At 67.8% G+C, this 57,671-nt stretch carries 47 protein-coding genes and 1 pseudogene (2 of these 48 running past the window's edge); 13 read left to right on the plus strand and 35 right to left on the minus strand.

The features are described from left to right. From carB to AC06FA_RS08495, 6 genes are all read right to left on the minus strand, one after another. Positions 1-2,620, minus strand: partial view of a carbamoyl-phosphate synthase large subunit gene (carB, locus tag AC06FA_RS08470; RefSeq protein ID WP_478067909.1) — the 5' portion only. The gene continues 623 nt to the left of window position 1, outside the view; the window shows 2,620 of its 3,243 coding nt (coding positions 1-2,620); the start codon lies at positions 2,618-2,620; its stop codon lies beyond the left edge, outside the window. Positions 2,621-2,770: 150 nt separating this feature from the next. After that, positions 2,771-3,898 carry a glutamine-hydrolyzing carbamoyl-phosphate synthase small subunit gene (gene carA, locus AC06FA_RS08475; protein WP_478067910.1) on the minus strand — a complete coding sequence of 376 codons (1,128 nt, stop codon included), beginning with the start codon at positions 3,896-3,898 and terminating at the stop codon, positions 2,771-2,773. A gap of 330 nt (positions 3,899-4,228) precedes the next feature. After that, positions 4,229-4,960 (minus strand): 4-hydroxy-tetrahydrodipicolinate reductase, encoded by a 732-nt coding sequence (gene dapB, locus AC06FA_RS08480; RefSeq protein ID WP_478067911.1) that lies wholly within the window; start codon positions 4,958-4,960, stop codon positions 4,229-4,231. 94 nt (positions 4,961-5,054) lie between these two features. Continuing rightward, a complete protein-coding gene (locus AC06FA_RS08485) occupies positions 5,055-5,300 on the minus strand; it encodes a DUF6587 family protein (RefSeq protein ID WP_478067912.1) in 246 nt (81 codons plus the stop codon). Next, on the minus strand, positions 5,300-7,162 hold the full coding sequence (gene feoB / locus AC06FA_RS08490; RefSeq protein WP_478067913.1) for a ferrous iron transport protein B: 1,863 nt from the start codon (positions 7,160-7,162) through the stop codon (positions 5,300-5,302). The genes AC06FA_RS08485 and feoB overlap by 1 nt, the downstream gene beginning before the upstream one ends. Next, positions 7,159-7,413 carry a FeoA family protein gene (locus tag AC06FA_RS08495; protein ID WP_108749493.1) on the minus strand — a complete coding sequence of 85 codons (255 nt, stop codon included), beginning with the start codon at positions 7,411-7,413 and terminating at the stop codon, positions 7,159-7,161. Before AC06FA_RS08495 ends, feoB begins: the two co-directional genes overlap by 4 nt. 119 nt (positions 7,414-7,532) lie before the next feature. Here AC06FA_RS08495 and AC06FA_RS08500 point away from each other — a divergent pair, with 119 nt between their 5' ends. The 5 genes from AC06FA_RS08500 (at position 7,533) to yeiP (ending at position 13,585) form a co-directional block, all read left to right on the plus strand. Then, complete coding sequence (locus tag AC06FA_RS08500; RefSeq protein WP_478067914.1) at positions 7,533-8,321, plus strand: enoyl-CoA hydratase/isomerase family protein; 789 nt, start codon at positions 7,533-7,535, stop codon at positions 8,319-8,321. Between the two features lie 184 nt (positions 8,322-8,505). Continuing rightward, on the plus strand, positions 8,506-9,399 hold the full coding sequence (locus tag AC06FA_RS08505; RefSeq protein WP_478067915.1) for a hydroxymethylglutaryl-CoA lyase: 894 nt from the start codon (positions 8,506-8,508) through the stop codon (positions 9,397-9,399). Beyond that, positions 9,396-11,960 (plus strand): putative bifunctional diguanylate cyclase/phosphodiesterase, encoded by a 2,565-nt coding sequence (locus AC06FA_RS08510; protein WP_478067916.1) that lies wholly within the window; start codon positions 9,396-9,398, stop codon positions 11,958-11,960. The genes AC06FA_RS08505 and AC06FA_RS08510 overlap by 4 nt, the downstream gene beginning before the upstream one ends. A 238-nt stretch (positions 11,961-12,198) precedes the next feature. After that, complete coding sequence (locus AC06FA_RS08515) at positions 12,199-12,969, plus strand: SDR family NAD(P)-dependent oxidoreductase (RefSeq protein ID WP_478067917.1); 771 nt, start codon at positions 12,199-12,201, stop codon at positions 12,967-12,969. 49 nt (positions 12,970-13,018) lie between these two features. Beyond that, entirely contained in the window at positions 13,019-13,585 is a 567-nt protein-coding gene (gene yeiP / locus AC06FA_RS08520; protein ID WP_478067918.1) for an elongation factor P-like protein YeiP, read from the plus strand. A gap of 488 nt (positions 13,586-14,073) precedes the next feature. On the opposite strand, the pseudogene AC06FA_RS08525 reads toward yeiP, so the two are convergent. The 4 genes and pseudogenes from AC06FA_RS08525 to AC06FA_RS08540 form a co-directional block, all read right to left on the minus strand. Next, positions 14,074-14,364, minus strand: a pseudogene (locus AC06FA_RS08525) (hypothetical protein); the annotation flags it as partial. Between the two features lie 225 nt (positions 14,365-14,589). Then, complete coding sequence (locus tag AC06FA_RS08530; protein WP_478067962.1) at positions 14,590-16,341, minus strand: DUF7844 domain-containing protein; 1,752 nt, start codon at positions 16,339-16,341, stop codon at positions 14,590-14,592. An 88-nt stretch (positions 16,342-16,429) separates the two neighbouring features. Then, positions 16,430-16,729: a DUF2388 domain-containing protein gene (locus AC06FA_RS08535; RefSeq protein WP_478067919.1), complete on the minus strand. Its 300-nt coding sequence runs from the start codon at positions 16,727-16,729 to the stop codon at positions 16,430-16,432. 61 nt (positions 16,730-16,790) lie between these two features. Further along, positions 16,791-18,179, minus strand: coding sequence for an FAD-binding oxidoreductase (locus AC06FA_RS08540; RefSeq protein WP_478067920.1), 1,389 nt, complete (start codon positions 18,177-18,179; stop codon positions 16,791-16,793). A gap of 171 nt (positions 18,180-18,350) precedes the next feature. On the opposite strand from AC06FA_RS08540, the gene serA reads away from it, so the two are divergent. Next, positions 18,351-19,592: a phosphoglycerate dehydrogenase gene (gene serA, locus AC06FA_RS08545; protein ID WP_478067921.1), complete on the plus strand. Its 1,242-nt coding sequence runs from the start codon at positions 18,351-18,353 to the stop codon at positions 19,590-19,592. A 149-nt stretch (positions 19,593-19,741) separates the two neighbouring features. Here serA and AC06FA_RS08550 read toward each other — a convergent pair whose 3' ends face one another. After that, positions 19,742-20,134 (minus strand): hypothetical protein, encoded by a 393-nt coding sequence (locus AC06FA_RS08550; RefSeq protein WP_478067922.1) that lies wholly within the window; start codon positions 20,132-20,134, stop codon positions 19,742-19,744. Next, complete coding sequence (locus tag AC06FA_RS08555) at positions 20,134-20,748, minus strand: NUDIX hydrolase (RefSeq protein WP_478067923.1); 615 nt, start codon at positions 20,746-20,748, stop codon at positions 20,134-20,136. Before AC06FA_RS08555 ends, AC06FA_RS08550 begins: the two co-directional genes overlap by 1 nt. Before the next feature lie 133 nt (positions 20,749-20,881). Between AC06FA_RS08555 and AC06FA_RS08560 the strand changes: the two genes are divergently transcribed. The 5 genes from AC06FA_RS08560 (at position 20,882) to mtnC (ending at position 26,387) form a co-directional block, all read left to right on the plus strand. Continuing rightward, positions 20,882-22,357: an amino acid permease gene (locus AC06FA_RS08560; RefSeq protein WP_478067924.1), complete on the plus strand. Its 1,476-nt coding sequence runs from the start codon at positions 20,882-20,884 to the stop codon at positions 22,355-22,357. A gap of 82 nt (positions 22,358-22,439) precedes the next feature. Further along, positions 22,440-23,867, plus strand: coding sequence for an amino acid permease (locus AC06FA_RS08565; RefSeq protein WP_312710190.1), 1,428 nt, complete (start codon positions 22,440-22,442; stop codon positions 23,865-23,867). A 529-nt stretch (positions 23,868-24,396) separates the two neighbouring features. Further along, a complete protein-coding gene (locus AC06FA_RS08570; protein ID WP_478067925.1) occupies positions 24,397-25,038 on the plus strand; it encodes a methylthioribulose 1-phosphate dehydratase in 642 nt (213 codons plus the stop codon). A 92-nt stretch (positions 25,039-25,130) separates the two neighbouring features. Next, positions 25,131-25,688, plus strand: a complete 558-nt coding sequence (locus tag AC06FA_RS08575; protein WP_108756069.1) for a 1,2-dihydroxy-3-keto-5-methylthiopentene dioxygenase — start codon at positions 25,131-25,133, stop codon at positions 25,686-25,688. 3 nt (positions 25,689-25,691) lie between these two features. Further along, the gene (gene mtnC, locus AC06FA_RS08580) at positions 25,692-26,387 is read left to right on the plus strand and encodes an acireductone synthase (RefSeq protein WP_478067926.1); all 696 of its coding nucleotides are present in this window, start codon (positions 25,692-25,694) and stop codon (positions 26,385-26,387) included. A gap of 83 nt (positions 26,388-26,470) precedes the next feature. On the opposite strand, the gene AC06FA_RS08585 is transcribed toward mtnC, so the two are convergent. The 6 genes from AC06FA_RS08585 to AC06FA_RS08610 all read right to left on the minus strand — a co-directional run bounded on the left by AC06FA_RS08585 (position 26,471) and on the right by AC06FA_RS08610 (position 36,425). Beyond that, positions 26,471-29,089, minus strand: a complete 2,619-nt coding sequence (locus tag AC06FA_RS08585) for a beta-mannosidase (RefSeq protein WP_478067927.1) — start codon at positions 29,087-29,089, stop codon at positions 26,471-26,473. Between the two features lie 105 nt (positions 29,090-29,194). Beyond that, positions 29,195-30,436, minus strand: a complete 1,242-nt coding sequence (locus AC06FA_RS08590) for an AGE family epimerase/isomerase (RefSeq protein ID WP_478067928.1) — start codon at positions 30,434-30,436, stop codon at positions 29,195-29,197. Beyond that, positions 30,433-31,428: a carbohydrate kinase family protein gene (locus AC06FA_RS08595; protein ID WP_478067929.1), complete on the minus strand. Its 996-nt coding sequence runs from the start codon at positions 31,426-31,428 to the stop codon at positions 30,433-30,435. Before AC06FA_RS08595 ends, AC06FA_RS08590 begins: the two co-directional genes overlap by 4 nt. Before the next feature lie 7 nt (positions 31,429-31,435). Beyond that, positions 31,436-32,692 carry an L-fucose:H+ symporter permease gene (gene fucP, locus AC06FA_RS08600; protein ID WP_478067930.1) on the minus strand — a complete coding sequence of 419 codons (1,257 nt, stop codon included), beginning with the start codon at positions 32,690-32,692 and terminating at the stop codon, positions 31,436-31,438. 120 nt (positions 32,693-32,812) lie between these two features. Then, on the minus strand, positions 32,813-33,862 hold the full coding sequence (locus tag AC06FA_RS08605) for a LacI family DNA-binding transcriptional regulator (protein WP_108761881.1): 1,050 nt from the start codon (positions 33,860-33,862) through the stop codon (positions 32,813-32,815). A gap of 97 nt (positions 33,863-33,959) precedes the next feature. Then, positions 33,960-36,425, minus strand: a complete 2,466-nt coding sequence (locus AC06FA_RS08610; protein ID WP_478067963.1) for a GH92 family glycosyl hydrolase — start codon at positions 36,423-36,425, stop codon at positions 33,960-33,962. Positions 36,426-37,182: 757 nt separating this feature from the next. On the opposite strand from AC06FA_RS08610, the gene AC06FA_RS08615 reads away from it, so the two are divergent. Next, positions 37,183-40,269 (plus strand): TonB-dependent receptor, encoded by a 3,087-nt coding sequence (locus AC06FA_RS08615; protein ID WP_478067931.1) that lies wholly within the window; start codon positions 37,183-37,185, stop codon positions 40,267-40,269. Between the two features lie 73 nt (positions 40,270-40,342). Here the strand turns inward: AC06FA_RS08615 and AC06FA_RS08620 are convergent, their stop codons facing one another. From AC06FA_RS08620 to hisS, 15 genes are all read right to left on the minus strand, one after another. Then, a complete protein-coding gene (locus tag AC06FA_RS08620; RefSeq protein ID WP_478067932.1) occupies positions 40,343-41,101 on the minus strand; it encodes a copper homeostasis protein CutC in 759 nt (252 codons plus the stop codon). Beyond that, positions 41,098-42,096 (minus strand): glycosylasparaginase, encoded by a 999-nt coding sequence (locus tag AC06FA_RS08625; protein WP_478067933.1) that lies wholly within the window; start codon positions 42,094-42,096, stop codon positions 41,098-41,100. The genes AC06FA_RS08620 and AC06FA_RS08625 overlap by 4 nt, the downstream gene beginning before the upstream one ends. A gap of 51 nt (positions 42,097-42,147) precedes the next feature. Next, on the minus strand, positions 42,148-43,170 hold the full coding sequence (locus AC06FA_RS08630) for a glucokinase (RefSeq protein WP_478067934.1): 1,023 nt from the start codon (positions 43,168-43,170) through the stop codon (positions 42,148-42,150). Positions 43,171-43,261: 91 nt separating this feature from the next. After that, entirely contained in the window at positions 43,262-43,546 is a 285-nt protein-coding gene (locus AC06FA_RS08635) for a hypothetical protein (RefSeq protein WP_478067935.1), read from the minus strand. 35 nt (positions 43,547-43,581) lie between these two features. After that, positions 43,582-45,171: a calcineurin-like phosphoesterase C-terminal domain-containing protein gene (locus tag AC06FA_RS08640; RefSeq protein WP_478067936.1), complete on the minus strand. Its 1,590-nt coding sequence runs from the start codon at positions 45,169-45,171 to the stop codon at positions 43,582-43,584. Between the two features lie 109 nt (positions 45,172-45,280). Next, positions 45,281-45,907, minus strand: coding sequence for a bifunctional phosphoribosyl-AMP cyclohydrolase/phosphoribosyl-ATP diphosphatase HisIE (gene hisIE / locus AC06FA_RS08645; protein WP_478067937.1), 627 nt, complete (start codon positions 45,905-45,907; stop codon positions 45,281-45,283). After that, positions 45,897-46,673, minus strand: coding sequence for an imidazole glycerol phosphate synthase subunit HisF (gene hisF / locus AC06FA_RS08650; protein WP_478067938.1), 777 nt, complete (start codon positions 46,671-46,673; stop codon positions 45,897-45,899). Before hisF ends, hisIE begins: the two co-directional genes overlap by 11 nt. Next, on the minus strand, positions 46,667-47,401 hold the full coding sequence (gene hisA, locus AC06FA_RS08655) for a 1-(5-phosphoribosyl)-5-[(5-phosphoribosylamino)methylideneamino]imidazole-4-carboxamide isomerase (RefSeq protein WP_478067939.1): 735 nt from the start codon (positions 47,399-47,401) through the stop codon (positions 46,667-46,669). Before hisA ends, hisF begins: the two co-directional genes overlap by 7 nt. Beyond that, entirely contained in the window at positions 47,398-48,000 is a 603-nt protein-coding gene (gene hisH / locus AC06FA_RS08660) for an imidazole glycerol phosphate synthase subunit HisH (RefSeq protein ID WP_478067940.1), read from the minus strand. The genes hisA and hisH overlap by 4 nt, the downstream gene beginning before the upstream one ends. After that, positions 47,997-49,070 carry a bifunctional histidinol-phosphatase/imidazoleglycerol-phosphate dehydratase HisB gene (gene hisB, locus AC06FA_RS08665; RefSeq protein WP_478067941.1) on the minus strand — a complete coding sequence of 358 codons (1,074 nt, stop codon included), beginning with the start codon at positions 49,068-49,070 and terminating at the stop codon, positions 47,997-47,999. The genes hisH and hisB overlap by 4 nt, the downstream gene beginning before the upstream one ends. Then, a complete protein-coding gene (hisC, locus tag AC06FA_RS08670; protein ID WP_478067942.1) occupies positions 49,067-50,158 on the minus strand; it encodes a histidinol-phosphate transaminase in 1,092 nt (363 codons plus the stop codon). Before hisC ends, hisB begins: the two co-directional genes overlap by 4 nt. Continuing rightward, positions 50,155-51,450: a histidinol dehydrogenase gene (hisD, locus tag AC06FA_RS08675; RefSeq protein ID WP_478067943.1), complete on the minus strand. Its 1,296-nt coding sequence runs from the start codon at positions 51,448-51,450 to the stop codon at positions 50,155-50,157. Before hisD ends, hisC begins: the two co-directional genes overlap by 4 nt. Then, on the minus strand, positions 51,447-52,358 hold the full coding sequence (gene hisG / locus AC06FA_RS08680) for an ATP phosphoribosyltransferase (RefSeq protein WP_478067944.1): 912 nt from the start codon (positions 52,356-52,358) through the stop codon (positions 51,447-51,449). The genes hisD and hisG overlap by 4 nt, the downstream gene beginning before the upstream one ends. Positions 52,359-52,392: 34 nt before the next feature. Beyond that, on the minus strand, positions 52,393-52,701 hold the full coding sequence (locus tag AC06FA_RS08685) for a YerC/YecD family TrpR-related protein (RefSeq protein WP_108754790.1): 309 nt from the start codon (positions 52,699-52,701) through the stop codon (positions 52,393-52,395). Positions 52,702-53,106: 405 nt separating this feature from the next. Continuing rightward, positions 53,107-54,501: a histidine--tRNA ligase gene (gene hisS / locus AC06FA_RS08690; protein WP_478067945.1), complete on the minus strand. Its 1,395-nt coding sequence runs from the start codon at positions 54,499-54,501 to the stop codon at positions 53,107-53,109. A gap of 140 nt (positions 54,502-54,641) precedes the next feature. On the opposite strand from hisS, the gene AC06FA_RS08695 reads away from it, so the two are divergent. Further along, positions 54,642-55,394, plus strand: a complete 753-nt coding sequence (locus tag AC06FA_RS08695) for a Crp/Fnr family transcriptional regulator (protein WP_312710160.1) — start codon at positions 54,642-54,644, stop codon at positions 55,392-55,394. 79 nt (positions 55,395-55,473) lie between these two features. On the opposite strand, the gene thrC is transcribed toward AC06FA_RS08695, so the two are convergent. Both thrC and AC06FA_RS08705 read right to left on the minus strand, forming a co-directional pair. Then, positions 55,474-56,760 carry a threonine synthase gene (gene thrC / locus AC06FA_RS08700; RefSeq protein ID WP_478067964.1) on the minus strand — a complete coding sequence of 429 codons (1,287 nt, stop codon included), beginning with the start codon at positions 56,758-56,760 and terminating at the stop codon, positions 55,474-55,476. Between the two features lie 29 nt (positions 56,761-56,789). Continuing rightward, positions 56,790-57,671 carry the 3' portion of a homoserine kinase gene (locus tag AC06FA_RS08705; protein ID WP_478067946.1) on the minus strand. 33 nt of this gene lie beyond the right edge of the window, so only the last 882 of its 915 coding nucleotides appear in the window; its start codon lies beyond the right edge, outside the window — the gene reads right to left on this strand; the stop codon is at positions 56,790-56,792.

The following is a 57,671-nucleotide window of genomic DNA, read 5'->3' on the forward strand; positions in this document are numbered from 1 at the left end:
AGCGCGCGGCGATCTTGGCCAGCGCCATGCCGGTGGCCTTGGACACGAACGGCACCGTACGCGAGGCGCGCGGGTTCACCTCCAGCAGGTAGATGGTGTCATCACCGTCTTCGCTGGTCTGGATCGCGAACTGGGTGTTCATCAGGCCAACCACGTTCAGGGCCTTGGCCAGCTCCACCACCTGGCGGCGCAGCTCAGCCTGGGTCTTGGCCGACAGCGAGTACGGCGGCAGCGAGCAGGACGAGTCACCCGAGTGCACGCCGGCTTCTTCGATGTGCTCCATCACGCCGCCGATCAGGACGTTGCCATCCTTGTCGGCGATGATGTCCACGTCGCATTCCACGGCGTTGTCCAGGAAGCGGTCCAGCAGCACCGGCGAATCGTTGGACACCTTCACCGCGTCGCGCACGTAGCGGGCCAGGTCGGATTCACCATAGACGATTTCCATCGCACGGCCGCCCAGCACGTAGCTCGGGCGCACCACCAGCGGGTAGCCGATCTCGCGGGCCAGCAGCAGGGCTTCCTGGTCGTTGCGGGCGATGCGGTTCGGCGGCTGCTTCAGGCCCAGCTTGTCGACCAGCTGCTGGAAGCGCTCACGGTCTTCGGCCAGGTCGATCGAGTCCGGGCTGGTGCCGATCACCGGCACGCCGTTGGCTTCCAGTGCGCGTGCCAGCTTCAGCGGGGTCTGGCCGCCGTACTGCACGATCACGCCCTTGGGCTGTTCCAGCTCGACGATCTCCAGCACGTCTTCCAGGGTCAGCGGCTCGAAGTACAGGCGGTCGGAGGTGTCGTAGTCGGTCGAGACGGTTTCCGGGTTGCAGTTGACCATGATGGTTTCATAGCCATCCTCGCGCAGCGCCAGTGCCGCGTGCACGCAGCAGTAGTCGAACTCGATGCCCTGGCCGATGCGGTTCGGGCCACCGCCCAGGATCATGATCTTGTCGCGGTTGGTCGGCGCGGCCTCGCACTCATCCTCGTAGGTCGAGTACAGGTAGGCGGTACCGGTGGAGAACTCACCGGCGCAGGAGTCCACGCGCTTGTAGACCGGGCGCACCTTGTGCGCACGACGCAGCGCGCGGATGGCCGCTTCGTTGGTGCCGGTCAGCTGGGCCAGGCGCGCATCGGAGAAACCAGCGCGCTTGAGCTTGCGCAGGCGCGCAGCGTCCAGCGCGTCGATGCCACCGGCAGCCACCTCGCCTTCAGCGGCGATGATCTCTTCGATCTGGTCCAGGAACCAATGGTCGATGAAGGACAGCGCGTAGATGTCTTCCACGCTCATGCCGGCGCGGAACGCATCGGCCACGTAGAACAGACGCTCCGGGCCCGGGGCCTTCAGCTCGCGCCGCAGGGTCTGCAGGTCATCTTCGCTGCTCAGGTCCAGGCCGGTCGGGTCGAAGCCGACCTTGCCGGTTTCCAGGCCACGCAGGGCCTTCTGCACCGACTCCTGGAACGTGCGGCCCATGGCCATCACTTCGCCCACCGACTTCATCTGGGTGGTCAGGCGCGCATCGGCGGCCGGGAACTTCTCGAAGGCAAAACGCGGAATCTTGGTGACCACGTAATCGATGGACGGCTCGAACGAGGCCGGGGTCAGGCCGCCGGTGATTTCGTTCTTCAGTTCGTCCAGGGTGTAGCCCACGGCCAGCTTGGCGGCGACCTTGGCGATCGGGAAGCCGGTGGCCTTGGAGGCCAGCGCCGAGGAACGCGACACGCGCGGGTTCATCTCGATCACGACCACGCGGCCGGTCTTCGGGTTGATGCCGAACTGCACGTTCGAGCCACCGGTGTCCACGCCGATCTTGCGCAGCACGGCGATGGAGGCATCGCGCAAGCGCTGGTATTCCTTGTCGGTCAGGGTCTGTGCCGGGGCCACGGTGATCGAGTCACCGGTGTGCACGCCCATCGGGTCGAGGTTTTCGATCGAGCAGACGATGATGCAGTTGTCCGCGGTATCGCGGACCACTTCCATCTCGAATTCCTTCCAGCCCAGCACCGACTCTTCCACCAGCACTTCGGTGGTCGGCGACAGCTCCAAGCCGCGGCTGACGATCTCGACCAGTTCTTCGCGGTTGTAGGCGATGCCGCCACCGCTGCCGCCCAGGGTGAAGCTGGGGCGGATGATGGTCGGGTAACCGACGCGGGTCTGGATCTCCAGCGCTTCGTCCAGGGTGTGGGCGACGGCGGCGGTCGGGCACTCCAGGCCGATCTCGCCCATGGCCACGCGGAACAGCTCGCGGTCCTCGGCCATGCGGATCGCTTCGCGCTTGGCACCGATCAGTTCGACGTTGTACTTCTCCAGCACGCCGTTGTCGGCCAGGTCCAGCGCGCAGTTCAGCGCGGTCTGGCCACCCATGGTCGGCAGCAGTGCGTCCGGCTTTTCCTTGGCGATGATCTTCTCGACCGTCTGCCAGTTGATCGGCTCGATGTAGACGGCGTCGGCCATCTCCGGGTCGGTCATGATGGTGGCCGGGTTGCTGTTGACCAGCACCACGCGGTAACCCTCGTCACGCAGGGCCTTGCAGGCCTGCGCGCCGGAATAGTCGAATTCACAGGCCTGGCCGATGACGATCGGGCCAGCACCGATGATGAGAATGGTCTTGAGGTCAGTGCGCTTGGGCATTTTCTTCTCTAAGTCAGTACAGCGTGACAAGGGGGAGTGATCGCACGCTGTCGATCAGGAATCTTGATCCGCAGCGCCGCGCCAGGGGCAGCAGCGATGCGGGGGCTTACGGTCCATCGCGACGCCACCGGCGGGCCGGCGGCGAACTGATCACGCCTTGCTCTGTTCCATCAGCGCCACGAAGCGGTCGAACAGCGGGCCCACGTCGGTCGGGCCCGGCGAGGCCTCCGGATGGCCCTGGAACGAGAACGCCGGCACGTCGGTGCGGGCCACGCCCTGGTTGGTGCCGTCGAACAGCGAACGGTGGGTCACGCGCAGGGTCGGCGGCAAGGTCGCTTCATCAATCGCGAAACCGTGGTTCTGCGAGGTGATCATCACCCGGCCGTTGTCCAGGTCCTGCACCGGGTGGTTGGCGCCGTGGTGGCCGTGGCCCATCTTCATGGTCTTGGCGCCCGAGGCCAGGCCCAGCAGCTGGTGGCCCAGGCAGATGCCGAAGGTCGGGATCTTCACGTCGATGAAGGTCTTGATCGCTTCGATGGCGTAATCACACGGCTCCGGGTCGCCCGGGCCGTTGGACAGGAACACGCCGTCCGGCTTCAGCGCCAGCACCTCGGCCGCCGGGGTCTGCGCCGGCACCACGGTCACTTCGCAGCCGCGCTCGGCCAGCATGCGCAGGATGTTGGTCTTCACGCCGAAGTCGTAGGCCACGACCTTGAACCGGGCCGGCACGCTGACGAACGCGTTGGCGTCCAGGTCCAGCTGGCCTTCGGTCCAGGTGTAGGTCTTTTCGGTGGTGACCACCTTGGCCAGGTCCATGCCCTTCAGGCCCGGGAACTTGCGGGCGGCTTCCAGTGCCTTGTCCACGTCGATGTCACCGGCCATCAGCGCACCGTTCTGTGCGCCCTTCTCGCGCAGGATGCGGGTCAGCTTGCGGGTGTCGATGCCGGCGATGGCGACCACGCCGCGCTGGATCAGCCAGTCCTGCAGCGACACCTGGCTGCGCCAGTTGCTGGGACGGCGCGGCACGTCGCGCACGATCAGGCCGGCCGACCACACCTTGGACGCTTCATTGTCCTGGTCGGTCATGCCGGTGTTACCGATATGCGGATAGGTCAACGTGACCATCTGCCGGGCGTAGGACGGATCGGTCAGCACTTCCTGGTAGCCGGTCATGGCGGTGTTGAACACCACCTCACCGACGGACAGGCCGGGCGCGCCTACGGATTCGCCCTCGAATACGGTGCCGTCTTCGAGGACGAGGATTGCGGCTTGGGTCACGGAATTCTCACTTTGGCTACCGAAGGGGGGCCGAAGTCACGCCTGCGCTTCACGGAAATCCGGTTGCAAAAAAGCGCGGACGTACGGTCTGGGACCGGTCCGGCTTTCGTGATTCGGCGAGTGCGAATTGTAGCGCCGCCGGGGCGCTGGCGCCAGCGGTTATATCGCTTTATGAACAGGCGATTGCGTATTCATTTCAATCCGGCAGCGTATGTGCGGCCGGAGACGGGGTCGGATCCTTTCCCGAACGGGAAAGGCTCTGACCCCGGGTGCCCGCAGATGAGGGGGTCAGAGCCCTTTCCGCTGGAAAGGGATCCGACCCCGCGCGGTTCAGGCCCGCGGGCCGTCCAGCAGGTCGCGCACGCGGTAGCTGCCCGGCGCGCGGCCATGCAGCTGGCGGGCGGCAAACAGCGCGCCGCGGGCAAAGATTTCGCGGTTGGTGGCCCGGTGCACCAGCTCGATGCGCTCACCCATCCCGGTGAACTGCACCAGATGCTCGCCGACGATGTCGCCGGCCCGCAGGCTGGCGTAATGCGGCTGCGCCCCGCCCCGCTGCGCCGCGGCGCCCAGGGTCAGCGCGGTGCCCGAGGGCGCGTCCTTTTTCTGCGTGTGGTGGGATTCAACGATGTCGCAATCCCAGCCGGCCAGTGCCTGCCCTGCCCGCTCCACCAACTCATCGAGCACCGCCACGCCCAGGCTGAAGTTGGAGGCCCAGACCAGCGGAATCTGCGCGGCCGCCGCCTGCAACCCCTGCCGCTGCGCGGTGGAAATGCCGGTGGTGCCCGACACCAGCCCGGCACCACGCTGCACGCACAACGCCAGCATGGCGTCGAAACCCTCCGGCAGGCTGAAATCGATGGCCACATCGAAGGCCGGTGCACCGGCAAGCTCGCTGGCGGCGAAGAACGGAACGCCGTCCACCACGCGCTGGGCCGGCGCGCGGCCAGTAACCGCCGCAACGATCTGCAGGGTGTCAGGGTGTTCGGCGGTCAGGCGCAGCAGGGCCTGGCCCATGCGCCCGGAAGCGCCGTGGATGAGCAATCGCAGGGGGGTCTGGTTCATGCAGGAAGGCTAGCGGCAGCGCCCCGACCCGTCCAGTAGATCCACGCCATGCGTGGATGCCAGCCCCGCGAACAGCCGTCGAGCAAGCTCGACGCTACCGCTTCGTGGGGCCGCAGCTGTCGCAGCCACCACAGGCGCCACCACCGCCACTGGCGGGCGGCGCGATCTTCCGGCCCAGCGCCTGCAGCCACGCCGGGCGGCCCGGTTTCAGCAGCGCCAGCGCCACGCTGCCGCGCAGCCTGCGCGCCGCGCCCGGGAACTGCTTCTTCAGCACCACCCATGCACTGACCAGCACGGCCAGCGCGATGATGAGGTACTGGATCAGCAGCCCGGCGGTCATCAGCCGCCCCCCAGCGCCACGGTCACCTGGTAGGTGATCAGTGCCGCCACGTAGGCCGCGGCAAACAGGTACACGGTGGCAAAGCCCATCTGCTTCCACGAATTGGTTTCGCGCTTGATGGTGGCCAGGGTGGAAATGCACATGGGCGCGTAAATGAACCACACCAGAAGCGACAGACCCGTGGCCAGCGACCAGCCATCGCTCAGCAGCGGGGTCAGCGCCTGCGCCGCGGCATCGTCATCGGCGGCCGACAACGCATACACGGTAGCCAGCGAAGACACCGCCACTTCGCGGGCGGCCATGCCCGGAATCAGCGCGATGCAGATCTGCCAGTTGAAGCCCAGCGGCGAGAAGATGGCGGTCATCGCATGGCCGATCTGCCCGGCGAAGCTGTAATCGATGGCCGGCATGGTTGCCCCTTCCGGCGCACCGGGGAAGGACAGCAGGAACCACAGCAGCACGGTCAGGGCCAGGATGATGCCGCCCACGCGCTTGAGGAAGATCATGCCGCGCTCGTACAGGCCCACGGCCAGATCGCGCGGGTGCGGAATGCGGTAGGACGGCAGTTCCAGCAGCAGCGGATGCTCGCTCTTGTCGCGGCGCCACTTCTTCATCACCCACGACATCACCAGCGCACTGAGGATGCCGGCCACGTACAGGCCGAACAGCACCAGGCCCTGCTGGTTGAAGATGCCGACCTTGCCCTCGGGAATGAAGGCGCCGATCAGCAGCGCGTACACCGGCAGGCGCGCCGAGCAGGTCATCAGCGGCGCCACCAGGATGGTGGCCAGGCGGTCACGCGGGTCCTGGATGCTGCGGGTGGCCATGATGCCGGGCACGGCGCAGGCGAAGCTGGACAGCAGCGGGATGAACGAGCGCCCCGACAGGCCGGCGGCGGCCATCATGCGGTCCAGCAGGAACGCCGCGCGTGGCAGGTAGCCCGATTCTTCCAGGGCCAGGATGAAGGCAAACAGGATCAGGATCTGCGGCAGGAACACCACCACCCCACCCACGCCGGCGATGATGCCGTCGGTCAGCAAGCTGGTCAGCGGCCCGGCCGGCAGCGCGCCGGCCGCCAGCTCGCCCAGCCAGGCGAAGCCGGCTTCGATGCCGTCCATCAGCGGCGTCGCCCAGGCAAACACCGCCTGGAAGATCAGGAACATCACCACCACCAGGGTGGCCAGACCGAACACCGGGTGCAGCAGCCAGCGGTCCAGGGTGTCATCGATCTTCGCGGTGCGTGCCGGCATGCGCACGGCCGCCGACAGGATGTCGCGCACCTTGCCGTGGTAGTCGATGCCGCCTTCAACGCCGGCCAGCGGCGCATCCAGGTGCGGCACCATGGCGTCGAGGCGCTCCACCAGCGCGCGCGCGCCCTGCTTGCGCACCGCCACGGTTTCCACCACCGGCACGCCGATTTCGCGTTCCAGCGCGGCCACATCGATCTGGATGCCACGGCGCTGCGCCGCATCGACCATGTTCAGCGCGATCACCATCGGCTTGCCCAGCTCGCGCAGCTCCAGCGCGAAGCGCAGGTGCAGGCGCAGGTTGGTCGCATCGATCACGCACAGCAGCACGTCCGGGGCTGCCTCGCCCGGGTAGAAGCCCCGGCACAGGTCACGGGTGATCGCCTCGTCCAGGCTGGCCGGCTGCAGGCTGTAGGCACCGGGAAGATCGAGCACGGCAAATTCGCGACCGGACGGCGCGCGCAGGCGGCCTTCCTTGCGCTCGACGGTAACGCCGGTGTAATTGGCCACCTTCTGCCGGCTGCCGGTCAGCTGGTTGAACAGCGCGGTCTTGCCGCTGTTGGGGTTACCGACCAGCGCGATGCGCAGCGGCGTGGCGGAGGCGTTGCTGGTCATGCACGGCTTTCCTGGCGGGCGGCATCGATCACGACGCGCTTGGCTTCAGAGATACGCAGGGCGAAACGGGTGAAACCGACCTGCACCAGGAGCGGCTCGCCCCCCACCGGGCCCTTGGCCACCAGACGCACCTCCTCGCCCTTGACGAAGCCCAGCTCGCGCAGGCGGCGGGCAATGGCATCGTTGGCGTGCAGGTCCTGCACGGAATCGACCACGGCCGGGGTGTGCAGGGGCAGTTCGGACAGCGTCATCTAGCGCGTTCTCTGCTGGATGTAAATGGTTCTCGATTCTAACATTCCCGCGTCGCGTCATGGCCCATGACCAATGGCCCGCTATGATCCATACAGGTATGAAGTGACCCTGGAATCCCATGAACGATGCTTTGCAGATCGAGCGCAGCGGCGCCACCCTGACCCTCTGGCTGAACCGGCCAGCCCTGCACAATGCCTTCGATGCAGGGCTGATCGCCCAGCTGACCACGGTGCTGGACGAGGCCGGCCGCGACGACGGCGTACGGGTGGTGGTGCTGGCCGGGCATGGCGCCTCGTTCTCGGCCGGTGCCGACCTGCAATGGATGCGCAGCATGGCCGCGGCCAGCGAAGCGGAGAACCGTGACGATGCCCTGGCCCTGGCGCGCCTGATGCGCACCCTGGATGAGCTGCCCAAGCCGACCCTGGCGCGGGTGCACGGCGCCGCCTTCGGTGGCGGGGTGGGCCTGGTGGCCTGCTGCGATATCGCCATTGCCAGCACCAGCGCCCGCTTCGGCTTGACCGAAAGCCGCCTGGGACTGCTGCCGGCGGTCATTTCCCCCTACGTGATCCAGGCCATCGGCGCCCGCCAGGCCCGGCGCTGGTTCGCCACCGGCGAGCATTTCGACGCCGAGACCGCGCTGCGCATCGGCCTGGTCCATCAGCTGGTCGAACCGGACCGGCTGGACGATGCCCTGCACCGCCAGCTGGCCCTGCTGGACAAGGCCGGCCCGATCGCGTCAGCGTCGGCCAAGCAGCTGGTCCGCCAGGTCTGCGACAGCCGCGACCGCGACCGCCTGGACCACGACAATGCCGACCTGATCGCCCGCCTGCGGGTATCGGCCGAGGGCCAGGAGGGGCTGGGCGCCTTCCTCGACAAGCGCGCCCCGCACTGGGTCACCGAAGCCTGACCGTTTTCCTGCACGCCATCCACACCGCGTGGCCGGTCATATGGGCGGCCTGCGTATCCCCTCTGGCAGCCGGAACAACCGGCCGCCCCGTTTCCCCAGGACCCGACGTGATCCGATTCCCGCTGCCCTGCCCCTCTGCTGCCGATGACACCTGCCCTGCGCTGGGCACTGCCGGGGCACGCGCATGAGCGATTTCGTCCGCATCGTCGAAGTCGGCCCGCGCGACGGCCTGCAGAACGAAAGCCAGGCCGTGTCCACCGCCGACAAGATCGCCCTGATCGATCGTCTGTCGGCCACCGGACTGCGCACCATCGAAGCGACCAGCTTTGTCAGCCCGCGCTGGGTGCCACAGCTGGCCGATGCCAGCGAGGTCTTCACCGGTATCACCCGGGTGCCGGGCGTGGCCTACCCGGTGCTGGTGCCCAACGAGCAGGGCTATGACCGCGCAGTGGCGGCGGGCGTACAGGAAGTGGCGGTGTTCACCGCTGCCTCGGAAGCCTTCAACCGCCGGAACACCAATGCCGGCATCGACGAATCGCTGGCGCGCTTCCAGCCGATCCTGCAGCGCGCACTGGTCGACGGCGTGCGCGTGCGTGGCTACGTGTCCACGGTGCTGGGCTGCCCCTACCAGGGCGAGGTACCGCTGGCCGACGTGGTGTGGGTGGCCCGCGCCCTGCATCGCATGGGCTGCTACGAAATCTCGCTGGGCGACACCATCGGCGTCGGCACCCCGCACAAGGCCCGCGCCATGCTGCAGGCGGTCGCCGCCGAGATTCCGATGTCCGCCCTGGCCGTGCATTTCCACGACACCTATGGCCAGGCCATTGCCAACATCGCCACCTGCCTGGAAGAAGGCGTGCGCGTGGTCGACAGCGCGGTGTCCGGCGCCGGCGGCTGCCCCTACGCCAAGGGCGCCAGCGGCAACGTGGCCAGCGAAGACGTGGTCTACCTGCTGCGCGGCCTGGGCCTGGAATGCGGGGTGGACCTGGATGCACTGGCCGCCACCGGCCGCTGGCTGGCTGGCCTGCTGGGCCGCACCACCGCCAGCCGCACCGGCCAGGCACTGGCGGCCACATGACCGCCCGCGGCCCGCGCGACCGTCCGGCCCTCGGCGAACCTTCCGCCGCAACCGACGTCGCCCTGGCCGCACTGGACAGCGCACTGGCGGCCACACCGCCGGCGGCGCAGGCCCGGCTGCTGGAACAGGCCCGGCAGGCCCTGCTGGATGAGCGCCAGCGCGCGCTCGATCACCAGTCACGTTATGCCGCCCTGTTCGATGCCGTGCCCGACCCGGTCAGCATCCTCAGCGCCGAGGGCGTGGTGCTGGATGTGAACCGGGCCGGCATCCAGGCCTACGACCGCCCGCGCGAGGCCATCGTCGGCCAGCCGATCGAGATGCTGAACCCGGACCTGCCCAGCGACCACCTGGAACCGGTCTGGGAAGCCCTGAACCGGGGCGACACCTACGTCATCGAAGTCACCAACATGCGCGGCGATGGCAGCCGCTTTCCGGTCGAGGTGCACTCGGCCGGCTTCAGTGATCGCGGCGAGCGCTGCATCGTGGCCGTGGCCCGCGACCTGAGCGGCCGCTGGCGCGCCGAATCACGCTACCGGCTGCTGATGGAATCCATCGACAAGGGCGTGATCCTGTTCGACCGCAACCTCAACGCCCTGTCGGCCAACCCGGCCGCGCACCGCATCCTGGGCCTGGCCGGCGACGGCACCGGCCTGCACTCGCTGCTGGACCCCGAAGCGTGGATCGTGGTGGACGAACACGGTCAGCCGCTGCCCACGGCGATGTGGCCGACCAACCGCTGCTTCCAGGCCGGGCGGGTGATCCGCAGCACGGTCATTGGCCTGTACCACCGCCCGCGCGGGCGCATGCTGTGGCTGTCGTGCACCAACGTGCCGGTGTTCAGCAGCGGCTGCGACGAGGCTGGGCACGTGTATGCGATGTTCAGCGACATCACCGAACTGAAGCGCAACAGCCTGCTGTTCTCGCGCGCGCAGTCGCTGGCGCACATTGGCGGTTGGGAATGGGACCGTGGCCTGCAGCGGCTGTACCTGACCGACGAGGCGCGCCACATCGTCGGCCAGCCCGACGACGTGCAGGACATGCCGGACCTGCTGGACTGCCTGCGCAGCGATGACCGCCAGGCCCTGCAGCAGGCCCTGACCGACACCATCGAACACCGCAGCAGCTTCGGCCTGGAACTGCAGGGGCAGCGCCGCGATGGCCATTCGTTCTGGATCCGCATGATCGGCGAGGTCTCCACCGGCGATGTCGACGCCGCACGCATTGCCGGCACCCTGCAGGACATCACCGAGCGCAAGCAGGCCGAAGAGACCCTGCGCGTGCAGGCGCGCACCGACCCACTGACCGGCATCATGAACCGCGACGCCGTGCTCAGTGACCTGGACGTGCGCATGGCCAGCCCCGGCCACGACCGGGTGGCGGTGCTGTACATCGACCTGGACCGCTTCAAGGTGGTCAACGACCTGCTGGGCCACAACGCCGGCGACGAGCTGCTGATCGAAGCCACCCAGCGCATTGCCCGCGCGATCGGCACCGAGGGCCTGCTGGCCCGGTTTGGCGGCGACGAGTTCCTGGTCATCTGCGATCTGCGTGACCAGCCCGACCAGGCCGAGCAGCTGGCCGAACGCATCATCACCGCCTTCGTGCCGCCCTTCCAGCTGGGCAGCGACGAGTTCCCGGTGACCGCCAGCATCGGCATCGCCTGCGCCCCGCAGGACGGCGACCGGCCGCAGCAGCTGATCCAGAATGCCGACACCGCCATGTACGAGTGCAAGCGACGCACCCGCAATGGCTGGCAGGTGTTCTCGCAGGAACTGGCCGAACGCCAGAACGACCGGCTGCAGATTGAAAGCCGCCTGCACAAGGCGCTGGACGGCGACGAATTCCTCCTGGTCTACCAGCCGCAGGTGAACCTGCGCACCGGCGCCACCATCGGCTGCGAAGCGCTGATGCGCTGGCAGAACAGTCAGCTGGGGGAAATGCGCCCGGACCTGTTCATCCGCCATGCCGAACATACCGGCGATATCGTGCGCATCGGCCACTGGGCCCTGCGCGAGGCCTGCCGCCAGGTGCGGCAGTGGCGCGACGAAGGGCTGGGCGTGATGCGGGTGGCGGTGAACGTGTCCTACCGCCAGTTCACCGGCGACGACCTGGCGCGCAACGTGCGCAGCCTGCTGGACGAGTTCGAACTGCCCGGCACCGCACTGGAGCTGGAATTCACCGAACGGGTGTTGATCGAGGACGCGCCCGACACCCTGCGCACCTTCGCCCGCCTGCGCGAGATGGGCGTGATGCTGACCATCGACGATTTCGGCGAGGGCTACAGCGCACTGAACTACCTGCGCCGGCTGCCCATCCATGGCCTCAAGCTCAGCCAGTTGTTCGTGGAAGGCATTCCGCGCAACCGCTCGGACGTGGCGGTATGCGAGGCGGTCTGCGCGATCGCCCGCAGCCTGGGCCTGGGCGTGGTGGCCGAAGGCGTGGAAAACGAGGCCCAGCGGCAGTGCCTGCTGGACCTGGGCGTGACCGTGGGCCAGGGCTTCCTGTTCGCTCACGGGCTGGAGCCGGGCGAATTCGAGCGCCACCTGGCCCGCAGCCGCTGACCCATCCCGGTAGGTGCCAACCTTGGTTGGCACGATTTCCCCGCCCCGGTAGGTGCCAACCTTGGTTGGCACGATTTCCCGTCTGGTAGGTGCCAACCTTGGTTGGCACTGCTGGAACAGTCGAGCAAGCTCGACTCTACGTAATCCACCCATCCCACCCGCCTTTGCAGCACCGCACAACAGCGTGCGCCGCACCTTCCGTTAGAATCGGCGGTTCTTGAACCTGCAGGACCGTGCAATGCAGCTGTCTTCCGTACGTGCCGTGATCACTGGCGGCGTTTCCGGCCTCGGCCTGGCCGTGGCCGAACACCTGGTCGCCCACGGCGGCAAGGTCGCCCTGTTCGATCTGAACGACGACAAGGGTGCGGCCGCGGTCGCCGCGCTGGGCGCCGACAAGGCCCGCTATTTCAACGTCAATGTCAGCGACGAAGCCGCCGTGGCCGCCGCCATCGACCAGGCGCACGACTTCCTGGGCGGGTTGAACCTGGCCATGAACTGCGCCGGCATCCTCGGCGCCGGCCGCGTGCTGGGCAAAGAGGCGCCGATGCCGCTGGCCAACTTCCAGGGCACGGTGATGGTCAACCTGGTGGGCAGCTTCAACGTGGCCAAGGCCGCGGCCAACCGCATGCAGCACAACGCCGCCGGCGATGACGGCGAGCGCGGCCTGATCATCAACACCGCCAGCGTGGCCGCCTACGAAGGCCAGATCGGCCAGGCCGCCTACTCGGCCAGCAAGGGCGGCGTGGTCGCCATGACCCTGCCGATGGCCCGCGAACTGTCGCGCTTCGGCATCCGGGTGAACACCATCGCCCCCGGCGTGTTCTGGACGCCCATGGTGGACGGCATGCCCGAGGCCGTGCAGCAGTCGCTGGCCGCCTCGATCCCGTTCCCCTCGCGCCTGGGCAAGCCGGAAGACTTCGCCAGCCTGGTCGGCCACATCATCGGCAACACCTACCTCAACGGCGAGACCATCCGCCTGGACGGCGCCACCCGCCTCGCTCCGAAGTGATTCCCCCGGGCGCCGGGATGGCGCCCTCCCCCAACCGACCTAGAACACCATGAAAGCCAACGACATCAAGAAGGGCAACGTCGTCGAGTACAACTACGGCGTGTACCAGATCCGCGACATCGAGCGCAGCTCGCCGCAGGGCCGCGGCGGCAACGTGCGCTTCCGTTTCATCATGTACAGCGTGCCGGGCGGCAACAAGCTCGACGCCAGCTTCGATGCCGATGACAACCTGGTTGAAGTGGAACTGCTGCGCCGCCAGTCCACCTATTCGTACAAGGACGGCGATGCCTTCGTGTTCCTGGATGACGAGGACTACACCCCGTACACCCTGGACGCCGACGTGATCGGTGACGACGCCGGCTACATCACCGACGGCCTGACCGGCATCTACGTGCAGGTCATCGACGAGCAGCCGGTGGCGATCCAGCTGCCGGCCTCGGTCGTGCTGGAAGTGATCGAGACCCCGCCGGAACTGAAGGGCGGCACCGCCACCAAGCGCCCGAAGCCGGCCAAGCTGAACACCGGCATCGAAATCATGGTGCCGGAGTACATCGCCAACGGCGAACGCGTGCTGGTGAACACCGCCACCGGCGAATTCGCCGGCCGCGCCGACTGATTGACCTGCGCCGGGCGTGGCCCGGCGCTACCGCTGTTCGTAGAGTCGAGCTTGCTCGACTGCTCCACGCGTGCCAACCAAGGTTGGCACCTACCAGGAACGGGCGCGGGCGTGGCCCGGCGCTACCGCTGTTCGTAGAGTCGAGCTTGCTCGACTGCTCCATGCGTGCCAACCAAGGTTGGCACCTACCAGGAACGGGCGCGGGCGTCGCCCCCCGGCTACCGCCGCTCGTAGAGTCGAGCTTGCTCGACTGCTCCCTGCGTGCCAACCAAGGTTGGCACCTACCAGGAATGGGCGCGGGCCTGGCCCGGCGCTACCGCTGTTCGTAGAGTCGAGCTTGCTCGACTGCTCCATGCGTGCCAACCAGGGTTGGCACCTACCAGGAACGGGCGCGGGCATGTCCGCACGGGGCCTCTTCATGCGTGCCAACCAAGGTTGGCACCTACCAGGAATGGGCGTGCGGTAGCAGCCGTCGAGCAAGCTCGACGCTACGGGGCGGGCGCGGCGAAGCGGCCGCAACCGTGGTACTGCCGGGTGCCCACGGTCAACATGGCCGACGCCTCGAAATCCTGCCCGCTCATGTCGTCCTGGCACGGCGTGCGCTGGAAACTGAGCTTGATGTCGGTGCCATCACCGGCCTTGCCCACCCAGCCATCGGCGCCTTCGGTGGGCGCCGGCACCTGGAAGCGGCGCTGGCCGTAATCCACTTCCACCTGCAGACCGGGCGACGGCCCATCGACCACGGCCAACCAACCCGGCTCATTGCCGGTGGCGCGGAAAACCGGCTGCCGGCTCGTATCCGCGGCCGACGCAGGTGCTTCCGGAGCGGTACTGGACGTGGGTCGCGCCGGCTGGCAGGCGGCCAGCACGGCGGCGAGGGAGACGGCCATCAAGGCGGAAACTGCACGCATGGCGTGGCTCCTTGTCGCAACTACAGGAACCTTGACCCTAGCACCGCGCTGTAAACGTGCACTGAAAACCAGCCCGGTGCGCTGACGCGCGGTTCAGACAGGCGCGTCGGCCGCAGCTGCCTGCCCGCGCAGCCGCTCGGCCAGCGCAGCCAGGTTGGCATCGATGGCGTCCATCTGCGCGCGCTGCGCAGACGGCAGCTGCGCGCGCAGCTGCTGGCGAAGCGCCTGCCAGGCCGGCACCGACTGCGCGCTGGCCGTTGCCACCTCACGTGCAAGCGCGACCTGTTCTTCGGGCAGGGGCAGACCGTAACCGGCATCGGCCAGCAATGCTGCGGGGCGCAGCCACTGTCCACTCTGCTGCAGCAGGCTGCGCAGTCGTTCCGTCGCCGCGCTGTCAGGCGCGGCCAGCAGGCGCCGCTTCAGCACATCGCGCGCGCGCAGCTCGGCCCGCCGCTGTGCCGCCTGTTCCAGCAACAACAGGGCCGCGGTAGCACGCATGTCGCCGCGCTGCAGCCACGGCGTCCGCTGGTCCGGCGCAAGCTTCAGCCACGCTGTCACGCTGTGCACCGGCAGATCGAGCTGCGTGGCCGCTACCGTGAACAGCTGCTGGTAGTCATCGCGCGCAGAGGCGAAGTAATAGCCCTGCGCCTGCGCCGATGTGCGATCGGCCAGTACCGTCTCGTCCAGCGTCTGTAACCGCAGCAGGCGCCGACGCAGGCCACGCGGCGTCAGCTGCGCCAGGCCGGCCTCACCCAGGCGTGGCACGCCGGCCTGCAGGAGCTTGGCGGTTTCCACCGCACAATTGTTGCTGACAAAGAAATAGCGACCGTCGTAGCTCCAGTGCACCTGCGCGGTCCGCTCCAGCAGGCTGGCGATCTCGGTGCGATCCAAGTGCAGCGGCAGCGACTGCAGGCCGCGCAGCTCCACCTTGGTGTATTCATCGATCACCTGCTGCAGCGGCAGCACGAACAGGCGCGAAGGATAGCCACCGGTCAGCCCACGCCAGTTGGACAACTGCACATCGCCCACGAACGCGCGGAACGACAGCACCCGGTGGTGTTCCAGGTCCAGGCGGCACTCAGGGCCCGGCGCGCGGCCCGGGCGGCAGATCACCAGCCGCAGCATGCTGTGGCCCCAGCGGCTCATGGGCTGGGCGCTGCCTTCGGCAAACAGGTAATCCACGGCGTACACACGGGCCGGGGCCAGGGCCAGCAACGAGGCCGCACCTTCTTCATTGTCAGCCTGCAGCAGCGGCATCTCGACCGCGCACTGCGGATCCGGCAGCGAAGGTGGGGTGCCGAAGTGCGTGCGGTACCACTGCGCCAGTGCCGGTCGACGGCAGCCAAAGTCTGCGTCCAGCACGAAGTATTCGGCGTTCACCGCCAGGTACTCGGCCGCGCTGTGGCGTTCGTACGCATCCGGGCTGCGGTCGGAAAACGCGTTGTCACTCCGCCCCAGGTGCCACGGCCGCCGCTGCCAACCGGCCAGGTCGCGCCAGCGGGCGCTTTTCGACCACTGCCCGCCACTGCGGTCGGCCACATGGGCCAGTTCGTGTACCAGCGCACTGCGCCGGGCCCGGCGTGCACCCGGCGCCCCGTCATCCAGCAGCGCGCGACGCAGCGCGATGGCACTGGCGAACGCGCGGCCGTGCACGTCCTGCGGCAGGTCGGCACGCCAGCCCACCGTCACCTGCGCCGGCAGCGCCTGCAGCAGGCCGGCAGGCAGCAGGGCCTGCACATCATCCAGGGTTTGCTGGGCGGTGTGCCGCTGGGCGCCGGTCAGTCCGGCCGGATCGAGCTGCAGCCGCCCGGCGGCATGCGCGGTCGGCGCCATCAGCCACGCCATCACGGCAATCCCGACCGCCACCGCAGCGCGCCACGGTAGCGCCGGGCCATGCCCGGCGACGGTGGTGGCCGCGCTCATTGCGCCCGCATCAACGGGCCAGCAGTGCCCGCGCCAGTTCCAGGTCGCTCTGCTGCTGTGCGCCGGCATCCTGCTCGCGCAGGTGCACCAGCGCCGCCTGCAGGCGCGCGCCACGGATCTGGCCGTCAGTAGCCACGAACGCGGCGGCATCATCGCGCGCTGCGCGCACCACCTTGTCATCGCCGGAACTGCTGCCCGACGAACCGGACGAGGCGCCGGTGGCCGAGCCTGCCGAGGTGCCAGCGAAGCTGGAAGCGAAGCCGACCGGCGGCAGGGACAGCAGGGCAAGCAGCAGCGCAGATCGGATCATGGTGTGCGGTTCGCAGTGGACGTGGGTGAAGCGTAACGGCATCGTGAAGAAGATGGGCGGATCAGGCGTCGAACAGCTTGCCGGGATTCAGCCGTGCTTCTGGATCGAAGGCGCGCTTGACCGCCTTCATCAGCGCGATTTCGGCCGGGCCACGGGTGCTGTCCAGGTAACCCTTCTTGACCAGGCCGATGCCGTGCTCGGCGGAAATGCTGCCATCGAAGCGCGCCAGCACCTGCGCCAGCAGCTTGGTCACGTGCTCGCACTGCGTTACGAAATCGGCGTCGCTGGTGTCATCGGGCTTCAGCACGTTGATATGCAGGTTGCCATCGCCGATATGGCCGAACCAGACCACGTCGAAATGCGGGTAGGCCTGGCCGATAAGCCCCTGGGTTTCGGCCAGGAACGCCGGCATCGCCGAAATCCGCACCGACACATCGTTCTTGTACGGCTTGTAGCGGGCCAGCGCTTCGGTGATGCCCTCGCGCAGGCGCCACAGCTGCGCCGCCTGGGCATCGCTGGCACTGATCACGCCGTCGCTGACCCAGCCATTGCCCATGCAGTCCTCGAAGGCGGCCATCGCGGCGGCTTCCTGCGCCTCGTCGTTGGCCGCAAACTCGGTGACCACGTAATACTGGTGCACCTCGTCAAACGGGGCCTGCGCACCATGCGCCAGCACGTGTTCCAGCGCGCGGTCGGTGAAGAATTCGAACGCCTGCAGCTGCAGGCGCGCGCGGAATGCGGCGAACACCTGCATCAGCACGTCGAAGCTGGGCACCGCCAGCAGCATCACGTTGCTGGCCGGCGGCGGGTCGGTCAGCTTTACCGTCGCCTCCACGATCACGCCCAGCGTGCCTTCCGAACCGATCAGCAACTGGCGGAAATCGTAGCCGCTGGAGTTCTTGATCAGGCCCTTGTTGAGCTCCAGCAGTTCACCGCTGGCGGTCACCACTTTCAGGCCGGCAATCCACTCGCGGGTGTTGCCGTAGCGGATCACCCGGATGCCGCCGGCATTGGTGGCGATATTGCCGCCAATCGAGCAGGAACCACGCGCGGCAAAATCCACCGGGTAGATCAGGCCGTGCTCCAGCGCGGCGTTGTGCAGCGCCTCCAGCGGCATGCCGGCCTGCACCACCAGGGTACGGTCCACGGCATCGTAGGCCAGCGCCTTGTTCATGCGCTCCAGGCTGAGCACCAGCTCGCCATTGGCCGCCACCGCGCCACCGGACAAGCCGGTACGGCCGCCGGACGGCACCACGGCCACGCCTTCGGCCGCGCACCAGCGCATCACCGCCTGCACTTCCTGCACCGTGGCGGGCAACGCAATGACCAGCGGGGCAGGTGCCCAGCGCCGGGTCCAGTCACGGCCGTAGTGTTCCAGGTCGGCGGGATCGGTCTTCAGCTTCAGGCCGGGACAGGCCTGCTGCAACGAGGCGATGCGGGAATCGGTCATGACGGTCCAGCGCGGTGCGTGAAGAACGGGCAAGCGTGCCAGCGGCGCGCACGGGCGTCCAGTCCCGGCCGCTGGAGGCGATAGGTTCGAATGCAACCATTTCCGCACTGCACCATGGCGGCGGTGATCTGGCATAGTGAGCGGCCCCTGTCCCACTGGCCGTGCCGTCCCATGTCGCCGAAGAAGACCTCGTTCCCCAAGCAGGATATCCGCGTGCTGTTGCTGGAGGGGGTCAGCCAGACCGCCGTGGAGGTGTTCACCGCCGCCGGCTACAGCCAGATCGAGGCCCACAGCAAGGCCCTGCCCGAAGATGAACTGAAGGCGCGCATCGCCGAGGCACACATCGTCGGCATCCGTTCGCGCAGCCAGCTCAGCGCCGAAGTGCTGGCCGAAGCCAAGCGCCTGATCGCGGTGGGCTGCTTCTGCATCGGCACCAACCAGGTGGATCTGGACGCGGCCGAACTGGCCGGCATTCCGGTGTTCAACGCCCCCTACTCCAATACCCGCAGCGTGGCCGAGCTGGTGATTGCCGAGGCGATCATGCTGACCCGCGGCATTCCGCAGAAAAACGCCGAGTGCCATCGCGGCGGTTGGTCGAAGTCGGCCAGCGGCAGCCACGAGGTGCGCGGCAAGACCCTGGGCATCATCGGCTACGGCCATATCGGCACCCAGGTCGGCGTGCTGGCCGAATCGCTGGGCATGCAGGTGATCTTCCACGACGTGGAAACCAAGCTGGCGCTGGGCAATGCCCGCGCCGCGGCCAGCCTGGACGACCTGCTGGCGCGCGCCGACATCATCACCCTGCACGTGCCGGAAACCGCGTCCACCCAGTGGATGATCGGCAGCACCGAACTGGCGAAGATGCGCAAGGGCGCGCACGTGATCAACGCCGCCCGCGGCACCGTGGTCGACATCGATGCGCTGGATGCCGCCCTGGCCAGCGGCCACATTGGTGGCGCGGCGCTGGACGTGTTCCCGGTCGAGCCCAAGGGCAACGGCGATATCTTCGAATCGCCGCTCACCCGCCACGACAACGTGATCCTGACCCCGCACGTGGGCGGCAGCACGCTGGAAGCGCAGGACAACATCGGCGTGGAAGTGGCGGCCAAGCTGGTGCGCTACAGCGACAACGGCAGCACCCTGTCGGCGGTCAACTTCCCGGAAGTGACCCTGCCCGAGCATGCCGACAGCCTGCGCCTGCTGCACATCCACCAGAACGTGCCCGGCGTGCTGTCCAAGGTGAACGAGATCTTCTCGCGCCACAACGTCAACATCGACGGCCAGTTCCTGCGCACCGACCCAAAGGTGGGCTACGTGGTGATCGACATCGCCGCCAGCGAGGAACAGGCCAGCGCGGTGCGCGACGAACTGGCCGCGATTCCAGGCACGCTGCGGACGCGCATCCTGTATTGACCCACACCTCGCCGGGCATGGCCCGGCGTTACCGGGCCCGGGGCCGGGGCTTGGCCATCCACGCATGGCGTGGATCTACCGGGGCCGGGTCGTGCCATCCACGCATGGCGTGGATCTACTGCGGTCGGGCCATGCGTGGATGAAGCGGCTCAGAAGCCTGCAGCATTCAGGTTCTTGTAGAAGTCCCAATGAATCAGGATGCGCTCTTCCGTCGACAGAAAGAGCGTGTCGACGAAATCCAATTCATCTGCATGCAACAGCCAATCCTCCAGGCAGACGTCCAGCGCCGGCACAGCTTCATCCACCTGGATCACCGTCAACGAAGCGCCAGCAGGCAACCCAACAGCCACAGCAATAGCTCGCAGCTCCTGACCCAAGCGTCCCCGCTCCACACCCGGAACCTCCCGGCGTGACGGCACCCGCTGCCAGTCAATGGATGTATTGAGCGGCAACGCAGCCTTGATCATGGCAAGGGCCGCATGCGCCTTGACTTCACCACAAACGTGAGCCGCAACAAACGCTGCGCAGGCCTCGGAAAGCATCAACGCGCCAGCCAGCGGCTGGCCATGCGCTGCATCGATTCGTCCGATTGCGGATCGGCAGCGACGTCGGCCACCGGCCGCCAGGCCAACGCCAGCGACTCCTCGCTCAGCACGAAGGCTTCCCCGCCCAGCGCGCGGATCACGAAACGCACGTCGTAGTGCCAGTGGCCCGGCACGTCCTTGCGCTCGGGAATCCAGTGCTTGTCCAGGTCGAAGATGGCCGGGTCTTCCAGCACCAGGCCGGTCAGACCGGACTCTTCCTCGCCTTCCTTCAGCGCCACGCGGGCGAGGTCGCGGTCGCCATCGGCATGCCCGCCCAGCTGCAGCCAGCGCTGCAGCTTGCGGTGATGGGTGAGCAGCACCCGCTGGCCGTCAGCGCTGACCAGCCAGCAGCTGGCGGTGAAATGCCCGGCCAGACGCTCGCGCCGGAACGGATCTTCCGGATCCTCCAGCAATGTGCCGAATTCGGCAGCCAGCTCGCCGTGGGACGGCTCCCGGCCGGCATATTCCTGCAGCAGGCTGCGCAGCCGATCATCAAGCACGGCAAGGGATTCGACGGATTCGTTCATGAATGCGGGGCGATCTGGAAAACATCGGCCATTATCGCCGTTCATTGTTGCGATTGCGCTTGTGCGGTGGCTTCAGCTTTGGCTAAGGTACAGCGGGCCGTTCGCGCGGTCTTCACCATTCCAGGCCGCCGGCAACGTATCGGCGGCCCTCCCAAACCGATCATCAGGAAAGTTCTGCATGCTGAAAGCTCTGTTGAGGGTCAAGCCGGTACAACCGGCCGGGCACGTCGATGCTGGCGAACCCATCGAAGGCAGCCTGGACGGCGAAGCCACGTTGAAACGGACCCTCACGGCTAAACACCTCATCCTGCTGGGCGTAGGTGCGGTGATCGGCGCAGGTATCTTCGTGCTCACCGGCCAGGCGGCGGCCAACCACGCCGGCCCGGCGGTGATGCTGTCGTTCGTGATCGCCGGTTTCGCCTGCGCCTTGGCGGGCCTGTGCTACGCCGAGTTCGCCGCGATGATGCCGGTGTCCGGCAGCGCCTATTCCTATTCCTACGCCACCCTGGGCGAAGGCATGGCCTGGTTCATCGGCTGGTGCCTGGTGCTGGAATATCTGTTCGCCTCGGCCTCGGTGGCCGTGGGCTGGTCGGCGTACCTGATCAGCTTCATCACCACCACGCTGCACATGCCCTTCCCGGACCTGCTCAGCGCAGCACCCATCGCCTGGACGGGCAGCGAATTCGTTTCGTCCGGCAAGCTGTTCAACCTGCCGGCGGTGCTGATCGTGGCGGCCGTGTCGGGCCTGCTGTACGTGGGCGTGACCCAGTCTGCCTTCGTCAACGCGATCATCGTGGCGATCAAGGTCACCGTCATCTGCCTGTTCATCGGCATCGGCGCGGCCCACATCGACCCGGCCAACTGGCAGCCGTTCATCCCCGAAAACACCGGCGTGCCGGGTGAGTTCGGCTGGAGCGGCATCTTCCGCGCGGCCACCATCGTGTTCTTCGCCTACATCGGCTTCGATGCGGTCTCCACCGCCGCCGGCGAAACCAAGGACCCGCAGCGCAATATGCCGATCGGGCTGCTCGGCTCGCTGGCGGTGTGCACCATCGTCTACATCATCGTCTGCGCCGTGCTGACCGGCATGATGCCCTACCACCTGCTGGGCACCGACAAGCCGGTGGCCACCGCGCTGGAAGGCTACCCGCAGCTGGCCTGGCTGAAGACTGCCGTGGAAGTGGGCGCCATCGCCGGCCTGTCCTCGGTGGTGCTGGTGATGATGATGGGCCAGACCCGCATCGCCTACACGATCTCCCGCGACGGCCTGCTGCCCAAGCTCTTCGGCAAGGTCCACGCCCGCTTCCGCACGCCCCATGTCGCCACGATCGTGGTCGGCGTCATCGCCGCCGCGCTGGCCGGGCTGGTGCCGCTGAACGTGCTGGGCGAGCTGGTGTCGATGGGCACCCTGCTGGCCTTCGCCACGGTCTGCATCGGCGTGCTGGTGCTGCGCTATACCAAGCCGGACATCCATCGCCCGTTCCGCGTACCGGCCGTGTGGATCATCTGCCCGCTGGGCGCGGCCACCTGTCTGTTCCTGTTCTGGCAGGCCTTCGTGGTGCATTGGCACCTGTTCGTCGGCTGGACCGTGCTGGGCATGCTGATCTACCTGGGTTACGGCATGCGCAACAGCAAGCTGGCCAAGTCGCCCTGATCGCCCTACGGGCCGGCCCTGCGCCGGCCCGTCCGTTTTCCCCCGCGCCGCCTCGAACGGCGCTTCGACAAGACCGACACACATGTTCAAGCAACTGTGGGCCACCAAGCATCCGCATGCCGCCCATGAAGACGCCAACGGGCTGAGCCTGCGCCGCCACCTGGGCCCGTGGGGCCTGACCGCGCTGGGCATCGGCGCGGTGATCGGCGGCGGCATCTTCGTCATCACCGGCCAGGCCGCAGCCAACCACGCCGGCCCGGCCATCATGCTGTCGTTCGTGCTGGCCGCGATCTGCTGCGCGTTCTGCGCCCTGGCCTATGCCGAATTCGCCGCGATGGTGCCGGTGTCCGGCAGCGCCTACACCTACACCTACGCCACCTTCGGCGAACTGTCGGCCTGGTTCATCGGCTGGATGCTGGTGCTGGAGTACGGCGTTTCGGCCTCGGCGGTGGCGGTCAGCTGGACCGGCTACTTCCTCAGCTTCCTCAGCCAGTTCGACATCCATCTACCGGCTGCGCTGGTCAGCGCGCCACTGGATGCGCAGCTGCGCCCAACCGGTGCCATCGCCAACATTCCCGCCGCCATCCTGGTACTGCTGCTCACCTGGCTGTGCTACGTGGGCATCAGCAAGTCTTCGGCGATGAACATGGCCATGGTGATCCTCAAGACCGGCCTGATCGTGCTGGTGATCGTGGTCGGCTGGAAGTACGTGGACACCAGCAACTGGACCCCGTTCATCCCGGCCAATGAAGGCCCCGGCAAGTACGGCATGGAAGGCGTGCTACGTGGCGCGGCCATGGTGTTCTTCGCCTACATCGGCTTCGAGGCGGTGTCGGTGGCGGCGCAGGAATCGCACCGTCCGCAGCGCGACATGCCGATCGGCATGATGCTGTCGCTGGTGATCTGCACCGTGCTGTACATCGCCATGGCCGCCGTGATGACCGGCCTGGTGCCGTTCCAGCTGCTGGGCACCGACGAACCGGTGGTGACCGCCGTGGCCGCGCATCCGCAACTGGGCTGGCTGCGCTGGGTGGTGGAAGTGGGTGCCCTGATCGGCCTGGCCTCGGTGGTGCTGGTGATGGTGATCGGGCAGCCGCGCATCTTCATGATCATGGGCCGCGACGGCCTGCTGCCGCCGGTGTTCACCAAGATCCACCCGAAGTACCGCACGCCGCACATCAATACCGTCATTACCGGCATCGGCATCGCCCTGCTGGCGGCGCTGTTCCCGCTGGATATCCTCGGCGAGCTGACCTCGATGGGCACGCTGATCGCCTTCGCAGCCGTCTGTGCAGGCGTGCTGATCCTGCGCCGCACCCAGCCCGACCTGCCGCGTCCGTTCCGCATTCCGGCCGCCTGGCTGGTCTGCAGCCTGGGCGTGATCAGCTGCCTGGCGCTGCTGTCGGCGATGACGCTGCACAACTGGATGCTGATGGGCGTATGGACCATCGTCGGCTTCGTGATCTATTTCGGCTACGGCTTCAAGCACAGCCGCCTGCGGGGTAAGTGAGGGTTTGTTTTGCTTGCAGGGCCTGCGGCCCTGCACCCGCCAGAGCAACGGCAAGAGCGGGTGTGCTGGTTTGGCGGGGCCGGTTGGGTTCGCGGGGGACGCCGTGAATCCGTCCCTGGAGGCTTAGCCGCGCCATCCATGGCGCGGATACCCCCGCGAACCCAACCCGCCCCGCCCCTGACGGTCTCCCGGTCCGTCCGGATGATTCACGGCATGCGTGGATGAACTCTCTCCGGCGAACGATGCCCCTGTAGAGCCGTGCCATGCTCGGCTGCGAGCAAGCGCAGCGCCGCGAACCGCTTTCCGCTCTTCCCTCTTCACTCCGTGGCTGGCGCGCACGGAACCTGTCCGTGGCCGGGCGGGGTGGGCTGGCGGGACCGCAGGCGCCATGGATGGCGCCTACGAGCCTCCATGGATGGATCTACGGCGTGTCCCGCCAGCCCACCCCGCCCGGCCAACCCAGGGAATCAGAACGGCGACCCAGCCACGAGGGGCTCAGCCGTTGGCCGAATCCAGTAAAATCACCCGCATGAACGCCCCCACCTTCCCCTACGACACCGCGCGCCTGAGCGAACTGGCCCAGCTGCTGATCGACAACGTCCGTGAACTGGCCCAGGCCGGCTGGACCCCGGCCACCAGCAGCAACTTCTCCCACCGCCTGGACGACCGCCACGCCGCGATCACCGTCTCGGGCAAGGACAAGGGCCGCCTGATCGAGGACGACATCATGGTGGTGGATTTCGACGGCCAAGCCGTCGGCCGCCCGCTGCGCCCGTCCGCCGAAACCCTGCTGCACACCCAGCTGTACCGCCGCTTCCCCGACGTGGGCTGCGTGCTGCACACCCACTCCCCGGTGCAGACCATCGCCTCGCGCCTGTACGCGCCGCAGGGCCACATCCGGGTGGAAGGCTACGAACTGCTGAAGGCCTTCGCCGGCAACAGCACCCACGAAATGGCCATCGACATTCCGGTGTTCGCCAACACCCAGGACATGAACGTGCTGTCGGCCCAGGTCGACGACCTGCTGGACCGCCAGCCGCTGTGGGGCTACCTGATCGACGGCCACGGCCTGTACGCCTGGGGCCGCGACATGGCCGAAGCGCGCCGCCACATGGAAGCCTTCGAGTTCCTGCTGCACTGCGAACTGGAACTGCGCAAGCTGCGCGGCTGAACCATCGCGCACAGGCACATGCCCATTGGCCATCTGGCCACCGCCTGCACCCTGCTACCCTGTCTTTCCCCCGGAATGTTCAAGCTGCCGCCATGAGCCGACTGCGCATCTACGACGACACCCGCCCCGACTCGCCGCTGCTGGATACCCAGGACGGCGCGGTCATCGCTGCCGAACTGCAGAAGATCGGCGTTACCTTCGAGCGCTGGCAGGCCGCCGCGCCGGTTGCCCCGGGCGCCAGCCAGGATGAAGTGTTCGCCGCCTACCGCGCCGACATCGACCGTCTGGTGGCCGAACGTGGCTTCAAGAGCGTGGACGTGGCCTCGATCGCCCCGGACAACCCGAACCGCGCCGAGCTGCGTAAGAAGTTCCTGGACGAGCACTTCCACAAGGAAGACGAGGTGCGCTTCTTCGTCGCTGGCTCTGGCCTGTTCACCCTGCACGTGGGCGACAAGGTGTACGAGATCGAATGCGTGAAGGACGACCTGATCGCGGTGCCCGATGGCACCACGCACTGGTTCGACATGGGCGATGAACCCAGCTTCGTGGCGATCCGGTTCTTCACCGAGCCGGATGGCTGGGTCGGTCATTTCACCGGCACCGACATCGCGCAGAAGTTCCCCCGCTACATCCCCACCCAGGCGTCCTGATCCATGCAGCCCCGCGTCATCCTGACCGATATCGAAGGCACCACCAGCAGCATTTCGTTCGTCAAGAACGTGCTGTTCCCCTACGCCCGCCAGGCCCTGCCGGCGTTCGTGGCCGAACACGGCCAGCAACCGGAGATCCGCCGCTGGCTGGATGCGGTGGCCACCGAGATCGGTGGCGCCTGCCAGGACAGTCTGGTGGTGGAAACGCTGCAGGGCTGGATCGACCAGGACCGCAAGCACACCGCGCTGAAGGCGCTGCAGGGCGTGATCTGGGATACCGGCTACCGCCGTGGCGACTACACCGCGCACTTCTACCCGGAAGTGGCGCCGGTGCTGAAGGGCTGGCACGCCGCCGGCCTGCCGCTGTACGTGTATTCGTCCGGCTCGGTACCGGCGCAGAAGCTGTTCTTCGGCTTCAGCGACGCCGGCGACCTCAGCCCGCTGGTGTCGGGCTGGTTCGATACCGAAGTGGGCGGCAAGCGTGAAGCAGACAGCTACCGTCGCATCGTGCAGGCCATTGGCGTGCCGGCCGGCGAGATCCTGTTCCTGTCCGATGTGGTGGAAGAGCTGGACGCCGCGCGCGAAGCCGGGCTGCAGACCCGCCTGATCGATCGCCTGGACGATTACCCGCTGCCGCGCACCGGCCAGGCGGCGAACGGCCACGACCGCGTCGAGAATTTCCAGCAGATCCAGCTGTAACTGCAGAGGGTAGATGCCAACCTTGGTTGGCATATTTGGGGTGTGCCAACCAAGGTTGGCACCTACCAGAGCGGGATGCGCCCTCAACGGTCGTTGAGGGTCTTCACCTGCAACGCGCTGCGCAGCGCGGCCAGGTCCACCGGGCCACGCACGGCGACGTCGCGCGTCTCGCCCGGCAGCAGATCCAGCAGGTTGTCCTCCACCTGCACATCCAGCGCACCGAAGTCGATCCAGGCGGCACGCACATAAGCGCTGCTCTGCAGGCGCAGGCGGTAGTGATCGCCCTCGATCTCCAGCGTGGCCCGCAACGCCTGCGGCGGCAGCGTCTGCTCCCTGGCTTCAACGAAGCCCACCACCTGCCGCGCGCGCACCTTGCCGTCCTGCAGTAGTTCGAACACCGCCACGGTGCGCTTCGGGTCGGCGCCGGCCAGCAGCTCGCCATCGCCGAAGTCACCCACCGTCGTCACCCCGGCTGCCGCCAACGTCACCGCCGCCTCGCGACGGCGCAGCACTTTCCCATCCACGTCCATCACCCGCAGCCGCCACCGTGCATCCAGCGCGGCGCCGTCGTTGATCAGGCGCACGCGGGTGCGGCCTTCGTCACGCAGGGCCGCCAGGGTGACCGGCGCGAAGAAGCGACGCGCGGCAAAGTGCAGCGCCTTCCAGCGCCCGAAGTAATCCACGCTGGACCACGATGCACCCGGCCAGACATCGTTGAGCTGCCAGTACAGCGAGCCCATCGTGTACGGCCGCGAAGCGCGATGATGCAGCGCGGCCAGCGCAATGCCATCGGCCTGCATCGCCTGGCTCAGGTAGACGAAGTCCGCGAAATCCTTCGGCGTACCGTAGCCGCGCTCGATGTACTGCAGCAGGCGGCTGTTGCCTTCGCCGGCCATGAACTTCTGGTGGGCACGGATCACCGGGCTGTCGATGCGCTGCTCGGCACGGGTGGCCATCTGGTCCACCGTTGCCAGCGACGGCCAGGCCTGCAGGCCATACTCGGACATGAAGCGCGGCGTCTCCTGCAGGTACGCCTGCACCGGCAGCGCCGGGTTGCCCCAGACCTGCCAGTAGTGCTTGTCGCCGCGGGTGGAGTCGTTGGCTTTTTCATCCAGATCGTTGCTGGGCGAACTGGACCAGTACGGCACGCCCAGCCCCTCCTCGCCCACCACCTGGCGCAGGTCGTTGCCGAACAGATCGACATAGCCCTGCCAGACCCGCGCGGCGAACGCCGGATCGGCGGCTTTCAGGTCGCGTCCATGGCCCCAATCCTTCCACGCCGTCTCTTCTTCGTTGTTGCCACACCACAGCACGATGCTGGGGTGGTGGCGCAGGCGCCGCACGTTGTCGCGCGCTTCGGCCACCACGCTGGCGCGGAATGCAGGATCGTAGCCGGGCTGCATGCCACCACCGAACATGAAATCCTGCCAGACCAGCAGGCCCAGTTCGTCGGCGATATCGAAGAACGCATCGTCCTCGTAGTAGCCGCCGCCCCAGTTGCGCAGCATGTTCATGTTGGCATCGCGCGCGGCGGTCAACACCTGGCGCAGGCGTGCAACGTCCACGCGCGCCGGGAACGCATCGAACGGAATGACATTGGCCCCCTTGGCGAAGATCTCCACGCCATTGATGACGAAGGCGAAGCCCTGCCCGCCCTGGTCGTCGTGCTGTCGGCGCAGTTCCACCGTGCGCAGGCCGATGCGCTGCTCGCGCTGCAGTGCCGGGTCACCGCCGGCGCCCAACTGCGCGCGCACGGTATATCGGTCCTGCGCGCCCTGCCCCACCGGCCACCAGCGGCGCGGCGCGTCCAGTGCAACCGGAATCTCCACGCTGTTCTGGCCGGGCTGCACCAGCACCGTGCGCTGCACGGTGGCCACCACGCGGCCGTCGGGATCGCGCACCTGCACGTCCACCTTCGCCGAGCCGGCGGCACTGCCCTGCTCCACCTGCAGCAGCACGGCCAATCGCGCCTGCTGCGCGTCCAGCGCATCGGTACGCACGGCCAGATCGGTCAGGCGCTGCGCGTCCCAGGTCTGCAGATCAACGCCACGCCAGACACCGGCGGTCACGTAGCGCGGGCCCCAGTCCCAGCCGAAATGGTAGGCCGGCTTGCGCGCGAAGTTGCCTACCATCGCATCCTTGGGCTCATCGCCGTAGGGCGAGGGATAGTTGCCGGCAATCTTGTGCGGCATGGTCTGCACGCCCGGCAGCAGGGTGCGGATGGGCGAACGGAACACGATCTGCAGTTCATTGCCGCGGGGCCGCAGGCGCCCTTCCACACGTGCGCGCCAGGTGCGGTGCGCATTGTCGGCGCGCAGCAGCGGCTTGCCGTTCAAGCGCACCTCGGCATAGGTATCCAGGCCGTCGAAACGCAATTCGGCATGCGCCTTGGCCAGGGTCGCCGCGTCCACATCAAAGCGCGCGCGGTATTCCCACGCCGCCAGGCCGATCCACTGCAGCTCGGCCTCCGGCGCGCCCACGTAGGGGTCGCGGATCAGGCCATGGGCCAGCAGATCGGTGTGCACGCTGCCGGGCACGGCGGCGGTGCGCCACTGCTGCAGGCCGGGGTGCGCGGCACCCTGCGCGTCGCCGGGCAGCATGCGGAACTCCCAGTGCGCCTGCAGCGGTGCAGCAAGCGCGGGGAAACTGCCGAGCATCAACAACAGCAGGAGCAGACGGACAGCGAGGGGAAGACGATGCACGTGTGAGACTCCTGTTGTGTCCGCCGGGCATGGCCCGGCGCTACCCCATGCCACACGCCACGTTAGCGCCGGGCCGTGCCCGGCGAGCGCGCAGCGCGGCAGACCTCAACGAACGACGTTCAACACTTCGTAGCACGCGCCCATGGTGTGGTAATCCACCTTGCCGGCCGGGCTTTTCTCGTTGCTGTACTTGCGGTTGTCGGCATCCAGGATGCGGAACCAGGCGCCGTACTGGTGGTCGACGAAGTGCTCCCACGAATACGCCCACAGCCGGTCGTACCACTGCCAGTAGCGATCATCGCCGGTGCGCTGGGCCATCAGCGCGGCCGTGGCCAGGGTTTCGGCCTGCACCCAGAAGTACTTGTCGTCGTCGCAGACGAAGCTGTCGCCGCCGATCGGGGCACCGTCCATGCCCGGCTGGCGCCGCGATTCCGGTGCAAAGCCGTAGTACAGGCCGCCACGCGCTTCATCCCAGCTGCGCTCGACCGCCACATCGAACAGGTGCTCGGCGGTGGGCACCAGCCAATCGGCCTGCACGTGGCGGTCCAGGATCAGCAGCAGTTTGGCCCATTCGGTCTGGTGCCCCGGCTGGAAGCCCCACGGGCGGAACAGGTGCTTGGGGTCGTCCAGGTTGTAGTCCCAGTCGATTTCCCAGTTCGTGTCGTAGTGCTCCCACACCAGTCCGCCGGCCTTGGCGGCCTGGCGTCGGGTCATGTTGTCGGCCAGCTGCAGTGCGCGCTGCACGTAGCGCTGCTCGCCACTGGCCTCGAACGCGGCCAGCATCGCCTCGCACATGTGCATGTTGGCGTTCTGCCCACGATAACCGGTGAAGTTCCACTGGCCATCGGCTTCGTCCTTGTACAGACCGTGCCCGGCTTCCCAGAAGCGCGCTTCCAGCAGCTGCCAGGTTTCGTCCATCCACGCGCGGGCCTGCTCGATGCCGGCCTTCAGCGCACAGCTGTAGGCCAGCAGCACGAATGCCACGCCGTAGCAGTGGTTCATATCGTCCTCGACCTGGCCATCGCGCAGGGTCCAGGCATAGCCGCCCGTCGCAGGATTGCGATGCACCTCGCGCAGGTAGCGCACGCCATGCTCGACGGCATCGCGGTACTCGGCATTGCCAAACTCGCGGTACGCCATGGCGTAGTTGAAGACGAAGCGCGTGCTGCTGACCAGGTGGCGGTGGCCGGCATCGTAGACCGTGCCATCGTCCAGGAAGTAATGGAAGAAACCACCGTTGGGGTCGATGCAGCGCGGGTGGTAGAACGCCATCGTGTCGGCGATGTGCGCGCGCAGGAATTCGGCCGAGCGGAACTGCGGAACGAAGCGGGAGGCGGTCTGGGTCATGCGGAAAGTTCCTGGGTCTGCAGCAGGTGCTGCACTTCATCGAGCGAGGGCATGGCCGCGAAGGCGCCCTTGCGGGTGACCGCCAGCGCCCCGACGGCCGCACCGAAGCGCAGCGTTTCGGTGATCGCCTGCGGATCCTGGCAGAAGGCGGCGAAGCCGGCGCCGGCACCGCCGCGCTCCAGCAGGCCCACCAGCACGCCGCCCACGAAGGCATCGCCGGCGGCGGTGGTGTCGACCGTGGCCACATTGAAACTGGTGACCTGGCCCTGCTGCTGGCGGGTGTACCAGCGCAGCGTGGCGGCGCCATCGGTGACGATTACCCAGCGGGCCTGCGCGGCCAGCAGGCGCTGCAGCACGACCTGGTCACCTTCGGCACCGTGTGGCGCGGCCAGGTAGTCCAGCTCTTCGCGCGACAACTTCACCAGGTCGGCACGCTCCAGCGCCTGCCACAGGCGCGGCATGGGATCGGTGCCGGCCGGCCACAGCGCCGGGCGCAGGTTCAGGTCGAGGCTGACCACCGCACCGGCCGCGCGCGCACGCTCCATGCCAGCGAACGTGGCGGCAGCAATATCCGCTTCGGTCAGGCTGTTGGAGCACACATGGAAGCAGGCGGCACTATCGAAGCAGGCGCCCTGGAAATCGCTGTCACGGAACAGCAGGTCGGCCGCCGGCGGCCGATAGAAGCTGAAACTGCGCTCGCCGTGCGCGTCCAGCGCCACGAACGCCAGCGCGGTCTTGGCCGCGTCGGTGCGCACGATGTAGTCGGTGCCCACGCGGTGCTCGGCCAGGCTGTCAGCCAGGAAGTCGCCGAACATGTCCCGGCCCAGCATGCCCACGAACTGGGTCTGCGCGCCCAGCCGGGCAGCGGCCACCGCCACGTTGGCCGGCGCACCGCCGGCGTACTGCAGGAAGGCGCGCGGGGTGTCGGCCGAGGCCGGCGGCTGCGCTAGTAGATCGATCAAAATTTCGCCGAAGCAGACAATGGCACCCATTTCGGACTCAGCCTCCCTGCGGGCCGACGGCCGGCGGGCGCGAGCCCACCAGACCGTAGAAGATGATGTAGACGTAGCAGACCACCGGCAGCACGAAGCTCAGGTGCAGGCCAATGCGATCGGCCAGCATGCCCTGCAGCAGCGGAATGATCGCGCCACCGACGATGGCCATGATCAGCAGGCTGGACGCCTTGTTGGTCAGCGGACCCAGGCGTTCGATGGCCAACGAGAAGATGGTCGGGAACATGATGGAGTTGAACAGGCCGGTGGCCACGATGCCGTACAGCGCTACCTTGCCGCCCGAGCCCAGGGTGACCGCCAGCAGCACCACATTGGCCACCGCGAAGCCGGCCAGCAGACGGCGCGGCGAGAACTTGGCCAGCAGCCAGGCACCGGCGAAACGACCGACCATGGCGCAGCCCCAGTAGGCCGACACGTAATGGGTGGCCTGCTGTTCGCTCATGCCGCCGATCTCCGGCAGTGCCAGGTAGTTCACCATCAGGCTGCCGATGGACACTTCGGCACCGACGTAGAAGAAGATGGCCAGCACGCCGAACAGCACGTGCGGGTGCTTCAGCGCATCCAGCAGCGTGTGGTGGCTGGTGTCGGCCTGCTCGGTGGTTTCGGTCAGGCTGGGCAGGCGGAACAGGTAGACGAACACGGCCAGCAGCACCAGTGCGATCGCCAGGCCCACATACGGGCCCTGCACCGACTGCGCTTCCGCGGCGCGGTAGGCCAGCTGCTCGGCCATCGGCATCGCTTTGATCTCGTCACCGCTCTTCACCGCGGTGCTGAGGATAAGGAAACCGCCGAACAGCGGCGCCAGCGTGGTGCCCAGCGAGTTCAGCGCCTGCGCCAGGGTCAGGCGGCTGGAGGCGGTTTTTTCCGGACCCAGCAGCGCCACATACGGGTTGGCCGCCACCTGCAGCACGGTGATGCCGGTGGCCAGCACGAACAGCGAGGCCAGGAAGGCATCGTAGGTGCGTAGCGCGGCCGACGGCCAGAAGCCCAGCGCGCCCACACCGGCAATCAGCAGGCCGGCGATGATGCCCTTCTTGTAACCCAGCCGTGCCACCAGCCGACCGGCCGGCACCGACATCAGGAAGTACGCGCCGAAGAAGGTGAACTGCACCAGCATGGCGCGGGTGTAGTTCAGCTCGAACACCGCCTTCAGGTGCGGGATCAGCACATCGTTGAGGCTGGTCAGGAAGCCCCACATGAAGAAGATGGTGGTGGCCACCCACAGGGCCGCGCGGGCATTCATCACCGGCGCCTGGCTGCTGTTGGATCCCGATGGACGGGGCGTTGCGGAAATCGGCATGCGGTTCGCGCCTCGATGCGCGTGTAGGTCGTTGGTACGTGGAAGGGAAAAGGTCTTGGAAAATCAGTTGGGCCGCGCGGCACTGCTCTCGCGCACGCGCAGCTGCACCGGGGCGACGGTGCGCCGCGGCGGTGCATCGGGATCATCCAGGCGTTGCAGCAGCAAGGCGGCGGCCTGCCGGCCGCGCTCGCGCGGGTCGGCGGTCAGGGTGGTCAGCGGCGGCACGGCCACCGATGCCTCGGAAATATCGTCGAAACCGGTCACCGCGAAATCACCGCCCGGACGGATGCCGCGGGAGTTCAGGCCCAGCATCAGGCCCAGCGCGACGGTGTCGTTGTAGCAGACCGCAGCACTGGGACGATGGCCATCGGCGAACAGTTCGTCGGTGCGCGCGGCCGCTTCCAGGCGGTTCGGCGCAGACTCGATCATCCAGCCCGGCGGCAGCGCCAGGCCGGCCTCGGCCAGCGCCTGCTGGAAGCCGGCGCGGCGCTGGTGGCAGGAACTTGAATCGGCATGGCCACCGAAGAAGGCGATCTGCTGGTGGCCGCGCTCGATCAGGTGGCGGGTGGCCAGATAGGCACCGTGCTGGTTGTCCAGGGTCAGGAAGTCCCAGTCGGCCCCTTCCAGTTCACGGTTGAACAACAGCACGTTGGCGTTGGCGCCCAGCGCCTGGCGCAGCAGCGTGGCATCACTGCCCTCGGCCGGCGACAGGATCAGGCCCGCCGGGGTGTGCTCCATCAGCGTGGACAGCACCGCCTGCTGGCGCTGCGGCGATTCGCCCGTGCTGCCCAGCAGGGTGACATAGCCGCGCCCGCCCAGCGCCTCGTCCACGCCGGAGGCGAATTCGGCGAAGAACGGGTTGGACAGATCGTTGATGACCAGCGCGATGCTGCTGGAGGTCCGCCGGCGCAGGTTGGCCGCCGCACGGTTGTAGACGTAGCGCTGGCGCCGCAGCTCGGCTTCCACCTTGGCCCGGGTATCGACATTGACCAACGGACTGCCACGCAGCACCAGCGACACGGTGGCGCGCGACACGCCGATCGCACGGGCGATGTCGGTCACCGTCACCGCCTTGCCGGAACGCTTGCTGGAAGTGCCGTCGTTGTCGTTCATCGCTGTACCGGGCTCCTCGGGAGGGTCAAGCCTAATGGATCGGAGGCCATTCGTGCCGTGCCGTTCGCTGGTTGGCCGCGAACGGCACGACGATGGCTCAGCGCAGCACGCTGCCTGGTGCAGCGCACCATGACACCGGCAGATCCTTCACTGCCGTGCCCCAGCCCTGGATCGGGGCCTGTGCATCCAGTGCGAACTGCAGGCGCGGGCCCTGCTGCAGCTGGTTCCAGTCCAGCCAGACCGGCGCATGCGCACGGCCATCCAGCTGCACGCCCTGCACGTACTGCAGGCGGCGACCATCGGCTCCGGGCGCGTCGATGCGCAGCGTGCGGCCGTTGCCCATGTCCACTTCCACCTTGGAGAAACGCGGCGTGTGCAGCAGGAACTGGCCGCTGCCCGGCACTGCCGGGTACATGCCGATGGCACTGAACAGGTACCAGGCCGACATCGTGCCCAGGTCGTCATTGCCGGTGACGCCGTTGGGCGCGTTGGTGAACAGCTGCTGCGCCGCGCGCAGCACGTTGGCGGTCTTCCACGGCTGGCCGATCAGCGTGTACAGCCACGGCGCGTGCAGGTCCGGTTCGTTGTTGGGGTTGTAGCGGAACTGGTTGTAGTAGCTGTACGGCCCCACCACCCATTCCTTGCGCGCGGCCGTCAGCGGATCGGCCTGCAGCGCATCCATCGCGAAGAAGGCATCCAGGCGGCGGCCGGCCTGCTCGCGGCCGTCCATCGCTTCGACCAGGCCCGGCACGTCCTGCTGCGCCAGCCACTGGTACTGCCATGCGGTGCCTTCATGGAAGCCATGGTGCGAGCGCGGGCTGTAGTGGCCGTCGGCCGGGGTGTACCACTGGTTGTCTTCGGTACGCGGGCGCGGGAAGCCGGTGAAGCCGGTTTCGGCGTCGCGCACCTGCGGGTCCCACACCTTGCGCCAGTTGCGGCCGCGCTCACGCAGCGTGGCCGAGTCCTGCGCATGGCCCAGGCCGTCGGCCATCTGCGAAAGCGCGCAATCGGCCAATGCGTATTCCAGCGTGGCCGAGCCGCCGTGGTGCGGGTCCACGTCCATGCCCTTGGATGGGAAGGCGCGGTCGTAGACCACATAGCCCTTGTCCAGGTAGGTCGGGTTGCCCGAGCGACCAGCCATCCGCGAGTTCAGCGGCGGCGTGCCGAAGGCATTGCGGCGCAGCGCGTCCCAGGCCTGCGATTCCCGTCCCTTCAGCGCACCGAAGCGCCACAGGTCGACCATGAACGGGGTGACCGGATCGCCGGTCATGATGTTGGTTTCGAAGTTGGCATAGCCCCAGCGCGGCAGCCACCCGCCCTGCTCGTCGATGGCCAGCAGGGTGCGGCCGATATCACGCGCCACGTCCGGGCGGGTCAGCGCCAACCACTGGTTCTGCGCACGGTAGGTGTCCCACAGCGAGAAATACTCGTAGTAGGTCCAGCCATCGGCGCGGTGGACGCCATCGTCATAACCACGATAGCGGCCGTCGGCATCGCTGCCGGTCAGCGGCTGCAGCAGCGCGTGGTAGAGCGCGCTGTAGAACACGGTGCGGTCATCGCCCGTGCCGCCCTGCACGCGCACCCGCGCCAGCTGCTCGCGCCATTCCTGCTGAGAAAGCGCGCGCATGCGGTCGAAAGCGATCAGCGCCCCACCCTGCATGCCCTCGGCGCGCAGATTGGTGCGTGCACCTTCGGCATCCACGTGCGAGATCGCGCTGACCGCGGTGACCGACTGGCCCTTGGCCAGATCGAAGGTCAGCCAGGCACCGTTCGGCTTCTGCTCGCCTTCCATGCTGTGCCGCGCATTGGCCAGGCCACCGGCCTCGCCCCAGGTGCCGTGTGCCTTGAACGGGCGATCGAATTCAACCCGGAACCAGGTGGTGTACTGGTGCCCGCCACAGAAGCTCTTGGTAACCAGCTTGCCTTCCACCACACGGTCGCCGACCACGTCCACCACACTGCCGATCACCGAATGGCGCTCGTTGGCCTGGCCCACGTTCACCAGCACATGACCATCGCCAGTGCGCTGGCTGAAGGTGTAGCGCTCGGCCGCGGCGCGGGTGCGCGCGGTGGCTTCGGCATCGATACCGCCGTAGCTGGTCAGGCGCACCTTGTAATAGCCGGCCTGGCCCACTTCACCGTCGTGGGTGTAGTTGGCGGCATAGGCCTTGTGGTCGAACTGCTTCGGGTTGGCGATGTCGAAGTCGCCGCCCGGGCCGATGCTGCCGGTGACCGGCAGGATGGAGACCTGGCCGCCCTGTTCCCAGCAACCGGCGCCGGACAGGAAGGAATGGCCGAAGCCGCGGATCTTTTCGTCGTCGTAGCGCCAGCCCGAATAGTGGCTGCCGATCGGGCTGACCTGGATCAGGCCGAACGGTGCGGACGCGCCCGGGAAGGTATTGCCGTCATCCTTGCTGCCGATGAAGGTATTGACCTCGCGCTCGAGCGCAGCGGGTGCGGCCTGCAGCCACGGCGTGATGGCCAGGGCCAGCAGGCAGGCGGCGCGGGCCAGCGGCCGCGGGGACAGCGCCGGCAGGCGCAGGAGGGAACGACGGCGGGACAACCTGGTCACGGACAGGACTCCTTGGCGGCAGGGCGGCAGCGGGGGGCGGCCGCTGCGGCCGAACTCCCCGTTTCCATCGGTACAAATCCGCACCCCGGCGGATTTAGATCGATTGAAGTAAAGCAGGGAGCGCCCGCCCATGCATTCTGCGCCGCAGCAAAGAGGGGGTTTTCTTTTGCAGGGCTTGCAGCCCTGCACCTGCTGGGAGCCACGGCAACAGCAACGGCAAAAGCGGGCTTTCCGTGGGATGGCGGGGCGGTGTGGGCTGGCAGGACCGCAGGCGCCATGGATGGCGCCTACGAGCCCCCAGGGACGGGTTTACGGCGTGTCCTGCCAGCCCACACCGCCCCGCCCAACTCACAGAAAGCCAGAGCCGCCTTTGATCCTGCTTCGGCTTCGGCTTCGGCTCGAAAAGCAGGTGCAGGGCTGCAAGCCCTGCCGAACCACCCCTCCCCTTTTGCGCATGTAAACGATTCCAGCGCATTTCAGCGAAACATCATTCGGTAGACACGTCCCTGCAATATTGCGCAGCAGCATGCGCACACCCTCCAGCCATGCTAAAAATCGCCCCGCCATCGCTTAGATCGATCCAAGCGGATCCCATGGGATGGCCCGGCGTTGGGGACCGGCACAGGACGTACCCGAACTACAGCGCGCCGCCCAGGCAGCCGCGCGGCATCAGCAAAATCGGCACCGCAGATTAGATCGATTCAAGTTTCCGCGTCAGTCACCGGATCAATCCATGAGAGAGGGAGAGATGGCAATCAAGCATTCAACTCGTACGCACGGCCGCGACGCCTTGTCGTTCGCCGTCGCACTGGCCCTGGCCGCAGCCGTCGCGCCGACCGGCGCCGCTGCCCAGCAGGCCAGCGCACAACCGACCACCGGCAGCGCCGACGCCACCACGCTGGACAGCGTGCAGGTCACCGGCTACCGCTATGCGATCGAGAAGAGCCTGCAGCAGAAGCGCGACGCCAACGCCGTGGTCGAAGTGATCACCGCCGAGGACGTCGGCAAGTTCCCCGACAAGAACGTTGCCGATTCGCTGCAGCGCGTACCCGGCGTGGTCATCACCCGCGACGGCGGCGAAGGCAAGAGCGTCAGCGTGCGCGGCCTCGATCCCGACCTGACCCTGACCCAGTTGAACGGCAACTACATCGCCACCTCCGAAACCAATGACGAGGCCAGCCGTTCGTTCAACTACACCCTGCTGCCGTCGAACATGCTCTCCAGCGCCGAGCTGTTCAAATCGCCGGAAGCACGCATCGACGAAGGCGGCATCGGCGGCACGGTCATCCTGCACACCCGCCGCCCGCTGGAAATGGAATCCAACTCCGGCTACGTGACCCTGGAAGGCGTCTCCTCCGATACCCACCAGGATGTCGACCCGCAGGCGTCGGCGTTGTATTCGTGGCACAGCAAGGACGAACGCTTCGGCGTGCTGGTTGGCGTGACCCAGCAGAAGCGCACCAGCCGCACCATGGAAGTGACCACCGAGAACTACCAGTGGTACGGCACCGATGTCGATGCCCGTGATGTCAACGGCAACGCCCTCACCCAGGGCGGCATCAACTACTGGTGGGGCAACTCCGGCTTCAACGACCAGTTCGGGCGCAACTACAGCGACTTCTTCATGCCCACCTCGGTGAACTTCGCGGTGAAGGAAGAGAAGCGCGAGCGCAAGGGTGGCCAGCTGACCTTCCAGTTCAAGCCGGTCGACAACCTGACCCTGACCGCCAACTACTTCCGCTTCCAGCTGGACGGCGACTACACGCAGAACATGCTGAAGGTGCCCGAGTGGAACATGGCGCGCTACAACGGTGACGGCAACTGGGCCGGCGGCCGCCTGCTCAACGGCCTCAGCTTCGACCCCAGTGGCACCGTGGTCACCGGCGCACAGTTCGAAAAGCTGGCCGGCAAGACCTACTACTGCAGCGAAGACGAAGCGGCTGCCGCAGGCCTGGCCCCGGGTGGCTGGGGACCGGATGACTGCACCATTCCCACCCCGCAGCTGACCGGTGGTTACAGCCGCGAAAAGGCGCTCTCGCAGACCGCCGACCTGACCATCGACTGGGACATCAGCCCGCTGTGGAAGGCCTCCTTCAGCGGCGGCCGCACCTGGTCCGAGGGTGGCCCGTCGATGAACTTCCGCATGTCGGCCAAGCCGCGCCGCCGCGTCAACGGCGTGTGGGAATCGGGCAACCAGTACACCGCGTGGGACCTGACCGGCACCCCGTCGCTGACCGTCTCGCCGAACCTGCAGGAGGTGCTGATGAATGGCATCGCCGAGGTCGACACCGGTTCGACCGATTCGTCGTGGATGCAGACCGAGGTCGAGCAGAACCACTTCCAGGCCGATGTCACCAAGATGTTCGAAAGCGGCTGGCTGGACTCGATCCAGTTCGGCGCCAAGTACCGTGACGGCAAGGTCCACCGCAATACCGGCAACACCTACTGGGTCTGCCAGGGCGCCGACCCGGCCGACTATGACAGCCGCTACCAGGCGGGCTGTGACAACACTGCCGGCATCGCCCAGCCCGGCTTCTTCCTGTCCAACCCGATCAGCGGCATCGCCGGTGGCTTCAATGCGAATGTATTCCCGGGCATCAACTTCCCGTCCTACATCGACTATCTGAACAACACCTACGGTTCGTCGCACAACCGCGTTGAGGACGACTTCGTCTACAACGTCAACGAGAAGATCTACTCGGGCTATTTCCAGGCCAACTTCCGTACCGAGCGCCTGCGCGGCAACGTCGGCGTGCGCGTGGTGCGCACCAAGCAGTTCGCCCAGTCCAGCGACTCGATCGAACGCTTCAACGATTACTTCCTGGACAACGCCTCCGGCGCGCCGATGTCCTGCGATGATCCGGCGGCCGCCGCCTTCCCCACCTACGGCTGCGAGAGCGGCTTCGTGCGCCTGCCCGATGCCTTGGCACGCGAGAAGAGCTACGAGCTGATCGGTTCGGACCGCACCTACACCGACGTGCTGCCCAGCTTCAACATTGCCTGGGACATCACCGACAACCTGGTGCTGCGTGGCGCCGCGTCGAAGGTGGTGGCACGGCCGAGCTACACCAGCATCGCCGCACCCGGCAGCCTGAGCTACTACAGCCCCGAGTACGTCAATGACCGCCGCGTTGCCGGCGGTGCACCGACCGAAGGCTGGGCCGGCAGTGGCAGCAACAAGAACCTGGAAGCCTTCGAAGCGACCCAGTACGACCTGGGCGTGGAGTGGTACTTCATGCCGGGCGCGGTCGCCGGCGTCGGCCTGTTCCGCAAGGACATCAGCAACTTCACCGTGCCGATCGTGCGTGACGTGCAGATGGAAGTCGGCGGCGAAATGGTGACGGTGCAGAACTACAGCACCCAGGCCAACGGCCGCGATGCAGTGTCGCAGGGCGTGGAGCTGTACGGCCAGTACACCTTCGACTTCGGCCTGGGCGTGCAGGCCAACTACACCTACAACGACACCAACCTGGCCTCGATCGAGCTCAATGGCGAGAACCTGGGTGCATCGCCGCTGGTGGGCAGTGCCAAGAACCAGGCCAACCTGACGGTGTTCTACGAAACCGACCGGTTCCTGGCCCGCGCCTCGTACAACCGTCGCGGTGAAGTGGTCGGTGGCCTGGTCAACGGCATGACCCAGTACACCGAACCGTACGACCAGCTGGATCTGAACGTGGCCTACAACTTCACCGAAGCGCTGACCTTCACCGCCTCGGTGTTGAACGCCACCAAGTCGGAACAGCGCATCTACCTGGGCAACGACACCCAGTCGCGCCTGATCTCCAACCTGTATTCGGGCCGACAGATCTACTTCGGCGCGACCTACAAGTTCTAAGCGCTACCGGGGTCGGAGCCCTTCTGCGAAGGAATCCGACCCCGTTCAACGGTCCTCCACGGCAGCTACGCTTTCACAGGTGGCTGCCGTTTTTATGTGCCGCGCCGTCCAACGCCTTGCGCAATGCCGCTACCGTGCCGGTGCTGGTCTGGTGCCAGTCCGGGTCCAGGCCGCGCAGCAGCGGGTTCTGGAACTGCATGGCCGAGCGCCGCAGGCCCTTGGCCGATGCATGCAGTTCGCTGCAGCCGGTCTGCCGCGCGATCTTGGCGATATTGGCCGGGCCGATCCCTGCCCCGGCCATCACGCTGATCCGCCCTGCCGCCTGCGCCACCAGCGTGGCCAGCATGCTGCTGCCTGCCTCGGCACTGACCTGACCGCCTGAACTGAGCACCCGGGTGCATCCCAGTTCGATCACCTGTTCCAATGCAGACGGCAGATCGCGTGCGGCATCGAATGCGCGGTGGAAGGTGACCTGCAACGGTCCTGCGGCCCGCACCAGCTCGCGGCACAGCGGCAGGTCGATGCCACCGTGCACATCCAGCGCACCGATCACCACGCCATCGCAGCCCAGTGCGCGGCACTGCGCGATATCGCGCAGCATCAGCTCGGTTTCCAGTGCGTCGTAATGGAAATCGCCCGGGCGCGGCCGCACCAGCACGAACAACGGAATCTGCAGGCGCTCGCGTGCCAGGGCGATGCTGGCGAACGACGGCGTGGTGCCGCCCTCGCCCAGGTTGTCGAACAGTTCGATGCGGTCGGCGCCACCGGCCTGTGCTGCCAGCGCCGATGCCAATGAATTGCTGGCGATTTCCAGCGTCAGCGCGGCGCTCACGTCTGGCTGCTCGTGTAGATCGAGGGCGAATCGCGCAGGTCATCCTGGCGCTGGCCATCGCACACGGCGTAGACGAAGCCTCGATGCAGCGCGTACGCACCCACCTCGCCCTGCTTGTTCATCGCCAGGAAGCACACCTGCAGCGTGCGGCTGGCTTCGGGGCGCTTGCGCACCACCCGGTCGATCGCTTCGCGGCAGGCCTGCGCCGGCGTGCGGCCCTGCCGCATCAGCTCCACCACCAGGAAAGAGGCGGCGTTGCGGATCATCTCCTCGCCCACGCCCGACGCGGTGGCGGCGCCCACCTCGTTGTCCACGTACAGGCCGGCACCGATGATCGGGCTGTCGCCTACCCGTCCGTGCAGCTTCCACGCCATGCCGCTGGTGGTGCAGGCGCCGGCAAGATGCCCGTTGGCATCCAGCGCCAGCATGCCGATGGTGTCGTGGTTGTCGCTGTTGCCGGGAATGCCACGGCGCTCGGCGTTGATCTGCGGCTGGTACTTTTCGGTCTTCAACCATTCGCGCCAGGCGGCCTCGGCCTGCGGGGTCAGCAATCGCTTGCGCTCGAACCCCTGCTGCACCGCGAACTGCTGCGCGCCTTCGCCCACCAGCAGCACGTGCGGGCTGTTTTCCATCACCCTGCGGGCCACCGACACCGGGTGCGCGATGTCCACCAGCGCCGCCACCGCGCCGCAGCGGCCATCGCCATCCATGATGCTCGCGTCCAGGCTCAGCACGCCGTCGCGATCGGGATTGCCACAGTGGCCCACCGTCGGATTGCACAGCTCGCTCTCGGCCCAGCGCGCACCGGCTTCCACCGCGTCCAGCGCACTGCCGCCCTGGGCAAGCACCTTCCACGCCGCCTGGTTGGCCGGCACGCCGAAGTCCCACGTTGAAACGACCTTCGCCCCACCCTGGGTGCGCGCCTGCACACCCGGCAAAGCGGCCATGCCCGCGGCCAGCGCACCGGCCTGCAGGAACTGCCTGCGATCCACCATGTTGCCCTCCCCTTGAACAAAGCGATGCCGACCCGGGGCCGGCTGCGTGTTTCAGCCCGCGCGCGGCCCTCGCGCAGCGTGCCAGACAGCCGCGCCGAGCACGCCCAGCTGGCCATGTTCTACCCGCCATACCGGCACTTGGCGCAGCACATCGGCCAGGACACCCTTGTTGAGGAAGCGCTCGCGGAAGCGGCCATCGGCCAGGAAATCCTGCACGTGGGTGGAAATGCCGCCGGCCAGATAAACCGAACGTGCGCCCACGGCAATGGCCGCATCGCCGGCCAGGCTGCCCAGCCACGCACAGAACACCTGCAGGGTTTCCACGGCCACCGCATCTTCGCCGCTGCGCGCGGCGCCGATGAGTGCCTCGGTGGTCGACCACTGCGGTGCAACGCCGCGCAGTTCGCACAGGCACGGGTACAGGTTCAGCAGTCCGCTGCCGGACAGCACCCGCTCGTTGTCCACGTGCGGCCAGCGCTGCAGCAGCTTGGCCAGCACCTGCAGTTCCAGCGCGGTACCGGCACCCAGCGCAGCGTGGCCCAGTTCGCTGGCCAACACCGGGCGGTCGCCGTCGGCAAAGCGCAGCGCCGCACCGAGGCCGGTGCCCGCCCCCAGCACCAGCGCCGGGAAGGCCTGCGTCGGATCGCCCGGGCCGTTCAGTGGCACCAGCGTCTCCGGCTGCAGATACGGCACGGCCAGGGCCACGGCCTCGAAATCGTTGATCAGCTGCAGCTCGTCCAGTCCCGACTGCGCGCGGGTGGACGACAGCGAAACCGTCCACGGCAGGTTGGCGTTGATCAGCACATCGCCATCCAGCACGCCGGCAATGGCCACCACCGCGCTGTGCACGGGCGCATCCAGGTGGCCGCTGAAATCGGCCAGGATCGCCGCCAGGCTGGGATGGTCGGCGCAGGCATAGGTGCGGTAGCCGCCCAGCCGCGGCGTCTGGCCGGGCACGAGGGCGGCCAGTGCCACGCGGGCGAAGGTGCCGCCGACATCGGCCACCACTACGGTGTGCGGAACGCCGGCGCCACGGGCGTCGGAGGAAGACGGGTCTACTGCTGCGACGTTCACACGGGCCTGCTTGAATCGACGGATCGGCGTCGATTCTCGGGCATCCCTGCGGCTTTGCCAACGCTGCGACACGGTCCTGGCCCGCGCGCGCTTACATGCCTTCCTGCTCGGCCACCTGCACCCCGTCCACCAGCACCCGCAGGCGCTGTGGGCGGAACCCGGCGAACAGCAGCGGACGGGTGCGTTCCACCAGCACCTGGTGGCCGCCAATGTGGCGCATCCACGATTGCACCAGCGAGAACGAGAAATGCGTGCCGGGATGCAGCGGGTGCTGCACCCAGACCGTCTCGCTGGCGCTGCGCAGCTGCATTGCGCCAGTGAACCAGTGGCGGCTGAGGGTGACCGGCGTGGTGCCGGCCATGAAGCGGATTTCCATGGCGCGTCCTTTCGTCGTGGCAGCCGCGTCCCCCGTCAGGGTTGGGCGGTCTGCAGGCTGTAAGTCGTGGTCGCGGTGAACACCGCACCGTCGGGCTGGGTGGAGCGCACTTCCACCTTGTGGCTGCCCACCTCCAGGCCGGTCGGCAGCGCGCCGCGCCACAGGTGCGGCGACGCGGTCGCTTCCGGCGAACGGTCGTAGCCGCGCAGGGTGGTGGCCAGGTCGTCAGCCACGTTTTCCACCAGCAGGCGCGGGTCAGGCTGGCTGACCTGCTTCATCGGCTGCCACGCGCCGCCGTCCACGCGGTATTCCACCACGCTGGCGTCCTCGCCCATGTACACGTTGGCATACACGCCCCAGGCCGGGTAGGCGCCCTGGCGCAGCACCTTCGGCGCATGCAGGCCGATCTGCTCGCTGGCCGGGGCGCCGGCCACGCGGTACTGCAGGCGGTAGCTGCCGTTGCCGGCCACATCCAGCAGCGCATAGCCCTTCGGCGTGCCGTCGCTCATGGTGCTGTCCGGCACGCCGGCGGCATTCTTCACGCCGGACCAGAACGCACCGCAGTTGGCGCCCACGTTGTATTCGTGCAGCGGCTTGTCACCCTGCCAGCCCTCGGCCTTGCCGTGGTAGACGTGCTGCTGGGTGTGGCTGTGCCCACTCAGCACCAGCACGTTGCGGAACGGCTTGAGCAGATCGAACAGCCGCTGGCGATCGGCATGGCGGAAGGTCTCGCGCCCCGGTGCCGCGTCGAACAACGGAATGTGCATGCCCAGCACCAGCAGGCGGTCCTTGTGCAGGCCCTTCAGGTATGCCGCCAGGAAGGCGAACTGGTCCTCGCGCAGGCCGCCCACGTACTTCGGCTTGGCGTTGGGGTCGTACACCACGTCGTCCAGGAACACGAAGCTGGCACCGCCCTCTTCCACCGCGTAGGTGTCCGGGCCGTAGATGTTGCGCCAGCTGTCCAGCGAGTGGTCATCGTTGGCGGCGTCGAAATCCAGGTCGTGGTTGCCGGGAACATGGAACCACGGCACGCCCAGTTCGGTGGTCACCTTGTTGATGGCCGGGTACAGGGTCAGGTCGTCATTGACGATGTCGCCCAGGGTCGTGCCGAGGCGCGCCTTGGTCTGCCCCACCAGCGGCTGCACGATCGACTGCTGGTAGTAGCCGATGTCCTGCGTGGTGGCGGTCTGCGAATCGGTGAACACCAGCATCTGGAAGCCGCGACGGCTGTCGTGGCGATCGGCCTGCAGGGCGAAATCCCAGCTGCGGGCGGCGTCACCGGTGGCGGCGATGCCACCGTACTTCAGCGCCGGCGAACCATTGGGACGATAGTGGCGCCAGAACGAAGGCAGGCCATCGGCGGCCTTCGGGAACGCATACGCATCGGGCTTGATGACGAACACCGTCTGGCCGTCGCGCACCGGCAGGCTGTAGCTGCCATCGGCGGCGGTCTTGACAATGGTTTCGCCGTTGGACACCTGCACCCCGGCCAGGCCGGGATCGGTGGCACCGCGCCCCGGCTTGCCGTCGCGCTCCAGGTAGACCTTTCCGCTCACCACGGTATCGGCGGCCCACGCCGGCGAAGTAAGCAACAGGCAGCACAGCCAGGCGGCGGGCAGTTTCATGGGGGCGGTCCGGGGGCAGAGAGACCCCCTATTGTAGGTGCGGACCGTTGGTCCGCACACCACTATCTGTCGCCCTTGTAGAGTCGAGCCATGCTCGACTGCATTGGCTCTACCCGTGGGAATGGCGCTGCTCCAGCACTGCCCGCGCATCATCCAGCGACAGGCCGCGTGCGTGCAGCAGCACCAGCAGGTGGTACAGCAGGTCGGCCGATTCGCCCAGCAGCGCCTCATCGTCCTGCGCCACCGCCGCCAGCGCGGTTTCCACGCCCTCCTCGCCCACTTTCTGTGCGATGCGGCGGATGCCGCCTTCGAACAGCGAGGTGGTGTAGCTGCCCGGCGGCCGCTGTGCGTCGCGCACCGCCACCAGTCGCCCCAGCCCGCCCAGGAAATCCTTCGGCGCACCGTCGAAGCAACTCTCCGCGCCGGTGTGGCAGGTCGGGCCCGCCGGGCGTGCCAGCACCAGCACGGTGTCAGCATCGCAATCGACGCTGATCGACTGCACCGCCAGCACGTGGCCGGACTGCTCGCCCTTGGTCCACAGGCGCTGCTTGCTGCGGCTGTAGAAGGTCATGTGACCGGTCACCTGGGTGATATGCAGCGACTCGGCATTCACATAGCCCAGCATCAGCACCTGCAGGGTGTCGGCATCCTGCACCACGGCCGGCAGCAGGCCATCGCCCTTGGTCCAGTCCAGCGTTTCCAGGGCCTGCGGCGACGGGCGTACTTCAATAGACATCTCGAACCTCGATCTGTTGCTCGCGCAGGTAGCGCTTCAAATCCGCAATCGCAATGGCGCCGCTGTGGAACACGCTGGCAGCCAGTGCACCGTCCACGTCGGCCTGGTCGAACGCCTGGGCGAAGTGCTCCATGGCACCGGCGCCGCCCGAGGCAATCAGCGGCACGTTGCACACCGCACGCGCCTGGCGCAGCTGTGCCACGTCGTAGCCGCGGCGCACGCCATCGCTGTCCATGCAGTTCAACACGATCTCACCGGCACCACGCCGCTGCGCATCCGCGATCCAGTCCAGGGTGCGCAATGGCACCGCCTGGGTCTTGCTGGGGTCACCGGTGAAGCGGCGCACGCGCCATTCGCCATCGGCTTCGCGCACCGAATCGACGCCCACCACCACGCACTGCACGCCGAACTCGTCGGCCAGTTCGGTGATCAACTCGGGGCGCCCCAGCGCCGGCGAGTTGATCGAGATCTTGTCGGCGCCGGCGAACAACACCCGGCGCGCGGTTTCCACGCTGTCGATGCCACCGGCCACGCAGAACGGAATATCGATCAGGCGGGCAATGCGTTCGATCCAGCCCACATCCACCGAGCGTGCCTCGGGGCTGGCGCCGATGTCATAGAACACCAGTTCGTCGGCGCCCTGGTCGCGATAGCGCTGGGCCAGCTCGGCGATATCGCCCATGTCCACGTGGTCGCGGAAACGCACGCCCTTGACCACGCGGCCATCGCGCACGTCCAGGCAGGGAATGATGCGGCGGCTCAACATGCCAGTGCCTCGCCCAGGTCCATGCGCTGTTCCAGCAGGGCCTTGCCCAGGATCGCGCCGCTGCAGCCGGCCGCGCGCGCCTCGGCCACGTCGGCCACGCTGCGGATGCCGCCGGAGGCCTGTACGGCCACGCCCGGCAGCAGCGCGGCAAGGTGCGCGTACAGACTGATGTTCGGCCCGGCGAGCATGCCGTCGCGGGCGATGTCGGTGCACAGCAGGTGGGCCATGCCGGCCTGCGCATAGCGCTGCGCCAGGGCATCCAGGGTGACCCCGGCGTTCTCGGTCCAGCCGTGTACCGGCAGCTGCCACTGGCCCTGCGCGTCCTGGCGAGCGTCCAGGGCGATCGTCAGGCGCTGCGGACCGAACTCAGCCAGCCAGCCGATCACGGTGTCCGGCTCGCGCACGGCCAGCGAACCGACCACCACGCGGCCGGCGCCGGCGTCGAGGATGCGCGCCACGTCGTCGCGACCGCGCACGCCGCCGCCGGTCTGCACCTGCAGCGGGGTCTGTGCGCGGATCGCCGCCAGCAGCGGCGCCAGGGTGTAACCGCCCGCGCGCGCCGCATCCAGATCGACCAGGTGCATCCACTGCGCGCCCTGCGCGGCGAAGGCCTGCGCGCGCGGCAGCGGATCGTCGCCGTAATGGGTTTCCTGCGCATAGTCGCCCTGGCGCAGCCGCACCACGCGGCCATCACGGATATCCAGCGCGGGGTAGACGGTGAAGCTCATGCAGCGGTGCCCTCAAGGAAATTGCGCAACATCTGCGATCCGGTCTCGCCGGAACGCTCGGGGTGGAACTGGGCGCCGAAGTAGCGGCCCTGCTCCACCACGGCGGTGAACAGGCCGCCGTGATCGCAGGCGGCCACGGTGTGGGTGTTCAGCGGGGCGGCGTAGCTGTGCACGAAGTACGCGCTGGCACGCTCGGGCACGCCCTGCAGCAGGGTCGATTCGCGCAGCGGCAGCAGTCGGTTCCAGCCCATGTGCGGCACGCGGATGCCGCAGGCCGGCACCAGCTTGCGGACCACGCCGGGAATCAGGCCCAGGGTGTCCACGCCGGCCTCTTCGGAACGATCAAACAGCAACTGCATGCCCAGGCAGATGCCCATCAGCGGCACCTCCAGGCGGCGCAGGGGTTCGACCAGGCCCTGCGCGTGCAACCGCTGCATGCCCGGCGCCGCCGCGCCCACGCCGGGCAGGATCACCCGTTGTGCGCCGGCCAGGCCTTCGCCATCGCGCACCAGCCGCACCCGCGCGCCCAGGCGCTCCAGTGCGTAGCGCACCGAGCCCAGGTTGGCACCGCCGGCATCGATCAGCGCGACCTCGCTCACAGCGCCCCCTTGGTGCTGGGCAACGCCGTGCCCTGGCGGGCCAGCGCCGGGCGAAGCGCACGGGCCAGCGCCTTGAAGCAGGCTTCGACCTTGTGGTGATCGTTGTCACCGCGCACCTGCAGGTTCAGGTTCAGGCCACTGGCATCGCACAGCGAACGGAAGAAGTGCGGCACCAGTTCGGTGGGCATGTCGCCCACCCGCTCGCGCTTGAACTCGCCTTCGAACACGAAGTACGGGCGGCCGCTGAAGTCCAGCGCGGCACTGGCCAACGTCTCGTCCATCGGTAGGGTGAAGCCGTAGCGGCCGATGCCGCGCTTGTCGCCCAGCGCTTCGCGCAGCGCCTGCCCCAGCGCCAGGCCGGTGTCCTCGATGGTGTGGTGTTCGTCGATGTGCAGATCGCCTTCCGCCCGGATGTCCAGAGCGAAACCGCCGTGCTTGCCGATCTGTTCCAGCATGTGGTCGAAGAACGGCAGGCCGGTGGCGATGCGCGCATCGCCGGCACGGTCCAGGTCCAGCTCGACGCGGATCTTCGTTTCCTTGGTATTTCGCTGCACCACGGCGGTACGCGGCGCGTCGGCCAGTGCGTGGGCGATGCCCGGCCAGTCCCACTCGCCGCCGAACTGTTCGGTGCGCAGCTGGAACCCGCGGATGTTGAGGTTGTCGGCGAACTGCAGGTCGGTGATGCGATCACCGACCATGCCCGAACGCGCCCAGTCGATGCTGCGGTCCTGCAGGTAAGCGGTCATCAGGCCGATGCCCGGCTTGCGCGTGGGCGCGTTGTCCTGCGGCCAGCTGCAGTCGATCAGCACGTCACGGAAGACGATGCCCTGGCTTTCGAAGATCTGCAGCATCAGGTCGTTGGGGCCATCGAAGCTGGCGCGCGGATAGGCCTCGCTGCCCAGGCCATCCTGGTTGGTAACGATGACGAACTGGTAGCCGGCATCGCGCAGCTTCAGCAACGCCGGGATGACCTGCGGCACGAAGCGCAGCTTCTCGTACGCGTCGATCTGGAAGTCGGCCGGCTCCTCGATCAGGGTGCCGTCGCGGTCGATGAACAGAATGGGGGTCATGCAGCGGCCCTCCGAGCCGACAGGGCCGCGAGCACGCGGTCGTTCTCTTCGCGTGTGCCGATGCTGATGCGCAGTGCATCGCCCAGCTGCGGCGCGGCGCGCTGGTCGCGCACCACCACGCCGGCGGCCAGCAAGGCATCGAATGCCGCCTGCGCATCACTGAAACGGACCAGCAGATAGTTGCCGGACGAGCGGTACACGCGGCGCACGCCGGGCAGGCCGGGCAGCGCGGTGAACAGGCGCTCGCGCTCGGCGATGACGGCTGCAACGCGCTCTGCAGTACGGGCCAGTGCGGCCGGCTGCAACGCCTGCACCGCCAGCTCGGCACACGGCGTCGGCACCGGGTACGGGGCCTGGCAGCGGCGCAGCACGGCAATCAGTTCCGGCGCCGCGATGAGGGTACCGATGCGCGCGGCCGCCAACGCATGCGCCTTGGACAGCGTGCGCAGCACCGCCAGGTTGGCGTGTGCGGACAACAGCGTGGTGGCCGAGGGGCGCTGTGCGTATTCCACGTAGGCCTCGTCCACGACCACCAGGGCCTGGCCCTGCAATGCGGTGGCGACGCGTTCGATCTCGGCCAGAGCGATATCACTGCCGGCCGGGTTGGACGGTGCGCACAGGAACACCAGCTTCGCACCCTGCTGCTGCGCGGCGCCGATGACCGCGTCCAGATCGGCGCGCAGGCCGTCTTCGCCGTCCACCAGCGGCACGTCGATCAGCGGCGCGCCCTGCAGGCGCGCGCACACCGCGTACATGCCAAACACCGGCGAGGTGACCAGTACGCCGTCGCGGCCGGGCACGCACAGCGCGCGCACCAGCAGGTCGATGGCTTCGTCGCTGCCGCGGCCGATCAGCAGCTGCAGCGGCTGCACGCCATACAGCGCGGCCAGGCCCTCGCGCAGCGCCAGCGGCTGCGGCTCGGGGTAGCGGCGGCTGCTGCCGGCGGCATCGGCTGGGTTGGCCCAGGCCGACTCGTTGGCGTTCAGCCAGACATCGCCCTGCACCGCCGCGCTGCGTGCCGAACTGTAGCCGGCAAACGCCTGCAGGTCCGGGCGCACCAGCGCCAATACGTCGTCCAGCGCGCTCATGCGGCCACCTCCATGCGAATGGCCACGGCGCGCTCGTGCGCGTCCAGGCCTTCGGCACTGGCGATGATGCGCGCACAGCCACCGATCGCCGCAAGCCCCTGCGCGCTGGCGCTCTGCACGCTGATCAGGTTCTGGAAGCTGGCCACGCTCACGCCGCTGTAGGCGCGGGCGGCACCGGCGGTGGGCAGCACGTGGTTGGTGCCACTGCAGTAATCGCCCAGCGCTTCGGGCGTGTAGTCGCCCAGGAATACCGAACCGGCCGCCTGCACCTGCGGCAGCCAGTCACGCGGTTCACGCAGCGCCAGGATCAGGTGCTCGGGCGCGTAGCGGTTGCTGATCGCGAAGGCTTCGTCAAGCGCGTCGACCTGGATCAGGCGCGACGCCGACAGGGCCTGCCGCGCAATCTGCTGGCGCGGCAACAGGGCGACCTGGCGCTCCACTTCCGCCTCAACCGCTGCCAGCATGGCCGCGTCGTCGGTCAGCAGCAGCACCTGCGAATCGGGGCCGTGCTCGGCCTGCGACAGCAGGTCAGCCGCCACGAACGCGGGATTGGCACCCGCATCGGCGATCACCAGCACTTCCGACGGGCCGGCCGGCATGTCGATGGCGGCCGCACCGTCCTGCGCCACCTGCTGCTTGGCCTCGGTCACGAAACTGTTACCCGGCCCGAACAGTTTGTCGCAGGCCGGAATGCTGTCCGTGCCATAGGCCATCGCGGCAATGGCCTGCGCGCCGCCCAGCTTGTACACGCGCTGCACGCCGGTCAGCCGCGCGGCCACCAGTACGGCCGGATCGGCACTGCCGTCGGCGCGCGGCGGCGTGCACAGCACCACCTGTGGGCAGCCGGCCAGTTGCGCCGGCACGCCCAGCATCAGCGCGGTGGACGGCAGCGGCGCGCTGCCGGCGGGCACGTACAGCCCAACCCGGCCGATCGGCCGCAGCATGCGCTCGCAGACCACGCCCGGTGCGGTTTCCACCGCATAGCCCTGGCCCATGCCGGCCTGGTGGAAGCGGCCGATGCGCTCGGCGGCCTCGACCATGGCCTGGCGCAGCTCAGCCGGCACGGCCGCTTCGGCCGCGGCGAACTCGCTTTCGGATACTTCGAACGCAGGCAGTTCCACCCCGTCGAAACGGGCGGTGATCGCGCGCAGGGCGGAATCGCCATCGGCGCGCACCTGCGCGATCAGCGCAGCCACCGCATCGCGGGTCTGCTGGGCCACGGTCTGCACCGGGCGGGTCAGGGCCTCGCTGCGCGCGGCGTCATCAAGTTGCGACCAGATCAGACGATTCATGCCAGCGACCGCTCCACGCTCAACACCATCAGGCCCTGGGCGCCGGCGCGCTCCAGCTCTTCCATACGCTGCCAGGTCAACGGACCCGGGCACATGGTCTGCAGGCGCAGCGCGCCCCCATCGGCAGGCAAACGCACCAGCGGCTCGGCATCGGCCAGCAACTGCGCCAGCGCGTCCACCCGGTCTTCGCTGGCGCGGAACATCAGCAGCTTGCGGTCCTGCTTCTGCACCACCCCATCCAGGCGGCGCAGCAGCATGCTGCGCAGGCCGGCACGGGCATCGTCGGGCACGCGCACGGCACCGGCCAGCACCGCTTCGCTGTCCAGCAGGTTGTGCACGGGGGTGAGCTGGTTGGCGCGCAGGGTGGCGCCGCTGGACACCAGATCGCAGATCAGGTCGGCAGTGCCCAGGCGCGGGGCGATTTCCACCGAGCCGGACAGTTCCACCACCTGCGCGTCCACGCCCTGCTCGCCCAGCCACTGCTTGAGGATGGCCGGGTAGCTGGTGGCGATGCGGGTGCCGGCCAGCTGCGCCGGCCCGGTCCACTGCCACTCTTCGGGCACGGCCAGCATCAGCCGGCACTGGCCGAAGCCCAGCCCGCGCAGGGCCTGGTAGGCGTCCGGCAGGCCGATCTGGCGGCGCGCGGCGGCCTGTTCGTCCAGTTCGTTGCGGCCCACGATGCCCAGGTCGCACACGCCGTCGGCGATCAGGCCGGGAATGTCGTCGTCGCGCACCAGCAGCAGGTCCACCGGCAGCGATTCGCCGTAGCAGAACAACTTGTCGCGGCTTTCGCGCCAGCTCAGGCCGCAGGCACTGAGCAGGTTGCGGGCGGGTTCGGCCAGACGGCCGCTCTTCTGGATGGCGATGCGCAGCCGGTCGCGTGCCGGTGCTGCCTGGGTTGCACTCATGGGGGAGGTCTCGAAGTTCGGAACGGGGCGCGGGTCAGCGCGAAGCAAGGCGGTCGATGGCAGCGGCATAGCCTCGATGGCCATGCTCGAGCGTGCGCGCCACCCGTCCGGTGGTGGTCACGCTGACCCCGGTACGTTCATGGATCTCGCGGTACGGCACGCCCTGCTGCAGCAGCGGCACGACCTTCCAGCGGTCGGCCATGGCTTCCAGCTCGGCGGGGGTACACAGATCACGCAGGAAGGCCGCCACTTCGTCGGGGGCGCGCAGGGCGGCAAAGGCCTGGGCCAGGGCGTCCAGGTCGGCCTGCGGGTCTTTGGCGGCAATGTCGGGGCGGGCTTTCACGGGGGTCGATTTCTTGCATCAATGTAATAGCGCGTTAGTACATTAGCGCACTCTTGCGCAGTGCGTCAAATCTGGGGGGGGTGTGGGCAGGGCTGCGCCCTGCACCCGCCAACGTCAACATCAACATCAACGTCAAGAGCTTGGCTGCTGAGGGTTGGCGGGCTGGGTCCGGTTGAGGGGGACGCTGCAAGTACGTCCATGTAAGCTCGGTCGCCGCATCCATGCGGCTCACGCCCCCTCAACCGGACCCACCCCGCCTTCGACAGTTGGCCGCGAGCTGCTGGAACGGCAAGGGGTCGGATCCGTTTTCTGAAGGAAAACGGCTCTGACCCCTGGGATGGGCACAAAAAAACGCCCACCAGGAGGTGGGCGTTTCGTGGGGTGTCGGCGTGCGGCCAACGGCCCTTACATCACTTTCGACTGTTCCAGCTCGACCTGCAGGGTGCTGGCCAGTTCGTCGCGCGATACTTCGAACTGCTGCTCGCGCACCAGGTCCTTCACCGCTACCACACCGCGTGCCAGTTCGTCTTCGCCGGCCAGTACGACAAAACGGATGCCGGCCTTGGCCGCATACTGGAACTGCTTGCCGATCTTCTTCGGCTCCATCTGCACTTCGGTGTTGATGCCACCGCTGCGCAGGCGGCGGGCGATGTCCAGCGACTGCGCCATGCCCTGCTCGTCCATCAGCGCGACCAGCGCCTGCACGCTGCTGGCCTCGATGCCGTCGATCAGGCCAGCTTCGCGCAGCTGCCAGAACAGGCGCGACAGGCCGATGGAAATACCCACGCCCGGCAGCTTGGACTTGCTGTAGTGGCTGGCCAGGTCTTCGTAACGGCCACCCGAGCAGATCGAACCGATCTGCGGGTGGTCGGTCAGCGTGGTTTCGTACACGGTGCCGGTGTAGTAATCCAGGCCGCGGGCGATGGAGAAGTTCAGGCAGTACGCGCTTTCCGGCACGCCCAGCGCCTGCACCAGCTGCAGCACTTCACGCAGCTCGGCCACGCCCGCACGCAGGGTGTCCGACGATGCGGCATTGGCTTCCAGCGCGGCCAGCTGGGCCAGCGCATCGGCATGGCCCTGCGAACGCACCGCTACGAACGCCAGGATCTTCTCGACCTGCTCGGCCGGAATCCCGAAGCCCTCGCCCACCAGCGTCTCGCGCACGTAGTCGGGGCCACGCTTGTCCAGCTTGTCCACTTCGCGCAGCACGGCCAGCTGGCGCTCGCCTTCGGCCACGCCCAGGCTTTCGAAGAAGCCGCGCATCAGCTTGCGGTTGTTCAGCTGGATGCTGAAATCGCCGATGCGCAGTTCCGAGAACACCGCATGGATGACCGCCAGCACTTCAGCGTCGTAACGCACGCTCAGGCTGTCCTTGCCGATCACATCGATGTCGCACTGGTAGAACTCGCGGAAGCGGCCACGCTGGGCGCGTTCACCGCGGTACACGCGCTGCATCTGGTAGCGGCGGAACGGGAAGGTCAGCTCGTGTTCGTGCTCGGCCACGTAGCGGGCCAGCGGCACGGTCAGGTCGAAACGCAGCGCCATTTCCGGCAGCGAACGATCACCCGATTCGGCGGCGTTGGCCAGCGCACCGGTGGACTGCACGAAGTACACCTGGCGCTCGGTTTCGCCACCGGACTTGGTCAGCAGCACATCAGACAGCTCGAACACCGGGGTTTCCACCGGCAGGAACCCGAAGCGCTCGTAGTTGCGGCGGATGACGTCCAGCATGCGCTGGAACGCAATCTGCTCGCGCGGCAGCAGTTCAAGGGTGCCGGGCGGGGTACGGGGCTTGATCACGGGGCGGAACTCCTGCAGGAACGGGAACGTGGGAGGGGGCAACATTCTAGCGCCCCGCATCGCTCAACCGCCGATCAGGGGCCATCTGGCCGCTTGAAGTATCATAAAGGCCTCCCCCGCCCGCGATCTGCCCCTGCACCATGTCCCGGCCCGACGGCGCCCAGCCCGCTGATCCCTCCTCCGCTGGATCGTCCTGCACCACGCTGGACTGCCTGCACTGCTCGGTGCGGCATCTGGCCGTGTGCTCGGCGCTGTCGCCGGACGAGGTACAGGCCCTGGAACAGGTCACCGTATCGCAGCAGGTGGCGGTGGGCAGCACCTTGGCCCGCAGCGGCGAAGAGCGCCTGCATGTCTATACATTGACTGCCGGTGCACTGCGCCTGGTGCGCACCCTGGCCGATGGCCGCCGCCAGATCAGCGGCTTCGTGCTGCCGGGCGATTACCTGGGCCTGAGTGGCAGCGACCACCATCGCTACGATATCGAAGCCATCGCGGACAGCCGCGTGTGCCGGGTGGCCATGCCGCAGATGCGGGCCCTGCGCGGGCGTTACCCGCACCTGGAACGCAAGCTGCTGCAGCGCGCCTGCCAGGAACTGGACGCCGCACAGGACGCCGCGCTGGCCCTGGCCCGCCTGCAACCGGCGGAGAAGCTGGCCGATTTCCTGCTGCGCCTGGCCGCACGAGAGGCCCGCCTGGGCGGGGACGGCCTGCGCGTGCAGCTGCCCATGGGCCGCGGCGATATTGCCGACCACCTGGGCCTGACCATGGAAACCGTCAGCCGGACCTTCACCAAGCTGCGCCAGCAGGGTCTGATCGCCCTGCCCCACCTGAACGTGGTGGAGATCCAGGACGAAGACGGCCTGCGTGCGCTGGCCGGTGACGGTCTGCTGTAACCGCAGCCGCCGGGCATGGCCCGGCGCTACCCCCTTCGCCGCTCTCCGGTAGCGCCGGGCCATGCCCGGCGGCATTTGATCAGCGCAACAACACCGCGCGCAACGCGCTGTAATCGGCAGGCAATGGTTCGGCGTGCGCCGGGCGCTGCAGCAGCGCCTCCAGCGCCGGCGGCACCGCCACGGCTTCACCGATCAACGGCTCCACCACGGCCTCGAACTTCGCCGGGTGCGCCGTCGCCACCACCGCCCAATCCCCCTTGGCACCGCGCAGGCGCAGGTCGCGCAGCACCTTTACCGCCGTGGCCGTGTGCGGGCAGAACAGTTCGCCATGGCTGGCATGTTCACTGGCGATGGTCGCACGGATCGTCACATCGTCCACGCTGAAGGCACGGAACGCCGCGCGCAGTTCGGCATCGTCCTCGTTGTACAGCCAGCGCAGGCGCTCGAAATTGCTGGGCGCGCCGACATCCATGGCGTTGGCCACGGTGGGCACGCTGGCCTGCGGCTGGTAATCGCCGCCGTTGAAGTAGCCCGGCAACACCGCGTTGGCGTTGGTCGCCAGCACGATCTGCCCGATCGGCACACCCAGCGCGCGCGCCAGCACTGCGGCCATCGCATTGCCCAGGTTGCCGGTGGGCACCACCAGGTTCAAGCGGCCCCCGCTCTGCGCGTGGTGCACCAGCGCGGCGTGCGCGTAGTAGCTCATCTGCGGCAGCAGACGGCCCAGGCTGATGCTGTTGGCCGAACTGAGCGGCACCTGCGCCTGCAACCCGGTATCGGCCAGCGCCTGCTTGGCCATGGCCTGGCAGTCATCGAACGAACCGGCCACGCGCAGCGCCTGGATGTTGCCCCCGAAGCAGCCCAGCTGATGCGCCTGGCGCGGCGATACGCGACCGTCGGGATACAGCACCACCACGCGCACGCCCGGCAGCTGGTGGAAGGCCGCGGCCACGGCGGCGCCGGTATCGCCGGAGGTCGCCACCACGATGGTCAGGTCGCGGTCCTTGCCGGCCTGCAGGCGCGACAACGCACCGGCCAGGAAACGCGCACCGATGTCCTTGAACGCGGCCGTCGGCCCGTGAAACAGCTCCAGCACATGGTCGCCATTGCCGAGCGCGCGCAGCGGCACGGGGAAATCGAACGCCTGCTGGCAGATTGCAGGCAGCGCATCGGCCAGTGCATCACCTGCAAAGAACGGCGCCAGCAGATCCGCGGCGGTGTCGGCCAGGGTTGCACCGGCCTGCAGTACACGGGGCGACGGCAGGCGCTCGGGAACATACAGGCCACCATCAGGGGCCAGCCCCGCGGCAATGGCGGCACTCAGGCCAACGGCCGGTGACTGGCCACGGGTCGATACGAAATGCATCACGTCGGTTTCCAGAAGGGGGGAAGGATTCAGCACAGGTGCGCTCCCGGGGCATCCAGCGGCGAGACCCAGGCCTCGCTGTCCAGACCGGCGGCCGCGAACGCGGCACGCACCGGCGCCGCCGCGGCCCTGGCGCGGTCGGCATCTTCAAACCAGGCGAACACGCTGGGGCCGGCACCGGAAATACCGGCACCCATCGCGCCGGCCGCCAACGCCGCCGCCTTGGCCGCATCGAAACCGGCAATCAGCCCGGCACGGCGCGGCTCCACCAGCACATCGCGCAGGCCGGCCCGTACCAGCTCCGGATCACTGCGATGGCAGCCACTGAGCACCAGCGCCAGGTTGGCGCTCTGCGCCACGAACTCGCCCAGTGCATAGCTGCCCTGCAGCGCCTGCCGCGCACGCCGCGTTTCCAGCACCGCGTGCGGGTGCACCAGCAGGCTGTGCCAGCTGGCCGGTACCGGCACCGGCACCAGGCGATCTGCGGTGCACAGCGCCAGCCCGCCCAGCAGCAGAGGGCCGACGTTGTCGCCGTGGCGCCCGCCACTGGCCACGGCCTCGCCATCCAGCGCATGCGGGTACAACGCGGCGCGCGGCAGCGGCGAATCCAGCAGCGCGTTGGCGGCCACCAGTGCGGCCACGCACGAAGCAGCCGAACCGCCCATACCCGAACCGAACGGAATGCCCTTGTCGATCTCGATGGCGAAGCCGAATTCCAGGCCCAGCGCTTCGCGCAGCGACATCAGCGCCGCACCGGCCGTGTTGCCGGCGGCGTCCAAGGGCAGTGCCACCTCGCTGCCGCGGATTGCATCGATACGTACCAGCGGGTCGGCAATGCGGCGCACCGTCACCGTATCGCCCACCCCGGCCATGGCATGGCCGAGGATGTCGAAGCCCACGGCCACGTTGGC

It is taken from the genome of Stenotrophomonas sp. Steno-C17 (genome assembly GCF_056393165.1).

What these genes read in the sequence shown, in the direction of transcription:
- dapB (WP_478067911.1), bottom strand. Translation starts at nt 4,960, where the DNA reads ATGAACCAGACCCCCCTGCGATTGCTCATCCACGGCGCTTCCGGGCGC.
- AC06FA_RS08485 (WP_478067912.1), bottom strand. Translation starts at nt 5,300, where the DNA reads ATGACCGCCGGGCTGCTGATCCAGTACCTCATCATCGCGCTGGCCGTG.
- feoB (WP_478067913.1), bottom strand. Translation starts at nt 7,162, where the DNA reads ATGACCAGCAACGCCTCCGCCACGCCGCTGCGCATCGCGCTGGTCGGT.
- AC06FA_RS08495 (WP_108749493.1), bottom strand. Translation starts at nt 7,413, where the DNA reads ATGACGCTGTCCGAACTGCCCCTGCACACCCCGGCCGTGGTCGATTCC.
- AC06FA_RS08500 (WP_478067914.1), top strand. Translation starts at nt 7,533, where the DNA reads ATGAACGATGCTTTGCAGATCGAGCGCAGCGGCGCCACCCTGACCCTC.
- AC06FA_RS08505 (WP_478067915.1), top strand. Translation starts at nt 8,506, where the DNA reads ATGAGCGATTTCGTCCGCATCGTCGAAGTCGGCCCGCGCGACGGCCTG.
- AC06FA_RS08510 (WP_478067916.1), top strand. Translation starts at nt 9,396, where the DNA reads ATGACCGCCCGCGGCCCGCGCGACCGTCCGGCCCTCGGCGAACCTTCC.
- AC06FA_RS08515 (WP_478067917.1), top strand. Translation starts at nt 12,199, where the DNA reads ATGCAGCTGTCTTCCGTACGTGCCGTGATCACTGGCGGCGTTTCCGGC.
- yeiP (WP_478067918.1), top strand. Translation starts at nt 13,019, where the DNA reads ATGAAAGCCAACGACATCAAGAAGGGCAACGTCGTCGAGTACAACTAC.
- AC06FA_RS08530 (WP_478067962.1), bottom strand. Translation starts at nt 16,341, where the DNA reads ATGGCGTGGCTGATGGCGCCGACCGCGCATGCCGCCGGGCGGCTGCAG.
- AC06FA_RS08535 (WP_478067919.1), bottom strand. Translation starts at nt 16,729, where the DNA reads ATGATCCGATCTGCGCTGCTGCTTGCCCTGCTGTCCCTGCCGCCGGTC.
- AC06FA_RS08540 (WP_478067920.1), bottom strand. Translation starts at nt 18,179, where the DNA reads ATGACCGATTCCCGCATCGCCTCGTTGCAGCAGGCCTGTCCCGGCCTG.
- serA (WP_478067921.1), top strand. Translation starts at nt 18,351, where the DNA reads ATGTCGCCGAAGAAGACCTCGTTCCCCAAGCAGGATATCCGCGTGCTG.
- AC06FA_RS08550 (WP_478067922.1), bottom strand. Translation starts at nt 20,134, where the DNA reads ATGCTTTCCGAGGCCTGCGCAGCGTTTGTTGCGGCTCACGTTTGTGGT.
- AC06FA_RS08555 (WP_478067923.1), bottom strand. Translation starts at nt 20,748, where the DNA reads ATGAACGGCGATAATGGCCGATGTTTTCCAGATCGCCCCGCATTCATG.
- AC06FA_RS08560 (WP_478067924.1), top strand. Translation starts at nt 20,882, where the DNA reads ATGCTGAAAGCTCTGTTGAGGGTCAAGCCGGTACAACCGGCCGGGCAC.
- AC06FA_RS08565 (WP_312710190.1), top strand. Translation starts at nt 22,440, where the DNA reads ATGTTCAAGCAACTGTGGGCCACCAAGCATCCGCATGCCGCCCATGAA.
- AC06FA_RS08570 (WP_478067925.1), top strand. Translation starts at nt 24,397, where the DNA reads ATGAACGCCCCCACCTTCCCCTACGACACCGCGCGCCTGAGCGAACTG.
- AC06FA_RS08575 (WP_108756069.1), top strand. Translation starts at nt 25,131, where the DNA reads ATGAGCCGACTGCGCATCTACGACGACACCCGCCCCGACTCGCCGCTG.
- mtnC (WP_478067926.1), top strand. Translation starts at nt 25,692, where the DNA reads ATGCAGCCCCGCGTCATCCTGACCGATATCGAAGGCACCACCAGCAGC.
- AC06FA_RS08590 (WP_478067928.1), bottom strand. Translation starts at nt 30,436, where the DNA reads ATGACCCAGACCGCCTCCCGCTTCGTTCCGCAGTTCCGCTCGGCCGAA.
- AC06FA_RS08595 (WP_478067929.1), bottom strand. Translation starts at nt 31,428, where the DNA reads ATGGGTGCCATTGTCTGCTTCGGCGAAATTTTGATCGATCTACTAGCG.
- fucP (WP_478067930.1), bottom strand. Translation starts at nt 32,692, where the DNA reads ATGAATGCCCGCGCGGCCCTGTGGGTGGCCACCACCATCTTCTTCATG.
- AC06FA_RS08605 (WP_108761881.1), bottom strand. Translation starts at nt 33,862, where the DNA reads ATGAACGACAACGACGGCACTTCCAGCAAGCGTTCCGGCAAGGCGGTG.
- AC06FA_RS08615 (WP_478067931.1), top strand. Translation starts at nt 37,183, where the DNA reads ATGGCAATCAAGCATTCAACTCGTACGCACGGCCGCGACGCCTTGTCG.
- AC06FA_RS08625 (WP_478067933.1), bottom strand. Translation starts at nt 42,096, where the DNA reads ATGGTGGATCGCAGGCAGTTCCTGCAGGCCGGTGCGCTGGCCGCGGGC.
- AC06FA_RS08635 (WP_478067935.1), bottom strand. Translation starts at nt 43,546, where the DNA reads ATGGAAATCCGCTTCATGGCCGGCACCACGCCGGTCACCCTCAGCCGC.
- AC06FA_RS08640 (WP_478067936.1), bottom strand. Translation starts at nt 45,171, where the DNA reads ATGAAACTGCCCGCCGCCTGGCTGTGCTGCCTGTTGCTTACTTCGCCG.
- hisIE (WP_478067937.1), bottom strand. Translation starts at nt 45,907, where the DNA reads ATGTCTATTGAAGTACGCCCGTCGCCGCAGGCCCTGGAAACGCTGGAC.
- hisF (WP_478067938.1), bottom strand. Translation starts at nt 46,673, where the DNA reads ATGTTGAGCCGCCGCATCATTCCCTGCCTGGACGTGCGCGATGGCCGC.
- hisA (WP_478067939.1), bottom strand. Translation starts at nt 47,401, where the DNA reads ATGAGCTTCACCGTCTACCCCGCGCTGGATATCCGTGATGGCCGCGTG.
- hisB (WP_478067941.1), bottom strand. Translation starts at nt 49,070, where the DNA reads ATGACCCCCATTCTGTTCATCGACCGCGACGGCACCCTGATCGAGGAG.
- hisC (WP_478067942.1), bottom strand. Translation starts at nt 50,158, where the DNA reads ATGAGCGCGCTGGACGACGTATTGGCGCTGGTGCGCCCGGACCTGCAG.
- hisD (WP_478067943.1), bottom strand. Translation starts at nt 51,450, where the DNA reads ATGAATCGTCTGATCTGGTCGCAACTTGATGACGCCGCGCGCAGCGAG.
- hisG (WP_478067944.1), bottom strand. Translation starts at nt 52,358, where the DNA reads ATGAGTGCAACCCAGGCAGCACCGGCACGCGACCGGCTGCGCATCGCC.
- AC06FA_RS08695 (WP_312710160.1), top strand. Translation starts at nt 54,642, where the DNA reads ATGTCCCGGCCCGACGGCGCCCAGCCCGCTGATCCCTCCTCCGCTGGA.
- thrC (WP_478067964.1), bottom strand. Translation starts at nt 56,760, where the DNA reads ATGCATTTCGTATCGACCCGTGGCCAGTCACCGGCCGTTGGCCTGAGT.